Annotated in this window: 49 protein-coding genes; 19 read left to right on the plus strand and 30 right to left on the minus strand. The window is 64.1% G+C overall.

All coding sequences use genetic code 11. The features are described 5' to 3' along the window. Positions 1 to 113: 113 nt before the first annotated feature. From ABOA88_RS16505 to ABOA88_RS16525, 5 genes are read right to left on the minus strand one after another with little or no spacing between them, the layout of a single operon-like run. Positions 114 to 491, minus strand: a complete 378-nt coding sequence (locus ABOA88_RS16505; protein ID WP_367851866.1) for a response regulator — start codon at positions 489 to 491, stop codon at positions 114 to 116. 44 nt (positions 492 to 535) lie between these two features. Continuing rightward, positions 536 to 1762 carry a hybrid sensor histidine kinase/response regulator gene (locus tag ABOA88_RS16510; protein ID WP_367851865.1) on the minus strand — a complete coding sequence of 409 codons (1227 nt, stop codon included), beginning with the start codon at positions 1760 to 1762 and terminating at the stop codon, positions 536 to 538. Beyond that, positions 1756 to 2331, minus strand: coding sequence for a chemotaxis protein CheB (locus ABOA88_RS16515; RefSeq protein WP_196167731.1), 576 nt, complete (start codon positions 2329 to 2331; stop codon positions 1756 to 1758). Before ABOA88_RS16515 ends, ABOA88_RS16510 begins: the two co-directional genes overlap by 7 nt. Then, complete coding sequence (locus ABOA88_RS16520) at positions 2328 to 3149, minus strand: CheR family methyltransferase (RefSeq protein ID WP_196167732.1); 822 nt, start codon at positions 3147 to 3149, stop codon at positions 2328 to 2330. The genes ABOA88_RS16515 and ABOA88_RS16520 overlap by 4 nt, the downstream gene beginning before the upstream one ends. Further along, positions 3146 to 6595: a response regulator gene (locus tag ABOA88_RS16525; protein ID WP_367851864.1), complete on the minus strand. Its 3450-nt coding sequence runs from the start codon at positions 6593 to 6595 to the stop codon at positions 3146 to 3148. Before ABOA88_RS16525 ends, ABOA88_RS16520 begins: the two co-directional genes overlap by 4 nt. Before the next feature lie 230 nt (positions 6596 to 6825). Between ABOA88_RS16525 and ABOA88_RS16530 the strand changes: the two genes are divergently transcribed. Beyond that, positions 6826 to 7176, plus strand: a complete 351-nt coding sequence (locus ABOA88_RS16530; RefSeq protein WP_367851863.1) for a response regulator — start codon at positions 6826 to 6828, stop codon at positions 7174 to 7176. A gap of 14 nt (positions 7177 to 7190) precedes the next feature. On the opposite strand, the gene ABOA88_RS16535 is transcribed toward ABOA88_RS16530, so the two are convergent. Genes ABOA88_RS16535 through ABOA88_RS16545 form a run of 3 tightly spaced genes read right to left on the minus strand, consistent with a single transcriptional unit; the run spans position 7191 to position 9207 of the window. Then, the gene (locus tag ABOA88_RS16535; protein WP_196167735.1) at positions 7191 to 7610 is read right to left on the minus strand and encodes a hypothetical protein; all 420 of its coding nucleotides are present in this window, start codon (positions 7608 to 7610) and stop codon (positions 7191 to 7193) included. Between the two features lie 41 nt (positions 7611 to 7651). Further along, positions 7652 to 9022, minus strand: coding sequence for a B12-binding domain-containing radical SAM protein (locus ABOA88_RS16540; protein ID WP_367851862.1), 1371 nt, complete (start codon positions 9020 to 9022; stop codon positions 7652 to 7654). Continuing rightward, positions 9016 to 9207, minus strand: a complete 192-nt coding sequence (locus ABOA88_RS16545; RefSeq protein ID WP_196167736.1) for a hypothetical protein — start codon at positions 9205 to 9207, stop codon at positions 9016 to 9018. The genes ABOA88_RS16540 and ABOA88_RS16545 overlap by 7 nt, the downstream gene beginning before the upstream one ends. 242 nt (positions 9208 to 9449) lie before the next feature. Here ABOA88_RS16545 and ABOA88_RS16550 point away from each other — a divergent pair, with 242 nt between their 5' ends. From ABOA88_RS16550 to ABOA88_RS16585, 8 genes are all read left to right on the plus strand, one after another. Next, on the plus strand, positions 9450 to 9929 hold the full coding sequence (locus ABOA88_RS16550) for a hypothetical protein (RefSeq protein ID WP_196167737.1): 480 nt from the start codon (positions 9450 to 9452) through the stop codon (positions 9927 to 9929). A gap of 65 nt (positions 9930 to 9994) precedes the next feature. Continuing rightward, positions 9995 to 11569 carry a sensor domain-containing diguanylate cyclase gene (locus ABOA88_RS16555; RefSeq protein ID WP_196167738.1) on the plus strand — a complete coding sequence of 525 codons (1575 nt, stop codon included), beginning with the start codon at positions 9995 to 9997 and terminating at the stop codon, positions 11567 to 11569. A gap of 80 nt (positions 11570 to 11649) precedes the next feature. Further along, positions 11650 to 12000 carry a hypothetical protein gene (locus ABOA88_RS16560; protein ID WP_367851861.1) on the plus strand — a complete coding sequence of 117 codons (351 nt, stop codon included), beginning with the start codon at positions 11650 to 11652 and terminating at the stop codon, positions 11998 to 12000. Between the two features lie 119 nt (positions 12001 to 12119). Further along, the gene (locus tag ABOA88_RS16565) at positions 12120 to 12893 is read left to right on the plus strand and encodes a ParA family protein (protein ID WP_367851860.1); all 774 of its coding nucleotides are present in this window, start codon (positions 12120 to 12122) and stop codon (positions 12891 to 12893) included. 78 nt (positions 12894 to 12971) lie between these two features. Beyond that, positions 12972 to 13379: a DUF2946 domain-containing protein gene (locus ABOA88_RS16570; protein ID WP_367851859.1), complete on the plus strand. Its 408-nt coding sequence runs from the start codon at positions 12972 to 12974 to the stop codon at positions 13377 to 13379. 68 nt (positions 13380 to 13447) lie between these two features. After that, complete coding sequence (locus tag ABOA88_RS16575) at positions 13448 to 15598, plus strand: TonB-dependent receptor (protein ID WP_367851858.1); 2151 nt, start codon at positions 13448 to 13450, stop codon at positions 15596 to 15598. Positions 15599 to 15790: 192 nt separating this feature from the next. Continuing rightward, positions 15791 to 16498: a hypothetical protein gene (locus tag ABOA88_RS16580; RefSeq protein ID WP_367851857.1), complete on the plus strand. Its 708-nt coding sequence runs from the start codon at positions 15791 to 15793 to the stop codon at positions 16496 to 16498. Positions 16499 to 16677: 179 nt separating this feature from the next. Beyond that, positions 16678 to 18006, plus strand: a complete 1329-nt coding sequence (locus ABOA88_RS16585) for an MFS transporter (protein ID WP_196167743.1) — start codon at positions 16678 to 16680, stop codon at positions 18004 to 18006. A 48-nt stretch (positions 18007 to 18054) separates the two neighbouring features. Here the strand turns inward: ABOA88_RS16585 and ABOA88_RS16590 are convergent, their stop codons facing one another. From ABOA88_RS16590 to ABOA88_RS16600, 3 genes are read right to left on the minus strand one after another with little or no spacing between them, the layout of a single operon-like run. Continuing rightward, positions 18055 to 21195 carry an efflux RND transporter permease subunit gene (locus ABOA88_RS16590; RefSeq protein WP_367851856.1) on the minus strand — a complete coding sequence of 1047 codons (3141 nt, stop codon included), beginning with the start codon at positions 21193 to 21195 and terminating at the stop codon, positions 18055 to 18057. Between the two features lie 14 nt (positions 21196 to 21209). After that, on the minus strand, positions 21210 to 22424 hold the full coding sequence (locus tag ABOA88_RS16595) for an efflux RND transporter periplasmic adaptor subunit (RefSeq protein ID WP_367851855.1): 1215 nt from the start codon (positions 22422 to 22424) through the stop codon (positions 21210 to 21212). Positions 22425 to 22482: 58 nt separating this feature from the next. Beyond that, positions 22483 to 23745, minus strand: a complete 1263-nt coding sequence (locus ABOA88_RS16600; protein WP_437437101.1) for a TolC family protein — start codon at positions 23743 to 23745, stop codon at positions 22483 to 22485. A gap of 233 nt (positions 23746 to 23978) precedes the next feature. Here ABOA88_RS16600 and aroQ point away from each other — a divergent pair, with 233 nt between their 5' ends. Continuing rightward, a complete protein-coding gene (gene aroQ / locus ABOA88_RS16605) occupies positions 23979 to 24428 on the plus strand; it encodes a type II 3-dehydroquinate dehydratase (RefSeq protein ID WP_196167747.1) in 450 nt (149 codons plus the stop codon). Continuing rightward, positions 24425 to 25273: a shikimate dehydrogenase gene (locus ABOA88_RS16610; protein WP_367851853.1), complete on the plus strand. Its 849-nt coding sequence runs from the start codon at positions 24425 to 24427 to the stop codon at positions 25271 to 25273. Before aroQ ends, ABOA88_RS16610 begins: the two co-directional genes overlap by 4 nt. Positions 25274 to 25324: 51 nt before the next feature. Here the strand turns inward: ABOA88_RS16610 and ABOA88_RS16615 are convergent, their stop codons facing one another. Then, positions 25325 to 25948: a TetR/AcrR family transcriptional regulator gene (locus ABOA88_RS16615; RefSeq protein ID WP_196167749.1), complete on the minus strand. Its 624-nt coding sequence runs from the start codon at positions 25946 to 25948 to the stop codon at positions 25325 to 25327. A gap of 232 nt (positions 25949 to 26180) precedes the next feature. On the opposite strand from ABOA88_RS16615, the gene ABOA88_RS16620 reads away from it, so the two are divergent. Both ABOA88_RS16620 and ABOA88_RS16625 read left to right on the plus strand, forming a co-directional pair. Continuing rightward, complete coding sequence (locus ABOA88_RS16620; protein ID WP_367851852.1) at positions 26181 to 27863, plus strand: amidohydrolase; 1683 nt, start codon at positions 26181 to 26183, stop codon at positions 27861 to 27863. Positions 27864 to 27970: 107 nt separating this feature from the next. Further along, entirely contained in the window at positions 27971 to 29116 is a 1146-nt protein-coding gene (locus ABOA88_RS16625) for an MFS transporter (RefSeq protein WP_367851851.1), read from the plus strand. A 32-nt stretch (positions 29117 to 29148) separates the two neighbouring features. On the opposite strand, the gene ABOA88_RS16630 is transcribed toward ABOA88_RS16625, so the two are convergent. Together ABOA88_RS16630 and ABOA88_RS16635 are read right to left on the minus strand one after the other, a co-directional pair. Then, on the minus strand, positions 29149 to 29679 hold the full coding sequence (locus ABOA88_RS16630; RefSeq protein WP_196167751.1) for a thioredoxin family protein: 531 nt from the start codon (positions 29677 to 29679) through the stop codon (positions 29149 to 29151). Further along, a complete protein-coding gene (locus tag ABOA88_RS16635) occupies positions 29669 to 29941 on the minus strand; it encodes a DUF2790 domain-containing protein (RefSeq protein ID WP_196167752.1) in 273 nt (90 codons plus the stop codon). Before ABOA88_RS16635 ends, ABOA88_RS16630 begins: the two co-directional genes overlap by 11 nt. Before the next feature lie 216 nt (positions 29942 to 30157). Here ABOA88_RS16635 and ABOA88_RS16640 point away from each other — a divergent pair, with 216 nt between their 5' ends. The 3 genes from ABOA88_RS16640 (at position 30158) to ABOA88_RS16650 (ending at position 32846) form a co-directional block, all read left to right on the plus strand. Next, positions 30158 to 30898: a response regulator gene (locus ABOA88_RS16640; protein ID WP_102082333.1), complete on the plus strand. Its 741-nt coding sequence runs from the start codon at positions 30158 to 30160 to the stop codon at positions 30896 to 30898. Further along, positions 30895 to 32181 (plus strand): ATP-binding protein, encoded by a 1287-nt coding sequence (locus tag ABOA88_RS16645; RefSeq protein ID WP_367851850.1) that lies wholly within the window; start codon positions 30895 to 30897, stop codon positions 32179 to 32181. Before ABOA88_RS16640 ends, ABOA88_RS16645 begins: the two co-directional genes overlap by 4 nt. A 155-nt stretch (positions 32182 to 32336) precedes the next feature. Further along, the gene (locus ABOA88_RS16650; protein ID WP_367851849.1) at positions 32337 to 32846 is read left to right on the plus strand and encodes an HvfX family Cu-binding RiPP maturation protein; all 510 of its coding nucleotides are present in this window, start codon (positions 32337 to 32339) and stop codon (positions 32844 to 32846) included. Here the strand turns inward: ABOA88_RS16650 and pssA are convergent. Then, the gene (pssA, locus tag ABOA88_RS16655) at positions 32830 to 34158 is read right to left on the minus strand and encodes a CDP-diacylglycerol--serine O-phosphatidyltransferase (protein WP_367851848.1); all 1329 of its coding nucleotides are present in this window, start codon (positions 34156 to 34158) and stop codon (positions 32830 to 32832) included. The genes ABOA88_RS16650 and pssA overlap by 17 nt on opposite strands. 169 nt (positions 34159 to 34327) lie before the next feature. On the opposite strand from pssA, the gene ABOA88_RS16660 reads away from it, so the two are divergent. Continuing rightward, on the plus strand, positions 34328 to 35326 hold the full coding sequence (locus tag ABOA88_RS16660) for a GlxA family transcriptional regulator (RefSeq protein ID WP_367851847.1): 999 nt from the start codon (positions 34328 to 34330) through the stop codon (positions 35324 to 35326). Between the two features lie 159 nt (positions 35327 to 35485). Here ABOA88_RS16660 and ABOA88_RS16665 read toward each other — a convergent pair whose 3' ends face one another. From ABOA88_RS16665 to ABOA88_RS16700, 8 genes are all read right to left on the minus strand, one after another. After that, the gene (locus ABOA88_RS16665; protein WP_196167757.1) at positions 35486 to 36814 is read right to left on the minus strand and encodes an MFS transporter; all 1329 of its coding nucleotides are present in this window, start codon (positions 36812 to 36814) and stop codon (positions 35486 to 35488) included. 152 nt (positions 36815 to 36966) lie between these two features. Further along, complete coding sequence (locus ABOA88_RS16670) at positions 36967 to 38178, minus strand: M24 family metallopeptidase (protein WP_196167758.1); 1212 nt, start codon at positions 38176 to 38178, stop codon at positions 36967 to 36969. Between the two features lie 249 nt (positions 38179 to 38427). Beyond that, the gene (gene katG, locus ABOA88_RS16675) at positions 38428 to 40680 is read right to left on the minus strand and encodes a catalase/peroxidase HPI (protein WP_367851846.1); all 2253 of its coding nucleotides are present in this window, start codon (positions 40678 to 40680) and stop codon (positions 38428 to 38430) included. A 274-nt stretch (positions 40681 to 40954) separates the two neighbouring features. Next, positions 40955 to 41833 (minus strand): DMT family transporter, encoded by an 879-nt coding sequence (locus ABOA88_RS16680; RefSeq protein ID WP_196167760.1) that lies wholly within the window; start codon positions 41831 to 41833, stop codon positions 40955 to 40957. Positions 41834 to 42084: 251 nt separating this feature from the next. Beyond that, the gene (locus ABOA88_RS16685) at positions 42085 to 44181 is read right to left on the minus strand and encodes a sensor domain-containing protein (protein WP_367851845.1); all 2097 of its coding nucleotides are present in this window, start codon (positions 44179 to 44181) and stop codon (positions 42085 to 42087) included. A gap of 125 nt (positions 44182 to 44306) precedes the next feature. Further along, positions 44307 to 44804, minus strand: coding sequence for a GNAT family N-acetyltransferase (locus ABOA88_RS16690; protein ID WP_367851844.1), 498 nt, complete (start codon positions 44802 to 44804; stop codon positions 44307 to 44309). 80 nt (positions 44805 to 44884) lie between these two features. Continuing rightward, a complete protein-coding gene (locus ABOA88_RS16695) occupies positions 44885 to 45097 on the minus strand; it encodes a PLDc N-terminal domain-containing protein (RefSeq protein ID WP_196167762.1) in 213 nt (70 codons plus the stop codon). A 76-nt stretch (positions 45098 to 45173) separates the two neighbouring features. Beyond that, on the minus strand, positions 45174 to 45641 hold the full coding sequence (locus ABOA88_RS16700) for an FAD/FMN-containing dehydrogenase (protein ID WP_196167763.1): 468 nt from the start codon (positions 45639 to 45641) through the stop codon (positions 45174 to 45176). 127 nt (positions 45642 to 45768) lie between these two features. Between ABOA88_RS16700 and ABOA88_RS16705 the strand changes: the two genes are divergently transcribed. Further along, on the plus strand, positions 45769 to 46776 hold the full coding sequence (locus tag ABOA88_RS16705; protein ID WP_070091274.1) for a GlxA family transcriptional regulator: 1008 nt from the start codon (positions 45769 to 45771) through the stop codon (positions 46774 to 46776). A gap of 36 nt (positions 46777 to 46812) precedes the next feature. Here the strand turns inward: ABOA88_RS16705 and ABOA88_RS16710 are convergent, their stop codons facing one another. Next, complete coding sequence (locus ABOA88_RS16710; protein ID WP_043213716.1) at positions 46813 to 47484, minus strand: TetR/AcrR family transcriptional regulator; 672 nt, start codon at positions 47482 to 47484, stop codon at positions 46813 to 46815. Positions 47485 to 47631: 147 nt separating this feature from the next. Beyond that, positions 47632 to 49539, minus strand: a complete 1908-nt coding sequence (gene quiC, locus ABOA88_RS16715) for a 3-dehydroshikimate dehydratase QuiC (protein ID WP_367851843.1) — start codon at positions 49537 to 49539, stop codon at positions 47632 to 47634. A 415-nt stretch (positions 49540 to 49954) separates the two neighbouring features. On the opposite strand from quiC, the gene ABOA88_RS16720 reads away from it, so the two are divergent. Beyond that, complete coding sequence (locus ABOA88_RS16720; protein WP_367851842.1) at positions 49955 to 51328, plus strand: MFS transporter; 1374 nt, start codon at positions 49955 to 49957, stop codon at positions 51326 to 51328. A 182-nt stretch (positions 51329 to 51510) separates the two neighbouring features. Here the strand turns inward: ABOA88_RS16720 and ABOA88_RS16725 are convergent, their stop codons facing one another. The 5 genes from ABOA88_RS16725 to ABOA88_RS16745 all read right to left on the minus strand — a co-directional run bounded on the left by ABOA88_RS16725 (position 51511) and on the right by ABOA88_RS16745 (position 57599). Continuing rightward, positions 51511 to 52923, minus strand: a complete 1413-nt coding sequence (locus tag ABOA88_RS16725; protein ID WP_367851841.1) for a DOPA decarboxylase — start codon at positions 52921 to 52923, stop codon at positions 51511 to 51513. 87 nt (positions 52924 to 53010) lie between these two features. Further along, complete coding sequence (locus ABOA88_RS16730; protein ID WP_196167767.1) at positions 53011 to 53955, minus strand: LysR family transcriptional regulator; 945 nt, start codon at positions 53953 to 53955, stop codon at positions 53011 to 53013. Between the two features lie 85 nt (positions 53956 to 54040). After that, on the minus strand, positions 54041 to 54751 hold the full coding sequence (locus tag ABOA88_RS16735) for a YebC/PmpR family DNA-binding transcriptional regulator (RefSeq protein WP_043212740.1): 711 nt from the start codon (positions 54749 to 54751) through the stop codon (positions 54041 to 54043). 126 nt (positions 54752 to 54877) lie between these two features. Then, complete coding sequence (locus ABOA88_RS16740; RefSeq protein WP_367851840.1) at positions 54878 to 56269, minus strand: FAD-dependent oxidoreductase; 1392 nt, start codon at positions 56267 to 56269, stop codon at positions 54878 to 54880. A 13-nt stretch (positions 56270 to 56282) separates the two neighbouring features. Next, entirely contained in the window at positions 56283 to 57599 is a 1317-nt protein-coding gene (locus ABOA88_RS16745; RefSeq protein ID WP_196167769.1) for an MFS transporter, read from the minus strand. Between the last annotated feature and the right edge of the window lie 72 nt (positions 57600 to 57671).

Here is a 57671-nt window from a genome sequence, read left to right on the forward strand (position 1 = left end):
GGTTACTTTTGGCCAAGACCAAAAGTGACCCGCCGTAAAGGCGGAAAGGTGACTACCTGTCGATAAAACAATCGGATAAGCCCACCAACAAGAAACCAACAGAAACCAACGATTCACTGCAAAAGAATCTGAATCTGCTCCCGCAAACTATCCAGATCGAACGGCTTGGCCAGTATCGGCGACCGCCGCGCAATCGGGCTCCGGCACTCGAGAATCTCCGCCGGATACCCACTGATGAAAATCACCTTCAGGTCCGGCCGCAACTTGACCGCAGGCTCGGCGATCTCCACCCCCGAAATCCCACCCGGCAAGCGAAAATCCGTCACCATCAAATCCAGATGCGGCTTGCTCGCCAAGATGGCAAAAGCCTGTTCACCGTCTTCGGCCACCAGAACGTGATACCCCTCCCCAGCCAGATAATCACGCAGGATCATGCGAATCGCCGGTTCATCCTCGACGACCAATACGACATCTTGTGCATCTTCACTCATGACTTCGCCTTGGTATTCAATAACTTGGCCATCAGACCCCAACCTCAGGCAGAGGTTGCCTGCGTCTGGTCGCTTTGTCGACGTTGTGCCGCCAACGGCAGGTAGAGGCTGAACGTCGCGCCTTTGCCCTCCTCGCTGTCGACGTGGATGCGTCCGCCGTGGGCCTGGGCGATTTGCTCGGAGATATACAGCCCTAGCCCCAGGCCTGCGCTGGACTGCTGCGCCGCGACACGTTCGAACTGCTGGAAGATACGCTGCTGATTGGCCGCGCTGATGCCGATCCCTTGATCCTGCACCTGCACGCAGGCCATGGCGTCGTGCTCGAACACCCGCACCCGCACCGGGCGCCGTTCGCCGTAACGCAAGGCATTGGACAACAGATTGGCCACCACTTGCTCAATCCTGAACTCGTCCCACTCTCCCGGTACCGCCTCGCAACGATCCAATTCGATATGGGTCTCCAGGGCCGCGGCCTGTGCCGTGAAGTTCTCTACCAGCCCCTGCACCAGTTGCGCCAGATCGAACGCCTTGGGTCGGATCGACAGCTTGCCGGTACGGATGCGGGAAACATCGAGCATGTCTTCGATCAAGCGGATCAGGCTGTTGATCTGCCGTTCGTCACGCTCGACCATCGCCCGCAACCGTTCTTCACTGAACGCCGCAATATTGCCCTTGGCCAGATGCATCTTGCGCAGCTGGGTTTCCAGAATCAGGCCATTAAGCGGCGTACGTACCTCATGGGAGACGATCGACATGAAGTCGTCGCGCATGCGCACGGCACGCTCCAGCTCGCCACGTGCCACTTCGAGCTCGGCCAGCAGTTGCGCCTGCTCCTGGCGGCTGCGCTCCAGGGCCTCCAACTGACGCCCCAGCGCCTTGCGCTGGCGGAACAGGTCGACGAAGACCGAGACCTTGCTCTTGACCGCCAGGGTATCCAAGGGCTTATGCATGAAGTCCACCGCGCCGCTTTCATAGCCTTTGAAGGCGTAGTTCATCTCGCGACCGGCCGCACTGACGAAGACAATCGGGATGTTCTTGGTCTTTTCGGTGCCACGCATCAGTTCGGCCAGCTCGAACCCATTCATGCCAGGCATCTGCACATCGAGAATGGCCAGCGCGAATTCATGTTCGAGCAACAATGACAGCGCCTGCTCGGCGGACTGGGCCCGGTGTACTTCACGGTCCTCTCCCTGGATCAGGGCTTCGAGGGCCAACAGGTTTTCCGTCAGATCGTCAACGATCAACAGTTTGGCGGTGATATTGCTCAGCATGCGCGCGGTTCCAGGGTAGCGAGCAACTGCCCGATACCACTCAGGGAAAGAATATGGTCGGGCTGCTGCAAGGCCAGCGCGGCCTCCGGCATCAGCGCGACCTGTGCGTCGCGGGGGTCCTGGACCACAGTGCGGCCCCCGCTGTTCTTGATCTGAAGCAACCCCTCGGCACCGTCTTCGTTGGCACCGGTGAGCAGCACGCCCAGCAGGCCGGCACCATAGGCATCCGCCGCCGACTGAAAGAGAAAATCGATTGCCGGGCGGGAGAAATGCACCGGGTCTTCCTGGCTCAACGACAGGCTCAGGTCGCGTTCAATCGACAAATGGTAACCGGGGCCGGCCACGTAGATCAGCCCGTCGACGATACGCTCCTTGTCCTGGGCCTCGCGTACCGGTCGATGCAGACGACGCTGCAACACGTTGGCCAGCTGGCTGTGGCGATCTTCGGGCAGGTGCAATACACACAGCACCGGGATGGCAAAACCTTCAGGCAGCCCGCCCAGTATTTGGAGCAGCGCCGAGACGCCGCCCGCCGAGGCACCGATGACCACTGCCGCCACGCCACTCATGACTTGCGATAGATCCGTTCAGGCCGCACGAGCGCTTCGAACCGCTCGCTGTAGGCGGAAAAATCCAAGGATTCCTTGCTACCGAGCACCAGGAACCCACGATGGCACAAGGACTCATGGAACAGGCCCAGGGCACGGTCCTGCAGGGTCTTGTTGAAATAGATCAGGACATTGCGACACGACACCAATTGGGTTTCGGAAAACACGCTGTCGGTGGCCAGGCTATGGTCGGCGAAAGTCACGTTCTCGCGCAGGCTGCTGTCGATGATCGCGTTGCCGTAGGCGGCCGTGTAGTACTCGGACAAGTCCCGGCGTCCTCCGGCCTTGCGGTAGTTCTCGGCGTAGGTCTGCATGACCTTCAGGGGGTAGATGCCCTGCTTGGCTTTCTCCAGTGAGTGGGGGTTGATGTCGGTGGCATAGAGGATGGTGCGCTCCAGCAAACCCTCCTCGCGCAGCAGGATCGCCATCGAGTAGACCTCCTCACCCGTGCTGCAACCGGCGATCCAGACCTTGAGCGACGGCCAGGTGCGCAGCAGCGGTACCACCTCCCTGCGCACGGCCAGGAAGTGCTCAGGGTCGCGGAACATTTCACTGACCGGAATCGTCAGGAACTGCAGCAACTGCATGAATGCGGCAGGATCGTGCAGGACCCGCTCCTGCAAGGCCGATACCGTGCGGCAATCGAACTGGCGCACGGCGTGCAGGATCCGACGCTTGATCGAAGCGCCGGAATAATCGCGAAAATCGTAGCTGTACTTGAGGTAGAGCGCCTCGATCAACAGCCGGATCTCGATATCGGTGTTGCGTTCGTTACTCAAATTCGCTCCAGTTGCGGCAGCCATACACGGATCAGGGAGAACAAGCGGTCCAGCTCGATCGGCTTGGCCAGGTAGTCATTGGCGCCCGCCTGCAGGCAGCGTTGCTGGTCGTCCTTCATGGCCTTGGCCGTCACGGCGATGATCGGCAACTTGCGCCAGCGCGGTTGCTGGCGGATCAACCGGGTGGCCTCGTAGCCGTCCATCTCGGGCATCATCACGTCCATCAGCACCAGGTCGATGTCCGGATGCTGCTCCAGGCGCTCGATGGCCTCACGCCCATTGCGACCGATCTCGACGATGGCGCCCTTGTGCTCCAAGGCGCTGGTCAAGGCGAAGATATTGCGCACGTCATCGTCCACCAGCAGGATCTTGCGCCCTTCGAACACTTTGTCACGGCTGCGTGCGGTCTTGAGCATGCGCTGGCGCTCATGGGAGAGCTGCGATTCGACTTTGTGCAGGAACAGCGTGACCTCATCGAGCAGCCGTTCAGGCGAGCGCGCGCCCTTGATGATGATCGAGCGCGAGTACTTGAGCAGGTCCGCCTCCTCCTCGCGGGTCAGATTGCGCCCGGTATAGACGATCACCGGTGGGAACGACCGGATCGTCTCGGACGTCATGCGCTTGAGCAACTCGTTGCCAAGCATGTCCGGCAGCTTGAGGTCGATGATCATGCAGTCGTAGATATTCTCACGCAGCAGCGCCAGGGCATCCTGAGCCAGGGCCACTGCAGTGATCTCGACATCCTCATCGCCGATCAGGCGGGCGATGCTCTCGCGCTGCAGGTCATCGTCCTCCACCAGCAGGATGTGCTTGAGTTTCTGGGTGAGTTTGGCTTCCAGGCGACCGAACACCGCCTTGAGCTCCTCGCGGCTGGCCGGTTTGACTGCATAGCCCACCGCGCCCATGTGCATGGCCGCTTCGATGCGATCCTCCACCGAAATGACATGCACCGGGATGTGCCGGGTGCTGGCCTGTTCCTTGAGCCGTTGCAGCACCGTCAGCCCCGAATGGTCGGGCAGGCGCATGTCTAGCAGAATGGCATCCGGCGTGTACTGGGCAGCCAACGCGTAACCCTCGTCGGCCCCTTGGGCCACCAGACAGCTGTACCCCAGTTCATGGGCAAGGTCGTAGAGAATACGGGCGAAACTCGGCTCGTCCTCTACCACCAGGACGCAGCGATTGGCGAACGGGGCCTGCTCACGGTCATCGGCGAAAGCCGGTGCCTTGGCAGGTAGCGGCGCGGCAGGCACCGTTGCCGGTGGCGTCGGCGCGCTCACCCGCGGCGCAGGTGTCTCGACCTCGTCGGCCTCGAGCTGCTCAGGCAGGACAAGACTGAAGGCGCTGCCCTGCCCTGGCGTGCTCTCGACATTGATCTGCCCGCCCAGCAACTGCGCCAGGTCACGGGAGATCGACAGCCCCAGACCGGTGCCGCCGTAGCGACGGTTGCTGGTGCCATCGACCTGGTGGAAGGCATCGAAGATCGCCTGGTGCTGGTCGGTCGCGATGCCGATGCCCGTGTCACGTACCGTGAAGACGACACTACGGTCCTGCTGCTGGTCGATGGTCAGGCTGACCTTTCCGTGCTCGGTGAACTTGATGGCGTTGGACAGCAGGTTCTTCAGGATCTGCTCCAGGCGCTGGCGGTCGGTGAGCAGCGTTGCCGGTACCCGAGGTTCGAGTCGTACGTCGAACGCCAGGCCTTTGTCCTGGGCAAGCGGTTGGAACAGGCTGCGCAGGCCATCGGCCAGGCTGTCGATCTGGGTGACCTGTGGCCGCACTTCGAGCTTGCCGGCCTCGACCTTGGCAATGTCGAGAATATCGTTGATCAGATTGAGCAGGTCGTTGCCCGCCGAATAGATGGATTCGGCGAACTTGACCTGTTCGCTGCTCAAATTGCCCTGCGCGTTCTCGGCCAGCAATTTGGCCAGGATCAACGAGCTGTTGAGCGGCGTGCGCAGTTCATGGGACATGTTGGCGAGAAACTCGGATTTGTAGCGATTGGTGCGCTGCAAGTCCTCGGCTCGGGCCTGCAGCTCCAACTGCGCCTGGTTGAGCTCGCTATTCTTGCGGCCCAGGGCATCGGTGCGCTCGGCCAACTGCTCGTTGGTCTGCTCGAGCTCCGCCTGTTGAATCTCCAGGTGCGCCTGGGACTCCTTGAGCACCCTGGACTGCTCCTCGAGCTCCTCGTTGGCGGTCTTGAGCTCTTCCTGTTGTACTTGCAGCTCTTCGTTGAGCTGTTGGGTTTCGGCCAGCACCTGCTGCAGGCGATGGCGGTAACGTGCGCTTTCGATGCTGATGCCCAGGCTGCCCGCCACTTGCTGCAGTAGCTCCACATCGCGCTCCTGCAAAGGCCGCAGGAACCCGAGCTCCAGCACGCCATTGACCTGGCCATCGTCGTGGGTCGGCATGAGCAAGGCACTGCGTGGCAGGCCACTGCCCAGGCTCGAGCTCAGCCGTAGGTAATCCTCGGGCAGGTTGTCCAGGCGCAACGGCGCCAGTTGACGGACCGCCTCGTCCAGCAGGCCTCCCTGGCCAGCGGACAATGGCCCTTGGGCCTGTTCGGTATCCAGGCCGTAACTGGACACACGCACCAGTTGCCCATGTTCGTCCCGCACATGGAAAGCCCCCACCACACTGCCCAGGTAACGGGCGAAAAAGCGCAGGATGTTGTCGCCGAGCATCGCCAGGGTCAGTTGGCCCAGCACCTGTTCGGCCAGCTGGGTCTGGCCGCTGCGCAGCCATGCCTGGTGCTCGAGGCGCTCGGTGGCGCGGCGCTGGGCCTGCAGGTTGTCCACGTAGCTGTTCGACAAAAGCAGCAGGTCACGACGGCCAAGATACGCCAGCAAGGCACTGAGCGTTACGATGAACAATACAAAGGCCGTGATCGCCCAGACCGTGACGCTGTTGACCTTCTCGTTGCGCGCCATGCGCAGTTGCTGCTCGCTGACAACGAAATCGTCGAACTCCTTGCGGATCTCATCGGTCAAGCGCTTTCCGCGGCCATTGCCGATGGACGTCTGGTAATCGCCCTGGTTGCGCCGCGAGGAAATCATTTGGCTGCTGAAGTCGTTCCAGGCGTGTTGCAGGGCCACCAGGCGGTCAATGCGCTCGGTCTGCTGCGGGTTGTCCTGCACCATCGCCCGCAGGGCCTGGAGGCTCGTGAAAATGCGCGGCTTGGCCACTTCGTAGGGGTCGAGGAAGCGCTCGTCCCCGGTGATCAGGAACCCGCGCATACCCGTTTCCATATCGATCGACAGTTTGACGGTCTCGTTGGCATTGCCGATCACCCGATCGGTGTGCTCGACCCATTGCATGGCCGAGAGCAGGTAGTTGATCACCGCAACGAAGGCCACGGCGCCGAGCAGGCCTACCCCCAGGGGAAGTCCTACGTTGCGGCTCAACAGTTTGCGAAAGCTCTGTTGATCCATCGAGGCTGCTTGAATCATCTGAAAACGCCCGAGCAAAAAAAGTCCATTGAAAGGATCGCGGCCACTACGCAAGGAGGACGCTATAGCGAGTCTAACCAGCTTTGCCCGCTCTGACAGGGCAGTTAGCCAGTATTTGAAGGCCGCTGACGCCAATCGTTCCATCGATCGACAGGGGCCGTTATGCTGGGGAACTTCTGCCCCGCGCGCACCCACCCAATAAGGACAACCCTTCTGAACAGGACGCCCCCATGCAACTTCTGGTAGTCGAAGACGACGACATCGTTCGGATGCTGATGGTCGAAGTGCTCGACGAACTGGGCTACACCGCCATCGAAGCCGAGAACGCCACCGCGGCCTTGAAAATCCTTGAGGACGCCGAACAGCCATTGGCATTGCTGATGACCGATGTAGGCCTGCCGGACATGCGCGGCGAGGAACTGGCAGCTAAAGCCCGAGAACTGCGACCGACGCTGCCTGTGCTGTTTGCCAGTGGTTTTGCCGAAAGCTTCGACGTACCGCAGGGCATGCACCTGATTGGCAAGCCCTTTGGTATCGATCAGTTGCGGGACAAGGTGATGGGGATACTGGGAACGCCTTGAGCGCAGGCGCCGCCCTAGGGCCGGCGCTCGCCAAAGTAGTAGCGATCCAGGCTGCCCTTGCCAAAATAGCGCTCGTACTCCTGGATGGCGTACAGGTCCATCATGCCTGCGATGTAGTCGGTGATCAGTCTGCGCCTGTCTGCCTTGAGTGAGCGCAGCTCCGGCGGCAGCAACCTGTTCTTCTCGTTGTAGCGCTCATCGCTGTACACCTCGAACAGCCCCTTGATCACCTGCTCGCCTCGCTTTTCATAGAGCTGCACGTCTTTCTTGCGCAGCCGCCGGAAGGAAGAGGAGTACAGGACCCGGGCATAGTCGCGCATGAGTTCCTGACGCCCATTGGATCGTCCATCGTCATGGACGAAGACGCGATACTCCAACTTCGCGGCTTGGATTTCTTGTTCCTTGGCGTAGGCCTTTACATCGCTGTCGTACATGTCATCCCTTCCTCGGTTGTACGTGAGACTCACCGTGGCCGCTATGGCCGAAACGGCAAGCAGGCCACATCCGATGCCGCGACATCCGCCTCGAACGCCTGCTCGCTGTAATCGCGTGGGTAATAGGAAAAGCGCTTCAGATCAAAGTAGTCCTGCTTGCCCATGTAGCGCCTGGACAGCGCCAGGCTCTCGCATTCCACCTGCTCAGCATCCAGCTCAGGGCTCAAGTTCAGCCGGGTAACGCCGCAACGCTCGGCACTTGCGGGGTCAACAGGTGTCGCGCCCCGTGCCCGTAGCCCCGTCAGAAACTCAGAACAATGGCTGGGCGGGCCATAGACCACCACTGGTCCGACCGATACGCCCTTGATGCAATTAGCATGGGCATCGAGCCACTGGCGGGTCTGCTCGAGGGTGTGCGCCGTTTCACCGGCGTAAAGCATCACGTTGACCTTGACCCAAATGCCGTGGCTGGCACAGGCCTGCAGCAATTTCGACGCCGCCTTCAGGTAGCGCGTCGGGTCCCGGGCCTTGTTCATCGCCAGGATCTGCTCGGGCGCCGCCGACTCAAGGCCCAGGTCGATGACTTTCATACCTGCCGCGGCGAGGCTTGCGACCGTCTCGGGCTTGATGCCATCGACCCGGCTCTCACAGCGCCAGAGAATCCTGGCATCGCAGCGCTGGACCTGCTCGGCCAGCGCGTGGGCCCATCGCGGGTTGGGCAGGAAGAAGGAGGACTGGAAGTACGGATGGATGCCGTGGTCGTCGTAGTCGCCTGCAAGCTGGCGCAGCTCGTCGGCGATCCGTTCGGGGGCTTTGAGCTTTTGCAGCGGGACGTCTCGCTCTTCGCAAAAAGTGCAACCCTTGCCGCATCCGCGCGAGGTCTCGATGCTGGGCTGATAGCGCCGATGCCCCTCGACCAACCGATGGTTCAGCCCAGCCGCCCGCCCGTCCCATGCACCCTCGAACGCCAGCAACGAAGGCAACAGGTCTTCACCCAAACCTTGAACGATCCGATCGACCTGCGGCAGCTTGCCGTGCAGCCATTGCCGGTCAGGCCCGGTCACCCATCGCCCACCGAGTACGATATGCACCCGTGGCTCAATGCCTTTGACCGTCGAACAGAACACACGCGCCCACTCCAGGGCATGGAAGCTGGTCATCGACAGCATCAGCGGCGCATCGACCCGGAGCAACCCCTGCCGGTGAAGACGTTCGGCGAGCGCATCGGGGGCCTCGTGCTCGCCATGCACCAACAGGGTCTTGAGGCCGTTTCGCTGACACAAGGTCGCCAGACCTAACGCGCCGTAGTTCAGGTATAACTGCCGACGGGCCAGGGCATGATCCCGCTTCTTGGGATGCAGCAGACCGGCGGAGACGAACAGCACCGGCGCACGTCCCATGCCAATCAACATTCGCCCAGTTCCCGGGCACACCAGTCACACTCGCATTCCTCGGACTCGCCCTGCACGAAGAGAATCTGGCCGGTTTCACCGGTTTTCCGGTCGTCCTCGATGCAGTCGTCACAGAGGGTGATCGTGGGGTACTGCTCCGCGGCGCGATCCGACATCAGATCGCCATACACTACGCATTTCTTCATGGTCGCATCCTAGGTGATGAGGGCAATTCGTTCGCTGTTGGCATCCTGTGCCCCGGCCTGGACACATTCAGCCAGCCCCCACCGACCTGTCAAAAACGCGGTGTTTAGGCACCGCCTGGCAAGGCAAGCGCCTTCTTACAACGCACGACTGAACGACCGACACAGACCTTTCTGTCGATGGATCGAAAGCCCGTCAGTGTTCTGCAGTACACTTGCCGTCCAACCTGACCAAGGCTCACCTCATGCCTCGCTTCCCTCGCCTGCTGCTGCCCTTGCTGCTGCTCGCCACCCTCGCCGCCTGCGACCAGAAACCCACCCGAGAAGAAAAGATCCTGGCCAACCTGCCGCTGCAGGAAGCCTACGAACACAACATCGGGAAGATCGCCACGCTGCTCGCGCCCAAGCATCCGCAGTTGTCCGAGCAACAGATCCAGGCCGTGCTGCGCAAGCACCTTACCGCCGAGGACCAGCGCCAGGACCTGTTCAAGCTCTACAGTGAACAGCACTTCAGCGATGCCGAATTCGACCTCATCGTCGCCGCTACGCACGATCCGGAGAAAGCCAAGGCGCTGGAGAACAGCGACGAAGGCAAGCGCCTGAGCGAGAAGCTGACCGCCTTGATGCGCGAAAGCGCCAGCGACGAGAAGGTGCAGGCCTTGGCCGAGCAACGCATGCAGCAGGTCGAGGACGAACTGAGCGAGCTGGAAACGTCCAAAGACTGAAAACGGCTGCGACTGAGCCCTGTAACAGGTAAGGTTGCTTCTCTTCCCCGCCCAAGAGGTCAGGATTGCCACACACCAAGAAAGGCCTGCGCCTGGATCTGCGCACGCTGATTCTCGTACTCGCGGCATTCACCGCCACCGTGATGCTGCTGACCAGCTACTTCGCCAGCTACCGCGTGCAGCGCCAGCTGCTGATTGACCATGCGCTGGAAGCCAATCGGGTGTACGCCGCGAAACTGGCCTCGATCACCGAAATGTTCCTGGGCAACGCCCTGCAACAGCTGGCCTTCAGTGCTTCGGTCCAAGGCCGCCAGCTCGGCAATGCCTTGGCGATGCAAAACGAAACCCAACGGCTGCTGCGCCAGAGCAACGCCTTCAACTCGACATTCGTGGTCGATGCCCAAGGCGTCCTGCAGGCCATCTCACCGGCGCCGCTGCGCAAGATGATCGGTGCACGCCTGCAGACACCTGGCGCCACCCAGGCATTGCGCGAACGGCATGCGTTGGTGTCGACGCCGTTTCTTTCGACCGCCAACAACCTGGTGGTGGTGCTTTCGCAACCCATCTTCGACGCCAAGGGTGGCTACCTGGGCTATGTGGGCGGCACGCTGTACCTGCGCGAGCACAACATCCTCAAAAGCCTGCTGGGCGAGCATTTCTACAAGGATGGCTCCTACCTCTACGTGGTCGATCGAAACCGACGCCTGCTCTACCACCCGGATGCCGAGCGCGTGGGCACGGTGGTCCAAGGCAATGCGTTGATCGATCAACTGGCGACCCTGGGCAACGGCACGCAGCAGGTGCGCAACAGCACTGGCGTGGACATGCTGGCGGGCTTCGCCACCGTGCCCAGCACGGGCTGGGGCATCGTTGCCCAGCAGCCGCTGGCGCAAACCGTCGCCCCGCTCAAGCGCCTGATACTCGATGTGGTCGGCATTTCCGCGCCGCTGGCCCTGCTGGGCTGCCTGGTGCTCTGGTGGCTGACCGTGGCCATCACCCGCCCTTTGCGGCAACTGGCCGCCAGTGCGCGCACCCTGGACCGTCCCGGAACGGCCGAGGGCTTGCAACAGGTCAAGGCCTGGTACTTCGAAGCCGCCGAGCTCAAGCGGGCGCTGCTGTTTGGCTTGAACCTGCTGCAAGAGCGTATCGGCCGGCTCAACCGAGCTGCCCAGACCGATCCACTCACCGGCCTGGGCAACCGTCGCCACCTGGACTTCAGTCTGTCGCTGCTGGAGGCGGAAGCCTGTGACTTTTGCGTCGTGGCTCTGGACATCGACCACTTCAAGCGGGTCAACGATGGCCATGGGCATGAGGTGGGCGACCAGGTGCTGCGTCGACTGACCGAACTGATGCGCCGCTGTTGCCGGGAAGGCGATGTGCTGTGCCGCACCGGCGGCGAAGAGTTCTTGATGCTGCTGCCCGACGCCAGCCTGCAAGCCGCCCTCGCCGTGGCCGAGCGCCTGCGCAAGGGCGTGCAGGACACCCCCATCGAGCCGGTGGGTGCGGTGACCCTCTCGCTGGGTGTGGCGCGTTGGGAAGCGGACAGCAACGAAGCGCCCAGCGAAGCCCTCAACCGGGCCGACCAGGCGCTCTACGCGGCCAAGCAGGCCGGGCGCAACCGCGTGATGACAAGTGATTGAGGACGCCGTCCGTCGAGGTGTCGGCACCCCACTGGCAGCAAGGGTTCCAATGCACGCAGACCTGATCCAGGAGACGTGCCATGAGACACCCACACCTGCTTTCATTGAGCCTTGCCCTGTGCCTGGGCGCCAGCGCGCCTTTGGCGTTGGCGGCCAGCGGCGCCAATACCGTGCGTACCCCCAGCGAGCAGATACCCGGCACCGGCACCATCGATCGCGACGGCGGTGCCATGGGCTCCGGCACTCCGGGTGACGCCACCGGCAGTGGCAACGGCGGCACCGATGCCAACGACACCGACAACACCGGCGGCGATGGCACCTCCCAAGGCAGCAAGGGCGACCAAGGCCCGGGCACCGGCAACAGCGGCGATGTCGATGACGCCGGAACCTCTGGTGGTTCGGACATCCACGATGATCGCGAAGCACCCTGAACCCTGCACCCGCTCTAGCACAAGGGCTCCGCTCGACATGTAACAAGCCTTGTCTTAATACTGTCATCTTTCGGTCATAGGATTGACCTCGATCTGCAACCTATCAGGGATGAAGTACCATGCGTCGTGTCGTGTTCAACCACAAAGGCGGTGTCGGCAAGTCCAGCATCGCCTGTAACCTCGCTGCCGCCAGCGCCGCCGAAGGTTATCGAACCTTGCTAGTCGATCTGGACCCGCAGGCCAACGCCACCTATTACCTCACCGGCCTTGCCCACGATGCGATCCCTGCCGGCATCACCGATTTCTTCCGCCAGACCTTGTCCGCCACCGCGGCCGGCCAGAAGCACCGCGTGACGATCACCGAAACACGCTATGACAACCTGCATCTGGTGACCGCCAGCCCGGACCTCACCGACCTGCAGCACAAGCTCGAAAGCAAGTTCAAGATCAACAAGCTGCGCAAATTGCTGGTGGAGCTGTCGGAAGATTACGAGCGCATCTACATCGATACGCCCCCAGCCCTGAACTTCTATACCTTCAGTGCCCTGGTGGCGGCCCAGCGGCTACTCATCCCGTTCGATTGCGACAGCTTCTCGCGCCAGGCGCTGCGCAGTGTTCTGATGGAGGTGGAGGAACTGCGCCAGGACCACAATGCCAACTTGGTGGTCGAAGGGGTGGTGGTCAACCAGTTCGCCGGGCGTACGGCCCTGCACCAGACCCTGGTCGATCAACTGCGTGCCGAGGGGTTGCCGGTGCTGCCGGTGTACTTGAGCAGTTCGATCAAAATGCGCGAATCCCATGAAGCGGCGATGCCGCTGGTGCACCTGGCGCCCCGGCACCGATTGTCCCAGGAGTTCGTCGATCTGCTGGATGTGCTGGAGCGGGCAGCCTGAGATCGGCGAGGTTCCGGGGGCGCTGCTGCGACAATCCACCACATCACGACCGTTCATCCGAATGGTAGATTCGCCGCCATGAAAACCTTGCGCCGGACACGTTCGCTGACTGCCTGGACGCTCTATGCCAGCGTCCTGTTCAGCCTATTGCTGTGCGGCCTGCACCATGGCCAGATGAGCGGCCTTCGCCTGTCCGGGCTGGAAGGCGGATTCTGCTCGCTGTCGAGTGACCACGGCCCGGCCGTCGACCTGGGCGACAGCGGCAGCGACTCGCACATGGCGCAGCTCGATTGCCCGGTGTGCTCTTCCTTTGCCCTGGCAGTACCACTGACCAGCAGCGCTTGGACCTTCACCCAGGCCCATGGCAACCCGCCCTCGCCGATCGTGGTGCGCAGCTGGGCGCAACCGCCACCGCGCTACCTGCGCCCTGCCCTCAACCCTCGCGCCTCCCCCTCCGACTTCCTCGCAGCAGCAACTTCAGCCTGACCTCGACCGGGTGCTTTCGCGCGCACGGTCGTGGCCAGCCATGACCTTTGCGTGGAATCCCTGACAACATGATCCGCAATACTTCCCTGGTGCTCCTGATGGGCACCTGCAGCTACGCCTGGGCGGGTGCCAACCCCGTCGAACTGACCGCCACCACCATCGATGGCGAACGCGAGGCGCCCAGTGGCGTGCAACTGGACGAGCCGATCCAGACCGGCTCCCGATTGGGCCTGACTGCGCGGCAGACGCCAGCCTCGGTGAGCGTTTCGGACCGCCGCTTGATCGAGGAACGTGATGCCAAGGACACCCAGGACGTACTCAACACCATGACCGGCGTGAACGCGTCGGCCAATCCGGGCTACGGTGGGTTCGTGTCCTACCGGGGCTTTACCCAGAACCAGGTCACCCAGCTCTACAACGGCATCAACCTGGGCTACAGCAGCGCCACCCGCCCGACGGACGCCTGGGTCGTCGACCGGGTCGAGCTGATCGGCGGGCCGTCGTCGTTTCTGCATGGCACAGGCGCCGTGGGGGGCTCGATCAACACCATCACCAAGCTGGCCAGCCGTGATGAACAGACCTTCGATGGCCGGGTGCGCTATGGCAGCTACGACGATTCGGAAGTCGCCTTCGGTATCAACCAGGCCTTGGCCAGCAACCCGGTCGACGCCCGGCATTTCGCCCGACTGGACTTCAGCCGTGGCCACGGTAATGGGTACGTGGACCGCAACGAGCGCTGGACCGACAGCCTGGCCTTCTCCTTGCTCAGCGACCTTACCCCCGACCTCACCCACACCCTGGCCGTGGAATACCAGCAGGACAAGGAAGACAGCCCCTACTGGGGCTCCCCCATCCTCCCCGGGCGCAACACGATGAAGATCGACCGTAGCCGGCGCTTCGAGAACTACAACGTCGCCGATGGCCGTTATGAGCAGCGGGTTCGTTGGCTGCGCTCGATCCTCGATTACCAGCTCAGCGACACGACGAGCGTGCAGAACACCCTGTACCACTACAACGCCCAGCGCGACTACCGCAACCTCGAAAGCTACGCCTACAACGACGCAGGCAACGTGGTGCGTTCGAGCCCCTACCTGCAACGCCACGAACAGCGCCTGCTGGGCGACCGCCTCGAACTGCGCCACGACAACCAGGTGCTGGGCCTCGCCAATCAGTGGTCTTTGGGCCTGGACTATTCGCGTATGCGCCAGACCCTCTACCCCACCTCGGGTAGTTGGCGTGATGTCGTCGATCCAGCGCATTTCGACCCGGGCAGCTTCGATGACATCCCCGGCGTGAACGCAGGCCTGACCAAGCAACGTCACAACGAGGTGACCAACCGCGCCCTGTTCGCCGAGAACCGCCTGCAACTGACCGACCGCCTGGCCCTGCTCACCGGCCTGCGCTACGACTACCTGGACATGCAGGTGACCCACTATGGCCCTGTCTCGCCGACCAGCCCGGCCTTCTTCGAGCGCCGCTGGGAGCCGTTGAGCGGGCGCATCGGCCTGACCTACGAGCTGACGCCTGCTGCGAGCGTTTACATGCAGTACAGCACCGCCGCCGACCTGCCTGCCGGCTCGCTGGCCGCAGCGACGTACTCCAACGTTGGCCTGTTCGACCTCTCCAAGGGCGAGCAGTGGGAGGCTGGCAGCAAGTTCGACTTCCTCGACGGGCGGGGTGCGGCGACGGTGGCGGTGTACCAGATCGTGCGCAAGGACTTTGCCGTGCGCGATTCCAACGACCCCAACGTGATGGTCCAGGCCGGCCAACAGACCTCCCGCGGCATCGAGCTGTCGGGTCGGCTGCAGGTCACGCCCAAGCTGCTGGCCGAGGGCAACTACGCTTATGTCGACGCCCGATACGACGCCTTCAACGAAGCGGCCGGCGGCCGGTCGGTCTCACGCAAAGGCAACACCCCAGCCAACGTGCCAGCCAACGTCGCCAACCTGTGGCTGACCTACCGCTTCACCCCGGCTTGGTCGGCGGGGGTGGACGTGCGCTACGTCGACTCGGTGTACGCCAACAACGCCAACACCCTGCAAGCCCCGGCCTACACGCTGCTGGGCAGCTTTGTCCGCTACCGGCTGGACGCGCACACCGCCATCACCGCACGGGTGCGCAACCTCACCGATGAGCTGTATGCCAAACAGGCATACGGCGGGCAGTACTACATGGGCGCACCGCGTACCGTCGAGCTGGCGGTGGACTTGCGCTTCTGAGTGGCGGACCAAAATCTGGCGGAAAAATCTCAATACACATTGTATTTTTCCGCCATTGCTCAACCCCTTTAAGATCCCGCACGCCTCTCTCACTACGCCGGAGCATGAACGCTCCGGCTATCGACCAAGGATGTTCCCGTGCGACCCGCTTTCTTACACGCCTACCCGCTCCACTTGTCTTTATGGGCAAGCATGCTCTCGCTCGCAGCCTGCCAGGCATCGACCGTCACCCCAGCCGAGAAGCCCTTTATCGAGGCCATGCAGTCTGTCCTTGCCAACGACGTGACGACCGCAACACAGGGCAAGCTTAGCGGGGCAGTCGATCTCAAGGTCACCCTCGATCGCCAGTCCCGCCCCGTCGCCTGTTCAACCCAGCCCGGCAAACCGGAGTACGCCGCCAAGCTGCCTGCTGAAGTGGTCCGTTCCGCCTATCCGGTTCTGGCCCGCGCAGTCGAACGGCAATGCTGGAAGACCATTTATCCCTTGGTGCCGAGCGAGCTGTATGGAGGCGAAGAGACCGTCCAGATCACTGCCCCCATCGTGATAGTCGCGCCCTGGCCGACATTGGCCAGCAATCACCCCTGGCGGATCCATGAAGCGCGCAAGGCATTTTTCTGGCAGCAACTGATGCGTGAGCAACCCGTCGACAGCGTTGGCCAGGCGGTCATCCGCTACCAGGCCGACGCCCAGGGCAAAGTCACCGGTTGCCTGGTTGATCTGGCCCCTGTACCGCAGCGAACCGATGCCTTTCGCCTGGATGGGCAATTGCAAGCCGACCTGAGCCGTCGCTGCATGCAACTCGACCTGCGTGAAATGCCCAGTTTCATGCTGGAGGCGCAGGCGCCTGCAGAAAACCATGCGGTCGTTGAATACGCTCCCTGGAAAGTCGGCCGCCAATAACCGTCTCGATTGCACAGGACGCTCTCCAGTGTCCTGCAGGCCAAAACAGGTATCCCGATGTCGCCTAGGAAAAAGCGCGCCCTACCGCCTGCCGTTCTACTGGTCTTCACAACAACGATGCCGTGGCCTGACCACGGCACTTGCGCCCAGGCTGCCTTTGAAGACCGGAGAACATCCCTATGTCCGTACCCCATGAGGTATCCCCCGCCACGTTGCGTCGGGTGATCGCCGCCTCGGCCATCGGCAATTTCGTCGAATGGTTCGATTTTGCCGTCTATGGCTTTCTCGCCACGCTGATCGCCAGCCTGTTCTTCACAGGCGAAGATGCCAGCGTCGCCTTGCTCAAGACCTTTGCCGTGTTTGCCGTCGCGTTCGCCCTGCGCCCGCTGGGCGGTATCGTGTTCGGCGCGCTGGGCGATCGGCTGGGCCGCAAGCGCATCCTGTCGCTGACCATCTTGCTGATGGCCGGCTCCACCACCCTGATCGGCCTGCTGCCGACCTACGCCAGCATTGGCCTGGCGGCGCCGCTGTTGCTGACCGTGGCGCGCTGCCTGCAAGGCTTTTCCGCAGGCGGCGAGTACGCTGGCGCCTGTGCCTACCTGATGGAACATGCGCCACAGGACAAACGGGCCTTCTACGGCAGCTTCGTGCCGGTCTCGACCTTCTCCGCCTTCGCCTGCGCGGCGGTGATTGCCTACACCCTGGAGGCGAGCCTGACCCCCGAGGCCATGAGCAGTTGGGGCTGGCGTGTGCCGTTCCTGATTGCCGCGCCTTTGGGCCTGGTCGGCCTCTACCTGCGCTGGCGGATGGAGGAAACCCCGGCCTTTCGCGAGGCCATGGCCGAGGGCAAGGAACACAGCCACTCGCCGCTCAAACAAACCCTGCGCCACCACGGCAGGGCAATCCGCAACCTGGGCGCGTTCATTTCGCTGACCGCGCTGTCGTTCTACATGTTCACCACCTACTTCTCCACCTACCTGCAAATGGTCGGCAATCTGACCCGCGCCCAGTCGCTGCTGGTGACCACCGTGGCGCTGCTGTTCGCCGCGGTCGGCTGCCCGCTGGCCGGCGCCTTCTCCGACCGGGTCGGGCGGCGCAAGACCATCGGCTTTACCTGCCTATGGGTGATGGTGGCGGTGTTCCCGGCGTACTGGCTGGCCAGCTCCGGCTCGATGTCCGGAGCGTTGCTGGGGGTGATCCTGCTGGCCGTCGGTGCCTTGCTCAGTGGCGTGGTCACCGCGGCGTTGCTGTCGGAGACCTTCCCCACCCGCACCCGCTACACCGCCTCGGCGATCACCTACAACGTGGCCTATACCCTGTTTGGCGGCACCGCGCCGCTGGTGGCCACCTGGCTGATCAGCCAGACCGGCAGCAGCCTGGCGCCGGCTTTCTACCTGGTGGTGATCGCATTGGTGGCGCTGGTGGGTGGCTTGGCACTACCGGAGACCTCGCGGATCTCACTGCACGAGGACGCCGGTGAGCGCCAGCCTGCCCGCGCGCTGTCCTAGTGAGTGGGGCTGCCATGCAGCCCAAAGGGCGTCGTGTGGGGCGGGGGCTCAGGCCGCCTCCTCACGCCGGTGCGCCCACTGGTACAACGCCGGCAGCACCAGCAAGGTCAAGGCGGTGGACGACAGGATGCCGCCAATCACCACGGTCGCCAGCGGTCGCTGCACCTCGGCGCCGGTCCCGGTGGCCAGGGCCATGGGGATGAACCCCAGCGAGGCCACCAGGGCGGTCATCAGTACCGGTCGCAGGCGAGTCAGTGCCCCTTCCTCGATCGCCGCCTGCAACGTCCGCCCTTCCTCACGCAGGTTGCGGATGAAGGCGATCATCACCAGCCCGTTGAGTACCGCGACGCCGGACAACGCGATGAACCCGACCCCTGCGGAAATCGACAGCGGGATATCCCGTAGCCACAGCGCCAACACACCACCGGTCAAGGCGAACGGGATGCCGGTGAACACCAGCAAGCCGTCCTTGAGGTTGTTGAACATCATCAGCAGCAACGCCATCACCAGCAGCAACGCCACCGGCACCACCACCTGCAGGCGTTCGGCCGCCGACTGCAACTGCTCGAACTGGCCACCCCAGCGGGTCCAGTAGCCCGCCGGAACCTGCACCTCGTCGGTCAGCCGCTGCTCGGCCTGCTCGACGAACGAGCCCAGGTCACGTCCACGCACGTTCGCGCTGACCACCACCACCCGCTTGCCATCCTCACGGCTGACCTGGTTCGGCCCCAGTTGCAGGTTCAGCGTGGCCACCTGCGACAGCGGGATGAAGCCGATCTGCGCGGCCCCCGCGGCGCTGTTGGCTGGCACCGGGATCAGCAGGCTCGACAGCCCGTCGACATCGGTGCGCAGTGTTTCGGACAGGCGCACCAGCATGTCGAAGCGCCGATCGCCTTCGTACAGGGTACCGGCGGTGCGGCCACCGACGGCGATGGCGATGGCGTCCTGCACATCCCCGACGTTCAGGCCATAACGGGCGGCCTTGTCGCGGTCGATGTCGATGGTCAGCACCGGCAGGCCGGTGGTCTGCTCCACCTTCACCTCGGAGGCGCCCGGCACTTGCTGCAAGGTGCTGGCGATCTGCGCGGCGGTGCGGTTGAGCACGTCCATGTCGTCGCCGAACACTTTCACCGCCACGTCGCTGCGCACGCCGGAAATCAGCTCGTTGAATCGCAACTGGATCGGCTGGGACAACTCGTAGTTGCTGCCCGGCACACTGGCCGCAGCACGCTGTACCTCGGCGATCAGCACTTCGCGTGGTTTGCCGGGATTGGCCCACTGCTCGCGCGGCTTGAGCATCACATAGGCATCGGAGATGTTCGGCGGCATCGGGTCAGAGGCGATCTCGGCGGTACCGGTGCGGGCGAACACCCGCTCCACCTCCGGCACCTGGGCGATGATGGTCTGCTCCAGGCGCTGCTGCATCTGCACCGACTGGCTAAGGCTCGTGCCCGGTACCCGCAAGGCCTGGAGGGCAAAGTCGCCCTCGCTGAGGCTGGGGATGAACTCGCTGCCCATGCGGCTGGCCAATGCACCGGACAACGCCACCAGCAAGGCGGCGCCAGCGAAGGCCAGCGTGCGCTGGCGCAGTACCCAGGCCAGGACAGGTGCATAGCGCTGGCGGGCGGTGCGCATCACCACGCCCTCTTCTTCCTTGACCTTGCCGGTGACGAACAGGGCAATGGCCGCAGGCACGAAAGTCACCGAGAGGATCATCGCCCCCAGCAAAGCCATCACCACGGTGAAGGCCATGGGGTGGAACATCTTGCCCTCGACACCGGTCAGGGCAAAGATCGGCAGGTACACCACCATGATGATCAGCTGGCCATAGATCAGCGGCCGGCGCGCCTCGCGGGCGGCAGCGAACACCTCATGGAAGCGCTCGGCGCGGGTCAGCATGCGGCCATGGCGCTGCTGGGCGTGGGCCAGGCGGCGGATGGCGTTCTCGACGATCACCACCGCGCCGTCGACGATGATGCCGAAGTCCAACGCGCCGAGGCTCATGAGGTTGGCGCTGACCTTGTTGCTGAGCATGCCGGTGAAGGTGAACAGCATCGACAGCGGGATGACCATCGCGGTGATCAGCGCCGCGCGGAAATTGCCCAGGAACAGGAACAAGACCGCGATCACCAGGATCGCGCCCTCCACCAGGTTCTTCTTGACCGTGGCGATGGCCTTTTCCACGAGGTTGGTGCGGTCGTAGACCGTCACGGCCATCACCCCCTTGGGTAGCGTGCGGTTGACGTCCGCCAGCTTGCGCGCCACCGCCTGGGACACCGTGCGGCTGTTCTCGCCGATCAACATGAACACCGTGCCCAGCACCACTTCGCGGCCGTTCTCGCTGGCCGCACCGGAGCGCAGCTCCTGGCCCAGGCCCACTTGGGCGACATGGCTGACGCGGATCGGCGCGCTGTCGACACTGGAAATGACGATGTTCGCAATGTCCTCAGCCGAAGCCACCTGGCCTGGGGCGCGGATTAGCAACTGCTCGCCGTTGCGTTCGATGTAGCCTGCGCCGACGTTGGCGTTGTTGCGTTCCAGGGCGCCGATCAGGTCGTTGAGGGTGAGTTTGTAGGCCGCCAAACGTTTTGGGTCCGGAGCGACCAGGTATTGCTTGGCATGGCCGCCGATGGTGTTGACCTCGGCCACGCCCGGCACGTTGCGCAGTTGCGGCTTGATGATCCAGTCCTGGATCACCCGCAGGTCAGTCGCCGTATAGGGCGTGCCGTCGTCTTTGAGCGCCCCTGGTTCGGCCTCGACGGTCCACAGGAAGATCTCGCCCAGCCCGGTGGAGATCGGCCCCATGGCCGCTTCGATGCCGTCGGGCAGTTGCGCGCGGGCCACTTGCAGGCGCTCGTTGACCAACTGGCGGGCGAAGAAGATGTCGGTGCTGTCTTCGAAGATCACCGTCACCTGGGACAGCCCCGAGCGCGACAGCGAGCGGGTCTGCTTGAGCCCTGGCAGACCGGCCATGGCGGTCTCGATGGCAAAGGTGATGCGCTGCTCGGTCTCCAGCGGTGAGTAGCCGGGGGCGGCCGTGTTGATCTGCACCTGGACATTGGTGATATCCGGCACCGCATCGATCGGCAGCTTCTGGTAGCTGTTGATGCCGACGGCAGCCATCAGCACCACCGCGAGCATCACCACCAGGCGCTGCTCGATGGCAAATTGGATCAGGCGTTCGAACATGAAGAGATCCCCGGTCAGTGGCTGTGCTCGACCGAGCCCTTGCCGAGCTCAGACTTGAGAACGAAGCTGCCAGCGGCAGCCACCTGGGTGCCGGCCGCCAGGCCGTCGGTGATTTCCACCTGGCCTGCGTCGCGTCGGCCGGTCTTCACCGGGCGGGCGTGGAAGCCCTCCTCGGTGCGGGTGAACACGACGGTCTGTTCCTCCCACGTTTGCAACGCTGCCTCTGGCACCACCACGGCGGCATCGAAGCGCTCGACGTTCACCGCGATGTTGACGAACAGCCCCGGACGCCAGGCGCCGTTGGGATTGGCCAAGGTGGCACGGGCAGTGGCTGCGCGGCTTTGCTCGCCCAGCAGACTGCCCACGTAGTTGACCTGGCCCTGGACCTGAGCCCCCAGATCCGGCGCGCTCACAGTGACCGTACGCCCGGTCGTGACCCGGCCCAGGTCACGTGGGGTGACGGAAAAGGTGGCCCAGACCCGGCTCAGGTCCGAGAGGGTGAAGGCGTTGCTGGTCTCATCGACCACTTCGCCGACGGTCAGGTGCTTCTCCACCACTACGGCGTCGAAGGGGGCGCGCAGCTCGTAGCGATTGCCTGCACCGGCCGGAGCAACGGCGGCGACTTTCTGCCGGGCGTTGGTCAGCGCGATTTCGGCCTCCTGCAAGGCCTGGCGGGCCTGCAGGTAGTCCTGTTCGGCGCTGATGCGTTCCTGCCACAACTGCTGTTCGCGCTTGAAGGTCAACCGCGCCAGTTCCACGCGGCGCTGGGCGGCCTGCTGCTCGCTGCGCAGGTCGGAGATTTGCTGGCTGGCGATCACCGCCAGGACTTGTCCACGCTTGACCGACTGGCCCAGGTCGGCGTGCACCGATTCCACCACCCCGGGCACACGGGGCACTACATGGGCGGTATGGTCCTCGTCGAAGCGGATCTCGCCAGGGAAGCTGATAGCGGTGCCCAAGGTCATCGGCGCGGCAACGACCAACTGCACACCAGCGGCTTCGATCTGGGTGGCGGACAGGTGCAGGCTGCCCTCCTGTTCCTCATGTCCCTCATCGCCAGCCTCGGCATGCGCGTGACCATCGTCTTGCTGCGGGCTGTCATGGGTATGGTTTTTTTCGCCCTGGGAGTCCTGGGGAGCCTGGCCGATGGTCTGGGTCCAGGCCAGGCCGCCCAGGCCGAACACGGCGATGGCAGCGGCCAGGATGGCGAGCTTGCGGGTGTTGTGCATGGTTGCTCCTAAAGGTATTGCCGATGGCATCGGTGCAGACGGGCGAGGCAGGCCTCGGTCAACGGTCTGCGCCAAGGTCGCCGTAGATGCGCTCGACCTGAGCACGGGCATCGGTTGCCGAGGCCAGGGCGTCCAGGTACAGCCCACGGGCCTCGATCAGCGTGCGCTGGGCATCGAGCACATCGAGGAAGGCGAACTTGCCCATTTCGAAACCACGGGTGGCGGTGTCCACAGCCAGCTGCGCCGAAGGCAGGATGGTGCGCTCATAGGCCTGCACCTCCTGCATTGCCGACGCCCACTGGCTGACGGCGCTGCGGGTGTCGCTGTGCAGGCGCAACTGCACGGCGTTGCGCAGGTCACGGGCCTGGTCGGCGCGGCGCGCGGCAGCCAGCACATTGCCCTGGTTGCGGTCGAACAACGGCAGCGGCATGGACAGACCGACCACATTGACCCGTTCACGGTCCTCACGGCTGTACTGGCTGCCCAGGCTCACGGTCAGATCGGGGATGCGCTTGGCTTTTTCCGAGCCCAGGGACGCCTCCCCTCTCTTGATCTGCGCTTCTGCCAGGCGCCACTCGGCGGTTTGCGACACCTTGTCGAGCAAGGTCTCGGCGCGAGGTGCCGGGCCCGGTGACAGCTGGCTCGTATCCAGGCGAGCGATGGCCGCCTGCGGGCTGCCGGTCAGCCGCGCCAAGGACTGATTGGCGACGATGCGCTGCGACTCGGCACGGCGCACCTGCGCCTGCGCCTGGGCCAGCTGAACCTGGGCGCGGGTGGCCTCGACCGGCGAGGACTGTCCCGCCTTCACCCGCCCTTGCACGACCCGCAGGCCGCGTTCGGTCAGGGCCTGTGACTGCTGCGCCAGCTCAAGGGCGGTCTGGGCGCGCAAGGCAGCATGGAAGGCCTGCACCACATCGGCACGCAGGCCATTGCGCTGGCGCTCCAGTTCCAGCTGGGCGACGCTCTGGCCGGCGCGGGCCACATCGATGCGTGCGCCGCGCTTGCCGCCCAGTTCCAGGGCCTGGCTGAGGGTCACGGTGGTCGTTCGAGTATCGCGACGGGTGTCCTCGGCTTCCCAGGATACCTCCGGATTGGGCAGCAGCCCCGCCTGGCGCCGCTCACCTTCGGCGATGCCGATTTCGCGGTCGGCGGCGGCAAGGTCGGGGTTCTGGGCAAAGGCGGCCTCGATCGCCTGGGGCAGGCTCAGGCGCTGCTCGGCGCGCAGACTGGGCGCAGCGAGGCCAACCAGCAATAGACAGAGCAAGGCAGTATTGCGGGGGGTGAACCGGTTGCGCGGCACGTTTGAAGTCCTCGTCGGCAAGCGTCGGAAAGCATGGCGAGGGACTGTAAAGAGCGACGCCTATCGGCTCGGTGGCGCCAAAATTACAATTCTGAAAGGTGGCCCAAGGGCCTATGGGAGTGGGTTTGCCCGCGAAGAGCGCCAACGTCCGATAACCGAACACATTCGCCGCCTGGAAAACAAAGGAAATTGACGAAACTAACCAGGTGGTACATATATCGAGACATCCAAAAACAACAAAGCGATGCCCCGCCATGACGCCCCGAATCCTCGTGCTCAACGGCCCCAACCTGAACCTGCTCGGCACCCGCGAGCCCGACCAGTATGGCCAGGAAACCCTCGCCGACCTGGCCCAAGGCTGTGCCGACTGCGCACACGCGCTCGGCCTGGAAATCGAATTCCGCCAGACCAACCATGAAGGCGAGCTGATCGACTGGATACACGCCGCACGCGGACGCTGTGCCGGCATTCTGATCAACCCCGGTGCCTGGACCCACACCTCGGTCGCCATTCGCGATGCCTTGGCAGCGAGCGAATTGCCAGTCATCGAGGTGCACCTCTCCAACGTGCATAAGCGCGAGCCGTTCCGTCACATCTCCTTCGTGTCATCGATCGCCGTGGGCGTGATCTGCGGCCTTGGTAGCCACGGCTACCGTCTGGCCCTGACGCATTTCGCCCAACTGCTCAAGGAGCCACGCGCATGACCCCGAACACTGTCCTGGCCGGGCTGATCGGTCGTGGTATCCAGGCCTCGCGTACCCCGGCGCTGCACGAGCACGAGGGCGATGCCCAAGCGTTGCGCTACCTGTACCGGCTGATCGACGCCGACCAGTTGGGCCTGGATGACAGCGCCCTGCCCAGCCTGCTGGATGCGGCCCAGCGCACCGGATTTACCGGCCTCAACATCACCTACCCGTTCAAGCAGGCGATCCTGCCGCTGCTTGATGAGCTGTCGCAAGAGGCTGAAGGCATCGGCGCGGTGAACACTGTCGTGCTCAAAGATGGCAAGCGGGTCGGCCACAACACCGACTGCCTGGGCTTTGCCGAAGGCCTGCGCCGGGGCTTGCCGGATGTCGCGCGTGACCAGGTGGTACAGATGGGGGCCGGTGGCGCGGGCTCGGCGGTGGCCCATGCGCTGCTCGGTGAAGGCGTACGCCATTTGGTGCTATTCGATGTGGACAGCGCGCGCGCCCAGGCGCTGGTGGACAACCTCAGCGCCCGCTTCGGCGAAGGCCGGGCGTCGCTCGGCACGGACCTGCCCGCCGCCATGGCCATGGCGGACGGGCTGGTCAACACCACCCCGGTGGGCATGGCCAAGCTGCCCGGCACCCCGCTACCCTTGGCGCTGCTGCATGCCCGGCTGTGGGTGGCCGAGATCATTTACTTCCCGTTGGAAACCGAACTGCTGCGCCATGCCCGGGCGCTGGGTTGTCGCACGCTCCATGGCGGCAGCATGGCGGTGTTCCAGGCGGTCAAGGCATTCGAGCTGTTCACCGGCAGAACCGCCGATGCCGGGCGCATGCAGGCGCATTTCGCACGCCTGGGGTGAGGTGCCTGCTCGCGGGTACATCGCCGTACCCGCGAAGCAGATTGCATGCCGTCAGGCCGGCAACATCCCCCGCACCATGAACGCAGTCGATTCACGCACCTCGCGCCAGTACCGCTCCAGGTCCATCGGCTCGCTGCGGCACAGGCGCAGCAGTTGCAGGTGCCCATAGTCATTGAGCATGAACGCCGCATAGTCGACATCCAGATCGGCACGCAGCTTGCCCAGCCCGCGCAGCTCATCCAAGAGCGCAGCGATCTCGCTCACCAACGCATCGTTGACCCGCTTGTAGGGCGCAGGCAACGCCGACTGGTCAGGCCCAAGCAGCGCAATCACCTGGGGCAGGATCTCGCGCCACAACGCTGGCGACAGTACCTCGAAGGCGAACTCGGTCAGGCAACGCTCGAAATAGCAAATGGTATCGATCGGGTCGTCGAGCTCCGGAATACGACGGCGCGCAGCACTGATGGCGCGGTGATCCGCCTCGCGCAGTTTCTCCAGAAGGATCTCCTGCTTGCTGCCGAAATAGGCGAAGACCGTGGGCACAGAGACCGCCGCCGAACGGGCGATCTGCTCGATGGTAGTGGTCTGGAACCCTTGGCTCTCGAAAAGGCTCAGGGCCGACTGGCTAATGGCCTGGCGGCGCAGGGCCTTTTGTTGTTCGCGCAATCCGCTCATGGCTCTCCTGGCTAGCGTTGGCGGGTAGGCGCCCAGCATAACGGCAAACTCATTCGATTAAAAATTTTATTGACTAAAACTTTTTATGGATTAAAAAATATTTCCACGTGATCGACTGATCACACCGTACCGGCCGCACCCTGCCCGACAACAACAAACAGCGGGAGCCTTGCAATGCCTACCCTCGCCTGTCGTCCGCGGCCCTCCCTCGCCCAGCCCCACGAGTACCGCCATGACTGAACATGCCGACCTGATCATCCATCATGCCCGTATCTACACCGTCGATTCGCACCGCCCCTGGGCCAGCGCCGTGGCGGTACGTGGCGAGCGTATCGTGCATGTCGGCGACGACCGCAGCGTGCTGGCTTTCAAGGGCCCTGCCACGCGCATGATCGACGCCCAGGGCAAGTTGGTGCTGCCAGGTTTCGTCGAATCCCACTGGCACTTCTCCACCACCGCCTTCGCCCATCAGGCCTTCGTCAACCATGAAGACCCCCATCAGGTGCTGGCTGCGCTCAAGCGCTACGTGGACGAGAACCCCAACGAGAAAGCCATCACCGGCATGGGCTGGGTCCAGGCCTTGGTGCCTGCGGACATGCTGCGCCGCGAAACCCTGGACGCAATCTGTGCCGACAAGCCGGTGTGCCTGCTGTCCACCGACTACCATTCCATGTGGGTCAACTCCAAGGCCCTGGAGCTGGCAGGCATCGACCGTGACACACCACCGGTGGAAGAAGGCGCCAGCTGGTTCGAGAAGGACCCGCACACCGGCGAACCCACGGGTCTGATCGTCGATGGCGCGGCCTATTCGCTCCTGATGCAGCGCCTGAGCGACCTGGGTTATCTGCCCGTCGGCATCGACCTTTACCTGCGCTCGATCGCCCTGTGGCAAGAGAAACTGGTCGCCGCCGGCATCACCACCGTGTTCGACGCAGGCTTCCTCGACCCGAGCGGCGATCAGTCGCTGCTGTACCAGACCCTGATGCGTCTGGAAGACGAGCAACGCCTCAAACTCCGGGTAGTTGGCAGCTACATCGACATGGGCACCGACCCGGACCCGGTGGCCAGCCTCAAGGCCCTGCGCGCTGAGTATGCAAGCCCTCTGGTCAAGGCCCAGGCGCTGAAACTGATGCTCGACGGCACCGAGATGAACCACACCGCCTACCTGCTCGAACCCTACTGTGACAAGCCGCACAGCTGCGGCAGCACCACCATGCCGGAGGAAACCTTCGAGCGGCACGTGCGTGAGGCCGACCTCAACGGCATCGACGTGATGGTCCACGCCGTGGGCGATGGCGCCGTGCGCATGGCCTTGGATGTGTTCGAGCGAGTCGGTGCGAGCAACCCGCCGCGCGACCGTCGCCATGTGATCACCCACGCGTTCCTCACCCACCCGGACGACATCCCGCGTTTTCGCCGCATCGGCGTGATGGCCAACACCCAACTGCAATGGGGCGTGGTCGACGCCTATACCCAGGCGATCCAGAAGTCCTACGGCCCGCAGCGCTGGGCCTCGATGTACAAGTTCCGCAGCTTCATCGAGCAGGGCGTGACCGTGTCCATCGGCATGGACGGCCTGGCCTGTCAGTGCCGCTGCCAGCATCGACCGGTGGAGCACATCGAGTCCGGACATACCCGGCAGTTGGCGGGCGAGCCCGATGCCCCGGTGATGCCGGACATCCACGAGAAGCTGAGCATCCCCCAGCTGATCGCCGCCTACACCATCAATGGCGCCTACCAGTTGGGCCTGGAGAAAGAGATCGGCTCGATCAGCGAAGGCAAGCGCGCGGACATCATCATCATGGAGCAGGACTTGTTCGAGCTGGATCGCTACCAGATCGGCAAGACCGAGGTCCTGCTGACCCTGATGAACGGCGAAGTCACCCATGACCAACTGAGCCGCGCCCTGACCTGAGCGCAGGCCCTTCGCCCCACGCCGCTTCGCAGTGTCGCGCCAATGCGCGGGCTGCGAGGCCCTCTGCTGCGACACGCATCAGCCATTTCATTCATCGGGACCCCACAATGCACAACAACAATTCCCGGCTCCAGCGTGCTTCTCTGATCTTCATCGCCAGCACGGCAATCATCGTCATCGGCGTTCAACCCATGTTCATCGGCCTGCTGGCCGAACGCCTGGTCCTTTCCCTCAGCCAGCAAGGCCTGGTGATCGCCATGGAAATGGGTGGCCTGGTCCTGGGTACCCTGCTTAGCCCCTTGTTGGCCCGGCAAGGCAGCCAGCGCCGCGTCTATCTCCTGGCTGCGCTGCTGGCGCTGGCCTGTAACCTGTTCACGGCGCAAAGCGCCAGCTTCACCCTGGTGCTTGCCTGGCGCCTGCTCGCAGGGATTGGCGGGGGCCTGCTGTACGCCAATGCCCTCAACGATCTCGGCCGCCTGCCGGGACAGGACCGCTCCTTTGGCCTGGTGCTGTTCCTGCAGACAGGCATCTTCGCGTTCTCGGCCGCGACCCTGCCGCTGGTGGCCGAAGCGTTCGGCAGTTCGCTGGCGATCGCCTCGATGGCGGGCTGGTTCGGCCTGATCAGCGTCAGTTGCATCGCCTTGCCGGTCTGCCAGGCCGTCACCCGCGGCACCGTGCTGGCCGCCAGCGGTCAGGGCTCGGCACGCATCGGCCGCTACTCACTGCTGGGTATGTTGTTCCTGCAACTGGCGATCTACAGCGTCTGGGGCTTCCTCGATCAGCTGGGGCATGACCAAGGCCTTAGCGCCGTGGAAGTGGGCTGGGCATTCGGCATGGGCGTACTGGGCGGCCTGCCTGGCTCGGGTCTGCCGAGCCTGTTGGGGGCACGGGTCAGCCGCGGGCCGATGATCGGCTTTGGCTCGTTGCTGGTGCTGTTGGCCATCGTCCTGCTCGCCGGGGGTACACCGAGCGCGATGAGCCTGTTCGTGGCGCTGTTCATCCTTAACTTCGGCTGGGCCCTGGCGTTGAGCTACTACATGGGCGCCATCGCCACCAACGACCCTCAAGGCCAGTTCACCCCACTGGTGCCGATCACGCTGGCCAGTGCGGCTGCGGTTGCGCCAGCGTTCATCTCGATGCTGTTGCAGGTGACCGGAAAGCCTTCGATCTTCATCACCGCAGCCAGTGCGGTGACCATCGGTTTTCTGCTCAAGTGCATGGCGGGCATGCGCGAACGACAGAAGGCCTTGTAAAAAAGGGGCGCCAAGCGCCCCAGGATGCACGGTCATTCAGCCAACAACGCCTGGATCACCTTCTCCTGCCCGTCATAGCCGCCTTCGCCGTAATGTACATGGCGCACCTGCCCCTGGCGGTCGATGAAGTAATGGGCCGGCCAGAACTGGTTGCCCCAGGCGTTCCAGATCCGGTAGTCGTTGTCCACCGCTACCGGATAGCCGATGCCTAGACTGGCGACCTTCTGGCGCAGGGTGCCTAGGTCATGCTCGTAGTCGTATTCCGGCGTATGCACGCCGATCACCACCAGCCCCTGGTCGGCATAGCGCCGGGACCAGTCGTTGACATGGGGCAGGCTGCGCTGGCAGTTGACGCAATCCCAGGTCCAGAAATCCACCAGCACCACCTTGCCCTTGAGCGCCGGGGCATCCAGCGGCGCCGTGTTCAGCCACTGGCTGGCGCCGGCCAGCGAAGGCATGGCGCCCTGCCCGTCCCGCGCCGCCAGGTAGCCGGCCAGGCCAAGCCCCACCAGTCCCATGCCCGCCCCGCCGACCTTGATCAGCATGCGCCGGTCAATTTTCATGGCAACCGCCGGTGGCGTAGCTACGGTACTCGACGCTCTGACGCTGGCCGTGGGAGTCCAGGTAATCCATGCGGGTGGTGACCACGCCACAGGCGTTGGCCTGGTCGTCCTGGGTAGAGAGTACTTTCTGGATATCCAGATGGTCGCCATAGCGGTATTGCATCACGTTGTCCTGCATCGGTTGCGGGCTTGCCTGGGCACCGATGGCGCCCAAACTGGACAAAGCAAACAAGGCGGCGATGGCAAAAGTCTTGGTGGTCATGGCATCTCTCCTGCGAGTGTTCATGCGATGGGGAGTGTTCCCCGGTCGAGAGCCATTTCACCGCTGGCGGGTATCCGGGCTGTGTCCGCAAAGGGCCCCTATTGCCTTGTGCTGTATCTGCAACGCAGGCAGATACACTGCAATACAAAGCCCGGTCCGCAAGGGCCACGACGCTCGGTACACTGCGCCTATCCAACTCTGTACAGGAACCCTCCGATGGAACATGTCGATCACATCCTGATCGTCGACGACGATCGCGAAATCCGCGAGCTGGTCGGCAACTACTTGAAGAAGAACGGCCTGCGTACCAGCATCGTCGCCGATGGCCGGCAAATGCGCGCCTTCCTGGAGAACAACGCGGTCGACCTGATCGTGCTCGACATCATGATGCCCGGCGACGACGGCCTGCTGCTGTGCCGCGAACTGCGCGCCGGCAAGCACCGCAACACGCCGGTGCTGATGCTCACCGCACGCAACGATGAGACCGACCGCATCATCGGCCTGGAGATGGGTGCCGACGACTACCTCACCAAACCCTTCTCGGCGCGCGAACTGCTGGCGCGCATCAACGCCGTGCTGCGTCGCACGCGGATGCTGCCGCCGAACCTGACCATCAGCGAAAGCAGCCGGCTGATCGGCTTCGGCCAATGGCGGCTGGACACCACCGCCCGCCACCTGCTCGACACCGACGGCACCCTGGTGGCCCTGAGCGGCGCGGAGTATCGCCTGCTGCGGGTGTTTCTCGACCACCCACAACGGGTGCTCAGCCGCGAACAACTGCTCAACCTCACCCAAGGCCGCGAAGCGGATATCTTCGACCGCTCCATCGACCTGCTGGTCAGCCGCCTGCGCCAGCGTCTGGGCGACGATGCCCGCGAACCCACCTGCATCAAGACCGTGCGCAGCGAGGGCTACGTGTTCTCCTTGCCGGTGCAGTTGCTCGAGTCGCCGTCATGAGATGGCCCCGTACCCTTGCCTCGCGCCTGGCGCTGATCTTCCTCACCGGGCTGGTGCTGGCCTACGGGCTGTCGTTCGGCCTGCAGTTCTACGAGCGCTATGTCAGCAGCCGCTCGATGATGCTGAACAACCTGGAGCAAGACGTGGCAACCTCGGTGGCGATCCTCGAGCGCCTGCCGGCCGACGAGCGCGCCGCCTGGCTGCCACGCCTGCAGCGGCACAACTATCGCTACCAACTGGGCGAAGGCCTCAGTGGTCAGGCCATGCCCAGCGAGGACCCGCCCATGGCCGCCGAGTCGATCGTCAAGGCGATCGGCCAGGACTACCGCCTGACCTTCCAGGAGATCCCCGGCCCCAACCCGCATTTTCAGGCCCACTTGCGCCTGACGGACGGCGCGCCGTTGACCATCGACGTCACCCCGGCCGGTGTGCCCTTGGCCAAATGGCTGCCGGTGGTGCTGGTGATCCAGCTGGCGGTGCTGCTGGGCTGCACCTGGCTGGCCGTGCGCCTGGCGATACGCCCACTGACCCGGCTGGCCCGCGCGGTGGACGACCTGGACCCGGACAAACCCGGCCCCCAACTGGACGAAAGCGGCCCCAGGGAGGTGCGCTACGCAGCGGTCGCCTTCAACGCCCTGCAGGCGCGCATCGCGGCCTACCTCAAGGAGCGCATGCAGCTGCTGGCGGCCATTTCCCATGACCTGCAAACCCCCATCACGCGCATGAAATTGCGGGTGGAGGTGATGGACGACGGCCTGGAGAAGGACAAACTCTGGAGCGACCTGAGCGCCATGGAGCACCTGGTGCGCGAAGGGGTGGCGTACGCGCGCAGCATGGACAGCAGCACCGAGGCGCCCTGCCGCATCAAGCTCGATGCCTTCCTCGACAGCCTGGTCTTCGATTACCAGGACAGCGGCGCCAAGGTCGAGCGCCTGGGCGCCACCGATGTCACCCTGCACACCCGCCCCCACGCCCTGCGCCGGGTGCTGGTGAACCTGGTGGACAACGCGCTGAAGTTCGCAGGCGCCGCGCAGCTTGAGGTCGAGCACGCCGGTAGCAGCACCTTGATCCGTGTGCTCGACGAAGGGCCTGGCATTCCTGGTGATGAACTGGCCGAAGTGCTCAAACCGTTCTACCGGGTGGAAGGCTCACGCAACCGCAGCACCGGAGGTACCGGCCTGGGGCTGGCGATTGCCCAGCAACTGACCCAGGCCATGGGGGGGCAACTGACCTTGAGCAACCGCGCCGGCGGCGGGCTGTGCGCGCAGATCGAGCTCAAATGACGTGGGGCCGCTTCCCGGCCCCGACGTCGACTACACGCCGATACATAACGCCACTGTCCTGGACACACTGCAGACACCCTGGCCGCACACACTCCTTGTCGCTCCTCGAGCCCCCGGGCTCGAGTTCTCCAACCTGCTGACAAGAGAGCCTGACCATGAACGCATTGCCCCGCGCCTTTAACGCCCTGGATCGCCTCGGTACCTGGAGCGCCGACCTGCCCCTGCGCCTGTTCCTGGCCTGGGAGTTCTTCGAATCGGGTATCGAGAAATTCAACGGCGCCAACTGGTTCACTGATCTGCAATCGAGTTTTCCCTTCCCGTTCAACCTATTGCCGGCCAATTTGAACTGGCAACTCTCGCTGTGGGCGGAGTTGATCTGCCCGCTGTTGCTGCTGCTCGGCCTGGGCACGCGCCTGGCCTCGGCCGTGCTGATGGTGGTGACGGTGGTAGCCATTGCCGCGGTGCACTGGCCGGCACAGTGGTCGAGCCTGGCCGAGCTTGCCCAGGGCTATGCGATCACCAACCAGGGCTACGGCAACTTCAAGCTGCCGGTCATCTACTTGGTGGCCCTGCTACCCCTGTTGCTCAAAGGGGCCGGCCGCCTGAGCCTGGACCACTGGCTGCGCGGCCGGTTCCAGCCATTGAGCGTCAGAGCACCCGCCTGATCAGCGGCTCGAGGCGGCTGTAACGCAGCCGCCGCAGCAGCTTGAGCACTTCGCGCGGGTGTTCGCCGGCCTCGCCCAGTTCCTCGGCCGAGGACAGCCGGGGGGCGTGCCGACGGATCCTTTCGAGCTCGGCCTCACGGGGGGCGAGCCACTGCCCCTGGGGGTCATCGATCAACAGACCGTTTTCAAGGTCCAGATTGAAACCACGGGGATTGAGGTTGTTGCCGGTGAGCAAGCTGTAGTGTTCGTCAATCCACACCCCTTTGGCATGGAAGGTGTGCCCCGGATCGTTCCAGATCCGCACCTGCAGCCGGCCGCCGGCAATGGCGGCCTGGCGTCGACGGGCGAAGGCACGCAGGTTGTCCTCGTACAGATAGGGCAAGGCGGCGCTGGCAGTAAAGGGTTGTCCGGGGGCAACGTAGAAATCGTTGGCGGTTCGGTGACCGATGATCAGCTCCACCGTCACCCCACGTGCGAGCGCCCGGTCGATCTCGGCGATCAGTACCCGGGGTGGGTTGAAGTACGGTGTGCTGAGCACGATCTGCGAACGCGCAGCCGCAAGCAGCGCGCATACGCTGCGGTTGAGCGGATTGCCCCGGCCGACGCCCAGCAGGGGGATCACCCGCAGCCCTTCGCGTGCCGGAGCCACGGGCAGTTCGTAGGCCATGTGCCTCAATCGCGCACGCAACCGGCGAATCGCACCACGCAGGCGTTTGGTCGTGGGCGGTGCGGGCAGGTCCAGGCGGGGTGTCGCGCTAGTCGCCAGTATCTGCCGCACCAGACCGGCCATGGTGTCAGCCAACCCAGGATTGTGGAACAGGTGGTAGCGGTCCAGTCGGTAGCGGTCGAAGCGGTGCAGGTAGACGTTGTTCAGGCTCGCTCCGGTGTACAGCACCTGGTCATCGATGATGCTGCCTTTGAGGTGCAGCACGCCGAACAGCTCGCGGGTCTGCACCGGCACGCCATGGATCACCACATCCAGGCCATGGCGTTGACGCTGGGCCTGGTACCAGGCCGCATTGCCCGGTTGCCGGCCCGCCCCCAGCAAGCCGCGCCGGGCCCGGAACCAGTCGACAACGATGAGAATCTCCAGCCCCGGTCGCGCCGCCTTGGCCCGGTACAGGGCATCGAGCACCTCCTGGCCGGCCTCGTCCTCCTGCAGGTACAGGGCGACGAGGACAATGCGTTGGGTGGCGCTGGCAATCAGCTCGAGCAAGCGAGTGCGGTAGCTCGCCGCATCGGGCAACACCTCGATGGCACCGGGAGCCAGGGCGAAACCTTCCTGGGGTACCGGCACGGATTTACGGTTCAAGCGGTCGTCTCCTGTGCAAAAGGGGTTCCGGGTCGTGGGCATTCCGGCCCCTGTCATCCGGGTGTACTATCGGGCCGGCCACGGCATAGAACAACAAGAATTCTCACGGCTCGGTTTTTTCTTATAGCCCGGAAACAACGACGCCTCAGCTTGCACAGGTAAATCGCCCATGGTCCAGCCCTGCTCCGCGCAGCCTTCCTCCCCGCTCCCCCCGCCCAGGACGTTCGGCTTTCTGGTACAGCCCAACTTCACCACTATCGGCCTGGCCTCGGCGGTCGAGGCCCTGCGCATGGCCAACCTGGCCGCCTGCCGCCCGTTGTTTCGCACCGTAGTCGTCGCCGCCACGCCGGAGCCTGTGTCCGCCAGCAATGGCATGCGCGTGCTGCCCGACCATGGAATCGCTGACGCACCAGCACTGGATGCCCTGTTCGTGGTCGGTGCCAACCCCATTGCCAACGACCGTGACAGTCGCCCGCTGATCGACTGGCTGCGACAACTTGCCCGCCAGCGGGTGCCCCTGGGTGGCATATGCACGGGCAGCTACCTGCTGGCGCGGGCGCAGTTGCTCAAAGGCTATCGCTGCACCATCCACTGGGAAGACATCGAAGCGCTCAAGGAGCGTTTCCCCGGCATCGTCATCTCCAATCAACTGTACGAGCTGGACCGCGACCGCTACACCTGCTCCGGCGGCGTGGCCGCCATGGACATGATGTTGCAATTGGTCGCCCGCCTACCCGACGGCCAGGCCATCGCCGCCAAGGCTGCCGAGCTGTTGCTGTGCGACCGGGTGCGTGGCGAGCGTGACCGCCAGCGGGTGCCACTGCGCACCCGGCTCGGCAATGCCCAACCCAAGCTGAGCCAGGTGGTGGCGATCATGGAAGCCAACCTGGAAGAACCCCTAGGGCTGGAAGAGCTGGCAACCCTCAACGAGGTGACGGTGCGCCAACTGGAGCGGCTGTTTCACAAGTACCTGCAGCGCACGCCCAGCCAGTATTACCTGGAGCTGCGTCTGTCACGGGCGCGGGAGATGCTGCTGCGCAGCGATGCCCAGGTGCGGGAAATCGCCCTGGCCTGTGGCTTTACCTCGCCTGCGCATTTTTCCAAGAGCTACAGCCGGTTCTTTGGCCTGTCGCCGCTCGGGGAGCGGCGACAGGCGTCGTTGCACTGATGGGTTCCTAGCGAACGCCAGGTTCACCTCGAACAAGGGTTCTCGGCGGCGCCTGGCACCGGCTATGCCGGTGTTCGCGGGTGAAGCCGCTCCCACAGGTTATGGGTTGCTCTCGAACACACCGTCCTACCGCTTGGGAGCGGCGAGCGCTCTGTGCGGTCAATCCTGCAACGCCCGATGCGCCGTTTCTCGGCAGGCCAGCATGGCCACCAGCGCCACCACCGCAGCGGCCAGCAGGTATCCCGCCGGGGCCAGCTTGTTGCCAGTGACCTGGATCAGCCAGGTGGCAATGAACGGCGCGGTGCCACCGAACAACGCGTTGGCGATGTTGAAGCTCAAGGCAAACCCGCTGAAGCGCACGCGCGTGGGGAAAATCTCTGCCAGCAGGCATGGCAAGGTGCCGTCGTTCATCGCCAGCATCGCACCGAACAAAATCTGGATCGCCAGGATCACCAGCAACGGCTGATGGTCGAGCAGGCTGAACAGGGGCACCGTCAGCCCCAGAAACAGCAGCGAGGCGACCACCAGCATGGGCTTGCGGCCAAAGCGGTCCGACAAGCGCCCCATCAGGAAGATCAACCCGATGTAGGTTGCCAGCGACACCGTCGAGGCAATGAACGAGTCACCCTCGCTCATGCCCATTTCGTTGGACAGGTAAGTCGGCATGTAGCTGAGCAGCAGGTAGAAGGCGACCGCATTCAGGCAGGTCACGCCAATGCCGATCAGCACGCTGCGCCGGTGCAGGGTCAGCAGTTCGCGGATCGGTGTGGCGCCCGCGCAGCCCTTGCTTTCCAGGCGCTGCTCCATCTCCAGGAACTTGGGCGTGTCCTGCAGGCTCATGCGGATATAGCGCCCCACCAGGCCGAACGGTGCAGCCAGCAAAAACGGCAGGCGCCACCCCCAGCTGTGCAAGGCCTCGGTGCTGAGCAGCGCATGCAGGCTGGCAACGAACGCGGCGCCGAACAGCAACCCAGCGGCGGTACTGGCCGGCACGATGCTGGTGTACAGCCCGCGACGGCCTGCTGGCGCGTATTCGGCCAGAAACGCCGAGGCCCCGGCATACTCGCCCGACGCGGAAAAACCCTGTACGAGGCGAATCAGAAGCAAGAGGCACGGCGCCCACAGGCCGATCTGCGCATGGCTGGGCAGTATGCCGATGCAAAACGTCGACACCGACATGATCAGGATCGACCACGACAGCGCGTTGCGTCGCCCGTAGCGGTCGCCGAAATGCCCCCAGACCACCCCACCCAGCGGTCGGACGATGAAGGACAAGGCAAACACCGCAAAGGTGGCCAGCAAGCCGGTGGTCTTGTCGGCATCGGGGAAGAACGTGGCAGCGATGATGGTGGCCAGGTAGCCATAGGCGGCATAGTCGAACCATTCGACGAAGTTGCCCATGAAACTGGCTCGCGCAGCCTTGCGCAGCGCCTGGCGTTCGGCGTCCTGTGCCGGAAGCTCCAGATGACGGGCACTCAAGGTGATCATCGTGCACCTCCCTGGACGGGCAGCAAACGAGATTTCGGCACAACGGAATGACGCTGGGACATGACGGATACCCTCTGTTCTTGTAATTGGCGGCAGGGTCGAGCGGTCACTGGCGGGAAGGTCGCGGGCTGGCCCGCGACCGTGCCCGAGGGTCACTTGCGGATGATGTTGTGCTCCGGCCCGTAGGGGAAATGGGTGATGTTCTCGGCACCGTGCTCGTTGACGATCAGGATGTCGTGCTCACGGTAGCCACCCGCGCCGGGATGCCCTTCGGGCAGCATGATCATCGGCTCGATCGACACCACCATGCCTGGCTCGAGCACGGTGTCGATGTCCTCGCGCAGCTCCAGCCCCGCTTCGCGGCCGTAGTAATGGCTCAGGGTGCCGAAGGAGTGGCCGTAACCGAAGGTGCGGTACTGCAGCAGGTCATGGCGAAGGAAGATCTCGTTCAGCTCGCGGGCGATGTCGCAGCAGCGGATGCCGGGACGTACCAGCTTCAAGCCCGCTTCGTGCACCTCGACGTTGGCTTGCCACAGGCGCAGGTACTCGTCCGGGCAGTGGTCGAGGAACAAGGTGCGCTCCAGCGCGGTGTAGTAACCGGCGATCATCGGGAAGCAGTTGAGGCTGAGGATCTCGCCCTTGCTCACCTTGCGGCTGGTGACCGGGTTATGTGCGCCATCGGTATTGAGCCCCGACTGGAACCAGGTCCAGGTATCCATCAGCTCGGCGTCAGGGAAGCTGCGGGCGATCTCACGCACCATTGCCTGGGTGGCATGCAATGCCACCTCGTACTCAGGCACCTGATCGCGCAGGGCCTCGACCACTGCCGCGCCACCGATGTCGGCGACACGCGCACCCTGACGGATCAATGCCTGCTCTTCGGCGGACTTGATCATGCGCATGCGCATGCAAGGCGCGCCGATGTCGACCAACTCGGCCTTGGGATAACAGGCAGCGAGCTTGCCGTGATTCTGCAGGTTGAGATGGTCATGCTCCACACCGATGCGCGAGGCCAGCGGCAGGGCCTGCTGGATGGCGACGAAGAAGTTGTCGCGCTGCCAGTCGGTGTAGACGATGTTGTCGGTGCCGACCGTACGCCGCCAGGGTTGGCCGCCATCGATGTTGGCGCTGATCGAGACCACCTTGTCCTGGGTGACCACCAGCGCGTAGGGACGCCCGAACGAGCAATAGAGGAAGTCGCTGTAGTAGTTGACGTTGTGGTAGGAGGTGAAGATCGCCGCCTCGATGTCATGCTCGGCCATGTAGGCGCGCAGGCGGGCCTGGCGGGCAGCGTACTCCTGGGCGGAGAACGTGGGTTTGGCTTTCTCGCCGTTGCGGATTTTCAGGGTCTTGGGCATTTGCATGGTGGGTTTCCTTGTCGTTATGGGCATGCTGTTCAGGCCGGTTGCCTGGGATGCATTGCAGCAGAACGACCAAGGGCGCTTTTGTATCTATCCGACCTGAAATTGGCGAAACGGCCACCGCCCCTTGGCGGCCTTTTTTGCGGATCACCTGACACAAAACCGCCCCACAGGCACAGCGCAATGGCGTGCGCAGTACCTGTGGGGCGGCCTGGTATCGCGAAAGGGGCGTACAGGCCCCTCAAGCCACGGTTACTTCAAGTCGAACCTGTCGAGCTCCATCACTTTGACCCAGGCAGCGACGAAGTCCTTGACGAACTTGTCCTGGCCGTCACTGCTGCCATAGACCTCCGACAAGGCCCGTAACTGGGCGTGGGAGCCAAACACCAGGTCAACGCGGGTGCCAGTCCACTTCACCTGGCCGGTCTTGCGATCACGGCCTTCGAAGGTTTCGTTGTCCGCCGAGGTCGGTTTCCACTCCACGCCCATGTCCAGCAGGTTGCGGAAGAAATCATTGGACAGCACACCGGGCTTGTCGGTGAAGACCCCTAGTCGGCTGCCACCGACATTGGCGCCGAGTACCCTCAGGCCGCCGATCAGCACAGTCATCTGCGGTGCGGTCAGGGTGAGCAACTGGGCTTTGTCCAGCAACAGTTTCTCGGCCTTGACGCTGTAGCGGGCCTTGGTGAAGTTGCGGAAACCGTCGGCCAAGGGCTCAAGCACACCGAACGACTCGACATCGGTCTGCTCCTGGGAGGCGTCCATGCGTCCGGGCCTGAACGGCACATTGACTGTGTGCCCGCCGTCCTTGGCGGCTTTTTCCACCGCGGCGCAGCCGGCCAGCACGATCAGATCGGCCAGGGAAACCTTCTTGCCCGAGGCGTTGAACTCGCTCTGGATCTTCTCCAGCGCCTTGAGCACCTTGTCCAATTGTTCAGGCTGGTTGGCTGCCCAGAACTTCTGCGGCGCGAGACGCAGGCGGCCGCCGTTGGCACCACCGCGCTTGTCCGAACCCCGGAAGGTGGAGGCCGAGGCCCAGGCGGTGGAGACCAGTTCGGACACACTCAGGCCCGAGGCCAGTACCTTGGCCTTGAGGGCGGCGATGTCCTGATCGTTGATCAGCGGGTGGTCCACAGGCGGGATCGGGTCCTGCCAGAGCAGCACCTCCTGGGGCATTTCCGGGCCCAGATAGCGTGACAGCGGGCCCATGTCCCGGTGGATCAGCTTGTACCAGGCACGGGCGAAGGCGTCAGCCAACTGCTCTGGGTTGTCCTTGAAGCGCCGGGCGATCGGCTCATAGATCGGGTCGAAACGCAGGGCCAGGTCGGAGGTGAGCATGGCCGGCGCGTGACGCTTGGAAGGATCATGGGCATCAGGGATCTGCCCTGCCCCGGCGCCGTTCTTCGGCCGCCACTGGTGGGCACCGGCCGGGCTCTTGGTCAGTTCCCAATCGAAGTTGAACAGGTTCTCCAGGTACTCGTTGCTCCACTTGGTCGGGGTAGACGTCCAGGTCACTTCAAGGCCACTGGTGATGGTGTCGCCGCCCTTGCCGGTGCCGAACTTGTTCTGCCAGCCCAGGCCTTGCAGTTCGAGGCCTGCGGCTTCTGGCTCTGGGCCTACGTTGTCGGCGGGGCCGGCGCCGTGGGTCTTGCCGAAGGCATGCCCACCGGCGATCAGGGCCACGGTTTCCTCATCGTTCATGGCCATGCGCCCGAAGGTCTCGCGGATGTCCTTGCCCGAGGCCACAGGGTCGGGGTTGGCGTCCGGGCCTTCCGGGTTCACATAGATCAGCCCCATCTGCACGGCGGCCAGCGGGTTCTCCAGGTTACGTTCTCCCCCCAGGGCGCGGCTTTCTTCTTCACCATGTTTCTGCGGCTCTGCCACCAAGTCGCCCTGGCCTGGGGCCTGGGCCTTGCCATAGCGGGTGTCGCCACCCAGCCAGACCTTCTCGGAGCCCCAGTACACGTCTTCATCCGGCTCCCATACATCGGCACGCCCGCCGGAGAAACCGAAGGTCTTGAAGCCCATGGACTCGAGGGCAACGTTGCCGGTGAGCACGATCAGGTCGGCCCAGGAGATCTTGTTGCCGTATTTTTGCTTGATCGGCCAGAGCAGGCGCCGGGCCTTGTCCAGGCTGACGTTGTCCGGCCAGCTGTTGAGCGGCGCGAAACGTTGCTGGCCAGAGCCTGCGCCACCGCGACCATCGCCGATGCGGTAGGTACCGGCACTGTGCCAGGCCATGCGGATGAACAGCGGGCCGTAGTGGCCGAAGTCGGCGGGCCACCAGTCCTGGGAGTCCGTCATCAAGGCGTGCAGGTCCTGCTTGAGGGCCTGGAAGTCGAGGCTCTTGAACGCTTTGGCGTAGTCGAAACCGGGGTCCATCGGGTCGGACTTGGCGGAGTGCTGGTGGAGGATCTTCAGGTTCAGCTGGTCCGGCCACCAGTCACGGTTGCTGGTGCCACCACCCGCGGTTTGATGAAACGGGCATTTCGATTCGTTCGACATCTGCGTGTACCTTTGGGTCGGTTGTCCAGGTTCCTGGTCCAGGCCAGGTGTTCGATCGGCTGAGCACGCAGGCTCATGCGTCCCCTCATCAGGTCGTGTCGGCAGTGCCGACACTGGCTTGTCAACGGTGAAAAAGCAGGCGCCCCGGGGGTTTCCCTGCCCACACCCACGCGCCGTTTTCACGGGGCTGAATGAAGACTAGTCGAGCGGTGGCAGGTTTCTAATAGAGTGGCTATGTGGGGGTAATAGGCTGGGACTTTCGGGGGGCAGTGGCTCACTTGCCGCGCTGCATCCAGGCTGCGCCCAACCCACTCAGGCAGATGATGGCGATGCCCACCAGGCTGCTGGTTTCGGGCACCTGGCTGAAAATCACCAGTCCCAACAGCCCTGCGAAGACGATCTGGCAGTAGCTGAACGGCGCCAGCAAGGCTGGGGCGGCGAAGCGGAAGGCCTGGGTCAGCAACAGATGGGCGGTCATGCCGCAGCCGCCCAGGGCTAGCATCAGCAAGGCGTGATTCCAGTGCGGCAGTTGCCAGAAGAACGGCACCAGGGCGCTCAGCACCAAGGTGTTGCACAGCCCGGCGTAGAAGTTGCTGGTGGTCGGGGTGTCGTAGGCGGACAGCTTGCGGGTCAGCAATTGATAGAAGCAAAAACCCAGTGCCGAGCCCAGGGGGAAGAGGATCGCCGGCGTGAACATCGCCCCACCCGGATGCACAACCACCAGCACACCGACAAAGCCCATCACCACCGCCCCCCATTGGCCGAGGGTGACCCGCTCCTTGAGCAGCGGTGCCGAGAGCGCGGTGACCAACACCGGAGCCAGGAAGTTGACCGACGTCGCCTCGGCCAGCGGCAGGTATTGCAGGCCGGCGGTGAACAGCAGGCTGGTGCTCAGCAGACTCAGGGCACGCAGGGTCTGCAACAGCGGCCGGCGGGTACGCAGCACGGCCATGCCGGCCTTGGGCAGGAAGATCCCCGCCATCAGCAGGGTGTGTACCAAGTAGCGCGCCCACACCACCATGACGATCGGGTACAAGCCACCGAGGAACTTCGACAGCGCGTCGTGACTGGCGAACAGGAACGTTGCCACGACCACCAGGGCGATGCCGCGCAGCGGTTGGTTGACTCCGGATAGCGGGGTTCTGGAACTCATGGCGCTCTCGACGGCGCGCGTGGCGGGGGCCGGCGCAGGTATGGGGCGGATTCTAGAAGAGATGCACCGGGATGAGAAATCGGCGTGCAGAGTTGTGTTCGCTGATCGACCGGATTTGCCAGTGTGGGTAGCGCCTCCACCTGCTCCGGCCTGTTCGCGGCTAAACCCGCTCCGATAGGTATGCGGTGCAATTGCGAGCAACACCGAACCTGTGGGAGCGGGTGTACCCGCGAAGCAAGCACCGTCGAGCTTCAGCCTGACACGGGCATGACACTCCTGAGCCGCTGGCTCGCTGGCGCCGGCTTGCCATACAGGTATCCCTGAAAATGCGAGCACCCTTCCGCCGCCAGGCGGCGCATCTGTTCGGGCGACTCCACCCCTTCGGCCGTGGTCTTGATCATCAGGCTGTTGGATAGTTCGGTGATGGCACGAATGATCGACATCGCTTCGCGGCTGTCGCACATGTCATGGACGAACGACTTGTCGATCTTGATCCGGTCGAACGGAAACGAGCGCAAGTATCCGAGCGACGAATATCCCGTGCCGAAATCATCCAGGGAAATCGACACCCCCAGCTCCTTCAGCGCCCGCAAGGTGCGCACGTTCTCCTCGCTGTTGCCCAGCAACACCGACTCGGTGATCTCAAGCTCCAGCCGCTGCGCCGCCAGCCCCGAGTCGGCCAGGGCCAGGGCCACGATCTGTACCAGGTTGGCGTTCTTGAACTGCACGGCGGACAGGTTCACCGACACCGTCTGGGTGCCTTCCCACGTGGCGGCTTCCTGGCAGGCCAGATTCAGGGCGCGGGTGCCGATCTCGTGGATCAGCCCGGTTTCCTCGGCGATGGGGATGAAGTCCATGGGCATGACCATGCCGCGGCTGGGGTGCTCCCAGCGCAGCAGTGCTTCATAGCCGGTGACGCTGTTGGTTTGCTGGTCCACCACCGGCTGGTAGTGCAACTGCAACTGGCCCAGGTGCAAGGCGGTGCGCAGGTCGGTCTCCACCAGGCGGCGCTGGCGGGCAGCGACATCCATCTCGACGCTGAAGCATTCGTAGCGGTTACGGCCGTTGCGCTTGGCCTCGTACAAGGCCATGTCGGCATACCCGAGCAGTTGCTCGGCCTGGCCATGATCATCCGGCGCAAGGGCGATGCCGATGCTCACGCCCACCGAAAACTGATGCCCTTCGATGCGAAACGGCGGGCTGATCGCCTCGATCAGGCGTTGGGCGGTATGGCAGGCGGCCTCGCGCGTATCCAGCCCGGCCAGGACCACGGCGAACTCATCGCCGCCCAGTCGGGCCAGGGTGTCGTGCTCGCGCAACTCACGGCGCAGGCGCTTGCCCAGGGCGCGCAGCAGCTTGTCGCCGAAGGCATGACCGAGGGAGTCGTTGATGTTCTTGAAGTTGTCCAGGTCAAGGCACAGGGTCGCGGTCAACTTGCCGCTGTCCTGGCCGCGGCCCAGCGCGTGCTTGAGCCGCTCGCTGAACAGGGTGCGATTGGGCAAGCCGGTCAGCGCGTCATGGTGCGCCATGTAGTGGATCTGGGCGTGGGCCGCCAGCTCCTCGGTGGCATCCTCGGCCACGAACAGCACGTAGTCAGCCTGCCCTTCTCGGTTCTGGCTGAGCAGCGTCCGACTGCGCAAGGTGCGCGGGCCGAGCGCTGTGACCACGCGACTCTCGTCGGCATAGCCCTTGACGCTGCGTGCGCCTCGGGCCAGTTGTTGGGTCAGGTACTGGGCAGCTTCAGGTGCCAGGCACTGCTCAGGCAACTGGCCGACCATGCGCGTACCCTGAGCGCCAAACAACTGCTCGGCCTGCTGGTTGGCCAGCAGGATGCGCTGGCTGTCGAGGTCTTGGACGATGACACTGGCTGGGATGTTGGCGATCACCGAGTCGAGAAAGCGCGACAGGTCGGCCATTTCCTGGCTGTACTGCTCGGCCAACTGCTTGGCCTGGCGCAGCTCGGCCTCCTGGCGCCGGTGCTCGGAGATGTCGCGGGTGGTCTTGGCGAACCCCACCAGTTGCCCTTGGTCGTCGCGCACCGCGTCGATCACCACATGGGCATGGAAGGCCGATCCGTCCTTGCGCAGGCGCAGGCCGCTGGCCTCGAAGCGACCGGTGCGCCGGGCCTGCTCGAGGTTCTGCTGCGGCAGCCCCGCAGCGCGTTCATCCTCGTGGTAGAACAGCGAATAATGCTTGCCGACAATCTCCTCGCTCGAATACCCCTTGGCCCGCTGCGCTCCGGGATTCCAATTGGCCACCCTGCCATCGGGGGTCAATAAGTAGATGGCGTAATCCGCCACACTCTGGATTAACAGCCGGTACATGAGGTCGGGGCTGACTGGCGTCATGATTTACCCTATGGCAGCACGGAACACGCCGGCCTGTCAGGGCCGGATCGAAGTCATCAAGTGCTGGCATTATGCCGTTAGCCGAAAGCATTTTGTGAAGTGCATCACAAAATTTTGTGGGTAGCTCAGTGGACGGGCGAGACCAGAAAGTTGAGCAGCGTCGGCTCATCGTCCAGCGCAATTGCCCGCCAGGCACGGGGCAAGTCCGCCAGCACAGCGCGACAGAACGCCACCGCAGGCGGGTCTTGGGCGTAGCAGCGCAGCAGCCAGTCTCCTGTACCGCTGCATAGCAGTTGCTGGGCAATGGCCTTTCCGATGCCCTGGCGGCGATAGCGCTTGAGAATGAACAGGTCGGCGAGTTCGGTGGCCGCAAGCCCCGGCAGCTCACTGCACTCGATCAGCACAAAGCCTGCGATGAAGCCATCGACCAGGATCACGCTGGCACTCCAGCCGGGTGATTGCCAATAACGGACCAGGTGTTCTTCATGAATATAGAAGCGCCCGTCCACCTCGACGTCTTCAGCTTCCCAGTCGGAGGACTCGTAGGCGTAGAACTGGTAGAGATTGCGGATCAGCTCGGCCTGGTCGGCGGTGGTCTGGAGCAGTTCGAGGGGGGCGTGCATGGTGTGGCTCGGCGAAAAAGAGGTGGGATTCTAGCGAAGTTCGCGGGGCGCGTTGCGATGAGGCGAAGCGGTCCTGGGCATCATCGTTCCTCCAGCACCGCCCTGCCCTTGACCGCTCGCGGCCCTTTCCAGGCCCAGAAGATCAGCCCTGGCAGGGGCACATACACCACGAAGACGATCCATAGCATCTTGCGTTCGGCACGCCGGTCGCTGCCGATGATGTGCCAGATGGCGACGATCTCCAGCAGGATGAGAATGGCCGCGACAATGATCCAGATCGTTCCGATTTCCATGAGCGTTCTCCCGTAAGCATGTACTGCGTTGGGCGACGCTCAGGCGCAAGGGTTCAGTCGGATCCGTCAGGCTGGCTCAGGGCGTGGCGCGCTCCAGGGCCGCCTTGAGCGCCGCGGCATCGGTGTACACCTGCTGCCCGGCGAGCACCCGGTGATCCAGTTGCAGCCAGAGCACCTGGCCATCCCCGGCACCATAGCGGCTGGCCACCCGCCCCTCGCGGTCGAGCACCACGCGGTAGTTGTAATCCCGCATGGCCGGAATGGCGAACAGCTTGCCGATGATCGCTGGCATGCGCTGGATGTCGGCGAGGAACACCGCATGACGCGCTTGCAGATACCCCTTGGGCTGATCGGCCAAGGCGGCCTTGAGCAGCTTCGCGCCGTCCATGTCGCGCGCCACCAGCAGGATGCGGGTGTCGGTATCGAGGCTGTAGGGCTGGTCGTATTGATCGAGCAGCGTCCAGGGCGCGAGCGTGTCGCCCGGTTCCAGCGCCTGGGCCAGCAGCGGGAGCAGGGTCAGCAGCAATGCGGCGGCGAATTTCATCGGGGGTGTTCCTAAAGGCGGTGGCTCAGCATAGCCCAGTGGCCCTGCGCTCGCCATGCGTGCTCTGGTTGTCTTTCCCGCAGACTCCCAGCACACTCACCCGGCCAGCCAGGAAGCGGAGTCAGCAGTGTCCACGCCACGCCAGTTCAGCCAGAAAACCAGCACCAGCAACATGCTGAGGCTCAAGTCCGCTGCCGGTAACGGGCAGATGCCCTATCGGGTCGACTTCGTCCTGCTCGAACACTTCTCCATGGCCAGCTTCACCGTGGCGATGGACGTGCTGGTGACGGCCAACCTGCTGCGCGCCGACAGCTTCCGTTTCACGCCGCTCTCGCCCAAGGGTGACCGGGTGCTGAGCGACCTGGGCCTGGAGCTGGTGGCCAGCGAGCTGAACGCCGCCAGCCTCAAGGAGCTGGACCTGCTGGTGATCTGCGGTGGCCTGCGCACGCCGCTCAAGTACCCCGAACTCGACCGCATGCTCAGTGACTGCGCGGCGCACGGCATGGCGCTGGGGGGGCTGTGGAACGGCGCGTGGTTCCTCGGTCGCGCTGGCGTACTCGACGACTACGGCTGCAGCATCCATCCAGAGCAGCGCGCCAGCCTTGCCGAGCGCAGCCCGCAGACCCGCCTGACACCGGCCAGCTTCACCCTCGACCGCGACCGCCTGACCGCCGCCAGCCCCAACGGCGCGATGGAGTTGATGCTCGGCCTGGTCCGACGCCTGTATGGCGATGCGCTGGCCGAAGGGGTCGAGGAGATTCTCTCGTTCTCCGGTGCCCGCTATCGCCAGGTCGGGCCGGGGGCGAAGAAGTCCATGAGCCTGCATCTGCGCACCATCGTCGAACTGATGGAGAACAACCTCGAGGAAACCCTGAGCCTCGACCAGTTGGCCGCCTACAGCGGACGCTCGCGGCGCCAGATCGACCGCCTGTTCCAGGCGCAGCTCGGCACCTCGCCACGGCGCTACTACATGGAACTGCGCATCACCAAGAGCCGCCGCCTGCTGCAGTATTCCGACCTGTCAGTGATGGAAGTGGCGGTGGCCTGCGGCTTTGTCTCGGTGTCGCACTTCAGCAAGTGCTATGCGGCGTACTTCGGGTACCCACCCTCGCGCGAGCAACGGCTGGGCGAATGAGTTTCTGGGGCTGCTTTGCAGCCCCGAACGCGTGAATCAAGCGCGGATGTAACGCAGCACCGCGTCACAGATCATCTGCTTGTGGCGCTGCTTGATCTGCTCGTCGGAGAGATCGATCTGGAAGATCTCGCTGAAGGTGTGGCGGTTGGATACCCGGTAGAAACAGAACGAGCTCATCAGCATGTGCAGGTCGATCACCTCGATACCGGCGCGGAACACGCCCTCCTCCACGCCCCGGCGCAAGGTGCGGCCCAACGCCTCAAGCACCAGGCTGCTCATCTCGCGGATCACCGGCGATTGCTTGACGTACTCGCCGTAGTGGATGTTCTCGGTGCAGACGATGCGCACGAAATCCACGTTATGGTCGTGGTGGTCGAAGGTGAACTCCACCAGCCGCTCGATGGCTTGCACGGCCGGCAGCGACTCCAGGTCCAGGCTGTGCTCGGTCTTGCGGATGTCGCCGTAGAGTTTGACCAGGCACTCGACGTACAGCTGCTCCTTGCTGCCGAAGTAGTAGTAGATCATGCGCTTGGAGGTGGCGGTGCGCTCGGCGATGGCATCGACCCGCGCCCCGGCCAGCCCCTGCTGGACGAACTCGTGAATGGCGGCCTGGAGGATGTCCTCGCGGGTTTTTTCGGGGTTGTTCTTGCGCGACTTGCGCGGCCCTTCGATCTCAGGCTGGCCGAGATTGACTACCGAATCACTCATACCCACTCGCAGGCTGTTGTTTTCAATGGGGTGGGATTATCCGCGAGCGGGACGATGCAGGGAAGCGCGGTGTTGGTCGGGTAGTCAGGTTTGGTGGGCCCTACCTGGTTTGGTGGGCCCTGGTCGAAACACCGCAAACCCGAGTCGTCACAGGACCGGCTTGCGCCCTGCCCCGCTGCGCGCCTTGGCCAGCGCCGCCAGGCGCACCGCCACGTTGGCCGCGCCGTACCCTGCGTAATCTCCCTTGCGCTGCAGGATCTCGAAGAAGAACCGCCCCTCGAACGGCTCGGTGTATACGTGGAACAGCTCCCCGCCCTGGGTATCGCGATCATAGAGCACGTTGTAGTACGCCAGTTCGCTCAAGAACTCGTCGTCGAAGTCGAAGCGCGCCGCCAGGTCGTCATAGTAGTTCAGCGGGATTTCCAGCAGCGGCACGCCGGCTTCCTTGGCCCGGGCCACTTCGGCAAAGATGTCCTCGCAGGCGAAGGCGATGTGGTGCACGCCCGAGCCACGGTAGCTGGAAAGCGCGTGGGCGATGGCAGTGTTACGGTTCTCCGAGATGTTCAGCGGCAGCCGAAGCGTCGCGCAGGCGCTACGCAAGGCGCGGCTCTTGACCAGGCCATAGGGGTCGGGCAACACCACTTCGTCGTCGGCGGCAAAATCGAACAAGCTCTTGTAGAACAGCACCCAGCTGTCCAGCGACTCGGCCGGCAGCGCCAGGGCCATGTGGTCGATGCGCTGCAGACCGCCACTGGGGATGGCCTGCGGGTCGAGGCGAAAATCGCTGTCATAGATCGTCTGGCCCTTGCCCGCCTGCTCCACCAGATAGATCAGGCTGCCGTCGGGGGCGCGCACAGCGGGGATCTCCCGCTCGTTGGGACCGACCAATCCACGGAACGGTTGCCCTCGATAAGCAGTCGCCCGCCCCAGGGCAGCCTGGCCGTCGGTGACGCGCAGCGCCGTAGCACACAGCGATGGGCCATGGGCCTCGAAGAAGTTGTGGCCGAAGGAATAGGGTTCGGCATTGAGCACGATATTGATATCGCCCTGGCGCAGCAGGCGCACGTCCTTGCTGCGGTGCTGTCCGCTTTCGGCAAAGCCCAGGCGCTTGAGCCACGCGCCCAACTGCGCCCCGATGGCCTCGTCCACCGCGAACTCGAGAAACTCAACGCCCTCGTAGCCGCTGGCCGCCGGCGGGTCGAACAACACACCCGGCTCCACGGCGCGGGCTTGCTGGGCGAGCCGCACGCGGGTCTGCTCCTCCAGGTAGAGCAGCGAGCGCAGGCCATCGGCGGCGTTCTGCCGGGGCGGGGCTGCGCGGAAACCGTCGTTGAAAATTTCCAGCGACAGTGGGCCGCGGTACCCCGTGGCCAGAATCGGTGCGAGAAAACCCGCCAGGTCCATCTCACCCTGGCCAGGGAAGCAGCGAAAATGCCGGCTCCACTCCAGCACATCCATGGCCAGGATCGGGGCATCGGCCATCTGCACGAAGAAGATCTTCTCGCCAGGGATTTCGTGGATGCCACTCGGATCGCCCTTGAGCGACAGGGTGTGGAAGCTGTCGAGTATCACCCCCAGGGCCGGATGATCGGCCTGGCGCACCAGGTTCCATACCTGCTGGTAGGTGTTGACGTGACGCCCCCACGCCAACGCTTCGTAGCCAATGCGCAGGCCGCGCTGGCCGGCGCGCTCGGCGAGCAGACGCAGATCGTCCACCAGCAGTTGTTCATCGCCCAGGGCATCGGCCTGGACGTTGCTGCACACCAGCACCAGGTCGGTGCCCAGTTCCTGCATCAGGTCGAACTTGCGCTCGGCGCGGTCGAGGTTTTTCTGCAGACGCTCGCGTCGGCAGCCCTCGAAGTCGCGAAACGGCTGGAACAGCGTGATCGCCAGACCCAGATCGCGGCACAGCTGACGGACTTCACGGGGGCTGCCGGCGTAATACAGAAGATCGTTCTCGAAGATCTCGACGCCGTCGAAGCCGGCAGCGGCAATGGCTTCGAGCTTTTCCGGCAATGTACCGCTCAAGGACACGGTGGCAATCGAACGCTGCATGGGGGAGTTCCTTGTTATTGGCGCGCACCCGAAGGTTGCGCGGGCTGACGGTCACAGGCCCCTGGGAGCCTGGCACGATCGATTATTCGCAGGTAAAGTCAGCCTCGCAATGCGTTTTGTACGAAACAGTTAGTTTTGGTTCGATTACCGAACAAAAGCGGTTTTGGCGAATTGATTCAGGTCTGCCCCTGGACAACCATGAATCCCCAGCAACGGCCCCTGCCCCCACGTTCAGCGGGTGTCGTGCTGACAGGCCCAGCGTCACGGCATAATAAATTCAATAACCGGGTACCGACCTATGCACACTTCCCTCGCCCTGCGACCCGCACCTGCTTGTTCGTCCCATCGGCATCAGTCATCGACTGATCACTCCTGAACAGCCTCCCGCTGACCTACAAGAACACCGGAGAAAACGATGGCCCACTCCAACTCCCAAGCCAAGAAAGCGACCGCCAGCGGGTGGATCGGCTCGGCACTCGAGTACTACGACTTCTTCATCTATGCCCAGGCTGCGGCGCTGATCTTCCCGCAGATCTTCTTCCCCTCCACCGACCCGAAAATGGCCATCATCGCCTCGCTGGCGACCTACGGGGTCGGCTACCTGGCCCGCCCGCTGGGCGCCTTCGTACTCGGCCACTGGGGCGATACCCGCGGTCGCAAGAACGTCCTGTTGCTGTGCATGTTCCTGATGGGGCTGTCGACCATGGCCGTCGGCCTGCTGCCGACCTATCACGACATCGGCCTGCTGGCCCCGGCACTTTTGGTGGTGCTACGCCTGGTCCAAGGCTTCGCGGTGGCCGGGGAGATCTCCGGCGCCAGTTCGATGATCATGGAACACGCCCCGTTCGGGCGGCGTGGCTACTACGCCAGCTACACCCTGCAAGGCGTGCAGGCCGGCCAGGTGATGGCGGCAGCGGTGTTCCTGCCGCTGGCTTATTTCATGCCCAGCGAGGCCTTCAATGAATGGGGCTGGCGTATTCCATTCCTGATGAGCGCGCTGGTGCTGGTGGCCGGCTATGTCATCCGCAAGGAAGTCCACGAGACCCCGGCCTTCGTGCAGGAAGAAAAGCAGGACAAAGTCGCCAAGTCGCCGATCAGCGAAGCCTTCCGACACAGCTGGAAGTGCATGGTGCTGGTGGCCTTCATGGCGCTGATGAATGTGATTCCGGTGGTGGCAACCATCTTCGGTGCGGCCTACGCGGTGCAACCGGCCTATGGCATCGGCTTCGACAAGAGCGTGTACCTGTGGATCCCGGTGGTGGGCAATATCGTCGCGGTGCTGGTGATCCCGTTCGTCGGCAACCTTTCGGACAAGATCGGCCGCCGCCCGACCATGATCGCCGGCTGCCTGGGCTCGGGCCTGCTGGCCTTCGTCTATCTCTATGCGATCAGCATCCAGAACGTGCCGCTGGCCTTTGGCGTGTCGATCCTGATGTGGGGCATGGTCTACCAGGGGTACAACGCGGTATTCCCAAGCTTCTACCCGGAGCTGTTCCAGACCCGCTATCGCGTCTCGGCCATGGCCATTGCGCAAAACATCGGCACCATGCTCACCGCCATGTTGCCCGCGCTGTTCGCCACCGTCGCCCCGCCCGGCTCGGACAACATTCCGCTGGTGGTCGGTAGCCTGGCGTTCTTCATCACCTGCCTGTGCGCCCTCGCCGCCTACATCGCGCCGGAAACCCACCGTCTGGCCATGGAAGACCTGGGCAACCCCCAGGCCAGGCCCATGGGGAAAGACGCCTATGAAGCCACCCGCAAAAGCAGCTTTCAGGCGGTGAGCCGCTGAAACACACACGTCCTGTGGAAGCGGCTTGAGCCGCGCAACAGACGACGCGCTGGCTGTTCACGGCGGTTCGACGCCTCGATAAACCCGCTCCCACAAGGGTCACCGCCAACCCTGTGGGAGCGGGTTTACCTGAAAAAGGGGCGACGAGAACCGTGCCCCACAGCGCCCAATGCTAACCACCGTCAGCCGTTGACGACGGCTTGAAGCCTCGCCCACAACTGCTCCACATGCGCCCGCTCGGTCGGCAGCGCCCCCACCGACACCCGCACCATCCAGCGCCCCTCCAGGGTTGCCGGGGTCACATAGGCATCGCCGGAGCCATTGAGCCGATCCGCCCATGCCCGGGTATGGGCATCCAACGCCTCCCCCTCCAGCCCCGCCGGACAGTGACGAATGCACAACGTCTGCAACTGCACCGGCGCCAACAACTGCCACTGCGGCGCGGCCTCAATCTGCTCGGCCAGCCAGCGGGCGTTGTCCAGGTCACGGCGCAGGCGCTGCTGCAGGGCCTCGACGCCTTCGCTGCGCAGCATGAACCACAGTTTCAGTGCGCGGAAACGCCGGCCCAGGGGGATACCCCAGTCGCGCAGGTTCTTGACCTCGCCATCGACCGCCGATTGCAGGTAGCTGGGGTTGGTGCTCATCACCCGGATCAGGTGTTGCGGATCACGCACGTAGTAGATCGAACAGTCGAACGCCACACCCAACCACTTGTGGGCATTGACCACCACCGAGTCGGCCAGCTCGATGCCGTCCCACATCCAGCGGCACTCGGGCAGGATCATCGCCGAACCAGCCATGGCCGAGTCGACGTGCAGCCACAGTTTGTGCGTCTGGGTGATGGCGCCGATCGCCGCCAGCGGGTCGAGGGCCGTGGTGGCCGTGGTGCCAGTGGTGGCGACCACCGCGCATGGCTGGTTGCCGGCCGCCAGGTCTTGCTCGATGGCGGCCTGCAGCGCCTCGGGACGCATGGCAAAGCGTTCGTCGGTGGGGATCAGTCGGATGTTCTCGCGGCCAAAGCCAGCCAGCAGCGCGGCCTTGTCCACCGAGCTGTGGGCGTGGGCGCTGACATACACCACCAACGGTTTGGCCTGGGCCTGCAAGCCGCCGCGCACCAGGGCGTAGTCGGTGGCACGCTCGCGGGCGCAAATCAATGCCACCAGAGTGCTGGTCGAGGCGGTGTCTTGGATTACCCCGCTCCACTGCGCTGACAGCCCGAGCAGCTGGCGCAGCCAGTCCAGGGTGGTTTCCTCCAGTTCGCTCAGGGCCGGGCTCGATTGCCAGGACAGCCCCAGCACGCCCAGCCCGGTGCTGAGAAAATCGCCCAGCACCGACGACAAGGTGCCGTTGGAGGGGAAGTAGCCGTAGAAATTGGGGTGTTGCCAGTGGGACAGGCCCGGCATCAGCAGCTTGTCGACATCGGCGAGGATCGCTTCGAACGGTTCACCTTGTTGTGGCGCCACGGTGGGCAAGGCGGCCTTGAGGTAGCCAGGCTCGACCTGGGCCATGACGGGTCGCTCGGCGACGCTTTGGCGGTAGTCGGCGATCAGGTCGATCAATTGGTGGCCGTACTGGCGAAAGTCTTCCGGGTTCACGCGCAATCTCCTTGGGCTGCTGACGCTATGAACGACAGAGTCTAGGTGCACGAAGCGCTGCGAAGAACCCCGTTTCGCGCATAGTTGCTATGGCGAAGACGCATGCCCGCCCTGCACGCCGAACTGCGACTGCCGCCACAGCTCGAAGACCCGGTTGCGCAACCAGCGGTGCTCAGCCGAGGCCTGCAGACGCTGGTGCCAGACCACCCAATAGCGCTGGGTATGCTCAATGAATCCCAGGGGACGCCAGGCCAGACGATGCAGACGACACAGCTGGCGGGCGATGTGCTCGGGCACGGTCGCCAGCGCCTGGCCATTACCGATCACCTGCACCGTGGCAGAGAAAAACGGCACCTCCAGGCTGATCCGTCGTTGCAACCCTTGGGCACGCAAATGACGGTCGATGAAGCTGTCCTTGTCGCCACCGCCGGAAATGCGCACATGCTTGAAGGCCAGGTAATCCTCCTGGCTCAAGCTCTGCTGAGCAGTCAGTGGGTGATCGTCGCGCATCAGGCACACCGCGCGGTCTTCACCCAGCAGCCGGCCGTGCAGGTTGGGCGGGGACTCATCGAACAAGGTGGTGGCCAGGTCGATCTCGCCGCTGGCCAGCAAGGCGTACTGGCCGGCCTGCCAGGTGCGGTACTCCAAGGATACGCCCGGCGCCTCACGCTCCAAGGCGCTGACCAGCAGCGGCAACATGTGTTCGGCCACGTAGTCCGAGGCGGCAAGGCAGAAGCGCCGCTCACAGCGCGCCGGGTCGAAGGCGGCGGGTTGGCGCAGGGCGGCCAGCTCCTCCAACACCTGGCGCAGCGGCTCGACCAGCGACTCGGCGTGCTCGCTGAGCACATAGCCGCGTCCTTGGCGGACCAGCAACGGGTCATCGAAGGCGTCACGCAGATGCGCCAGTTGGCGGCTCAAGGCCGACTGGCTGGTGCCGAGGCGTTCGGCGGCGTGGCTGAGGTTCTTCAACTGCAGGAGGCAGTCGAGGGTACGCAGGTGAGCAAGGCTCAGGGAAGCGAAGGTGGGGTGCATCGATGGGTGACTCCGGCGAGGGCCGTGCCCTCGGTCGCCGGACACGTCGGGAGGCCGATGTGTCAGGCGATGGGGGCCCCGCTGATCAGTCGGTCAGGCCGACGTAGACGTTCTGCACGTCATCGTGGTTGTCGATCGCTTCCAGGAACGCCTCGACTTCGGCCAGGGCTTCTGCGCTCAGGCTGGCTGCGCTGACAGGGTTCTTCGGGGTGTAGCCGATCTTGGCCGAGGTCACGGTGAAGCCGTGCTCTGGCAGGGCCTTCTGGACCGCATCCAGGTCGGTGGTGTCGGTGATGAACAGGGTCGAGCCCTCTTCCTCGCCTTCCTCGAAGTCCTGGGCGCCGGACTCGATGGCGGCCAGCTCAGGGTCGGCATCGCCGTTGGGGGTGGCTTCGATCAGGCCGACGTGGTTGAAGTCCCAGGCGACCGAACCGCTGGAGCCAAGCTGGCCCTTGCGGAAGGCGACGCGGATTTCAGCGACGGTACGGTTGATGTTGTCGGTCAGGCACTCGACGATCAGCGGCACCTGGTGCGGGGCGAACCCTTCGTAGGTCACCGCGTGGTACTGCACGGCATCGCCGTCCAGGCCTGCGCCCTTGCGGATCGCGCGCTCCAGGGTCTCACGGGTCATCGAAGCCTTCTTGGCCTGTTCCACCGCCAGGCGCAGGCGCGGGTTCATGTCCGGATCGGCGCCGGATTTGGCGGCGATCTGAATTTCCTTGGCCAGCTTGCCCATGATCTTGCCTTTGGCGTTGGCTGCGGCTTCTTTATGCTTGGCTTTCCACTGTGCGCCCATGTCGACTCTCTTTGTTTCAGCGGCCGGTTCAGGAAGCGACCGGCCAAAAGTGGGAGCAGTTTATACGCCCTCGCCTGCTTGATCGACAAGAAATCGCACAGCAACCGCAGAGCGGCTCCCCTGGCATCAAGCCTTGTCGGCCTTGCCCGCCGCCGCCGCGAACTTGGCCAGACGCACATCGAAGCGCCGTGGCCGCACGCCGCGATCCTCGGCGCGTTCCTTGCGGCGAATGGCATTGCGCACCATCAGCGAGCCCAGGTAACGGATCGGCTCCGGCGGGAAGTAACCGAGCGGCCCCTTGACCAACGGCGAGCGTGTCCACGGGTTGTCCAGGCCCAAGGCCAGCGAGGACAGAATCTGCCCACCCATGTGGCACGGCCCGACACCACTGCCCGAGTAGCCAAAGCCGTAGAACACGTTGCCCTGCCCGTCCAGCCGGCCAAAGAACGGCAAGCCGGTCACCGAGCGATCCGACGGCCCGTTCCAGCTGGCCGCCAAAGGCACGTCGGCCAACGCGGGGAAGAAATCGCCCAGGCTTTCACGCAGCAGGGGCTGGTAAGGCGAAGGCTGGTCGAACACCGGCAGCATGCGTCCGCCATAGGCGAATGTGTTGCCGCCCTTGCCCAGCATCAGTCGGCCATCGCTGGTGTTGTGGTAGTAGTGGACGAAAATCCGCGAGTCCAGGACGCTGACGCCACTGACCAGGCCGATTTCGCGCAGCAGCTCTGGACAGGGCTCGGTGATGATCATGTCGCTGGAGACGATTGCCACGCTGCGCTCGAACTGCGGGAAGGCCCGCGCCATCCAGGCATTGAGGCCCAGCACCACGCGATCCGCACGAATGGTCCCGCGCGCCGTGCGCACCAGGGCCGGCGTGCCATGCTCCAGCCCCGTCATGGCGGTGCCTTCGTGGATCCGCACGCCCCGTTGTAGCGCGACCCGGCGCAGGCCACGCACCAGGCGGCCGGGCTGCACCGTGGCGGCAGCCGGTGAGTACCAGCCCTCCAGATGACGCTGCGAGCCCGCCAGGCGTTGTACCTGTTCCAACGGCAGGCGCTGGAACGAATTGATCCCTTTTTGCTCCAAGGCCGCGATCACCGCGTCGGTGCCACCGACCTGGGCCTGGTTGGTCGCGGTGTACAAGGTGCCGTCCAGGCGGTAGTCGCACTGGATGCCGTTGGCCGCGCAGAACTCGCCGATGGCGCTGATACTGTGCTCCGACTCGCGCACCAGGCGCACCGCCTCCTGCACCCCGAACAGGCGTTCGAGGGTGAAGTACTTGGCCGACCACGACAACGCACATCCCCCGTTCCGGCCGCTGGCCCCGGCACCGCAGATGTCCGCCTCGATCAGCATCACATCCAGTTCGGGCGCCTGCTCCTTGAGCATCAGCGCGGTCCACAATCCGGTGTAGCCACCGCCGACGATGCACACGTCGCAACGTGCATCGCCGGTCAGCGTCGGGCACACCGCCTCGTCTTCCGTGTCCAGGGCCTGTTGCAGCCAGAAGGGTCTCATGGGTCGCTTTCCTTTAGGTGCGCGCCGGCTTGATTGCCATTGCAGTATTGGGTGCCACGTCATTGGCCGCGGCAACGCTGGCCGGGCGGCTGTTCCAGTGCGGCAGCAGGACCAGGGCCGAGAACAGCGCGGTGCCGGCAAAGATGATGAACACCGTGACGCTGTCGAAGTAGCCTGGCAGCAGACCACCGAGCACTGCGCCCACCGAGCCGCAGCCGTTGACGAAACCGGCAGCGGTTGCGCCGGATTTGGCGGTACCGAAGTCGATGGCGGCTGCGCCGCTGATCATCGAGTCCGGCCCGTACAGGGTCAGGCCCATCACGAACAGCAAGGCGACCACCAACACCACGCTGCCGGTGTGCATGGCGCCCATGAACGCCGCCAGGGCGACCGTCAGCAGCACCAAGCTGATCACACAGGCCGGCATGCGGCGTGCCCCGAACAGCTTGTCCGAGGCCAGGCCGATGAGGATCGGCCCCAACAGGCCGGCCAGCTCGAAGGCCGTCGGGATGATGGCCGCGCCGACCTTGCCCACCGAGGGCATCTGTTCGAAGACGATCACCGGCCCCCAAAGCAAGATGGCGTAGCGCGCAGGCTTGAGCATGAAGTAAGCCAGGCCCAGGGTCAGCACGGTACGGTTGCGCAGGATTTCCTTCAGAGGTTCCCACACGCTGCCCAGGCTCGAGCCTGGGGCCATGCTCTGCGGCTCGGGTTCCACCGCTGGCAGCCCCACATCCTCAGGCTTGTTGCGCTGGAAGATGAAGAACAGCACGGCCACGCCCGCCACCACCGCGGCGCTGGAGAAGAACGCCGCGTGCCAGCTGCCGATCAGGGTGTAGGCCCACCAACCGGCGAACGGCGAGGCTACCAGGCCGCCAAAGGCATAGCAGGAACTCCACAGGCCCAGGACGCGCCCACGCTGCACAGCCGGGAAGAAACTACCGATGTTCTTGCACAACCCCGCCCAGCCGGTGGACTGCGCCAGGCCTTGGATCAGCATGCAGGTGGCAAAGATCGGGAAGGTGGCATAGCTGCCCATCACCACGGCAGCAGCCGCGGAAATCAGCAAGCCGCCAAGCACCACCACGCGCGGCCCGAAGCGGTCGGCGAGCATGCCCCAAGTGAACTGGCCCACGGCATAGGCGGCCAGGTAGATACCGTCGAGGTTGGCCATGGCGGCCTTGTCGAGCATGAACGTCGGGTCCTCGCCGATGCCAAGCTTGGCGACCGAGAAGGCTTTGCGAGTGAAGTAGAAGGCGGCGTATGCCAGCCAGGTGATTGCGAAGATCTGGACGCGCCAGCGCTTCATGGCCGCTAGGGATTGATTCATTTGACTCTGACCTCTTGCTCAAGTGTGCCGGCAGAATGTGAAAAAACGCCTGTTTTGTTGTTGTGTTGCGCA

Origin of the sequence: Pseudomonas sp. PKS (assembly GCF_051913525.1) — a bacterium.
GTDB lineage: Bacteria > Pseudomonadota > Gammaproteobacteria > Pseudomonadales > Pseudomonadaceae > Aquipseudomonas > Aquipseudomonas guariconensis_D.

Coding starts and splice junctions, on each gene's coding strand:
- ABOA88_RS16505 (WP_367851866.1), bottom strand. CDS start 491: ATGAGTGAAGATGCACAAGATGTCGTATTGGTCGTCGAGGATGAACCG.
- ABOA88_RS16510 (WP_367851865.1), bottom strand. CDS start 1,762: ATGCTGAGCAATATCACCGCCAAACTGTTGATCGTTGACGATCTGACG.
- ABOA88_RS16515 (WP_196167731.1), bottom strand. CDS start 2,331: ATGAGTGGCGTGGCGGCAGTGGTCATCGGTGCCTCGGCGGGCGGCGTC.
- ABOA88_RS16525 (WP_367851864.1), bottom strand. CDS start 6,595: ATGATTCAAGCAGCCTCGATGGATCAACAGAGCTTTCGCAAACTGTTG.
- ABOA88_RS16530 (WP_367851863.1), top strand. CDS start 6,826: ATGCAACTTCTGGTAGTCGAAGACGACGACATCGTTCGGATGCTGATG.
- ABOA88_RS16535 (WP_196167735.1), bottom strand. CDS start 7,610: ATGTACGACAGCGATGTAAAGGCCTACGCCAAGGAACAAGAAATCCAA.
- ABOA88_RS16540 (WP_367851862.1), bottom strand. CDS start 9,022: ATGTTGATTGGCATGGGACGTGCGCCGGTGCTGTTCGTCTCCGCCGGT.
- ABOA88_RS16545 (WP_196167736.1), bottom strand. CDS start 9,207: ATGAAGAAATGCGTAGTGTATGGCGATCTGATGTCGGATCGCGCCGCG.
- ABOA88_RS16550 (WP_196167737.1), top strand. CDS start 9,450: ATGCCTCGCTTCCCTCGCCTGCTGCTGCCCTTGCTGCTGCTCGCCACC.
- ABOA88_RS16560 (WP_367851861.1), top strand. CDS start 11,650: ATGAGACACCCACACCTGCTTTCATTGAGCCTTGCCCTGTGCCTGGGC.
- ABOA88_RS16565 (WP_367851860.1), top strand. CDS start 12,120: ATGCGTCGTGTCGTGTTCAACCACAAAGGCGGTGTCGGCAAGTCCAGC.
- ABOA88_RS16570 (WP_367851859.1), top strand. CDS start 12,972: ATGAAAACCTTGCGCCGGACACGTTCGCTGACTGCCTGGACGCTCTAT.
- ABOA88_RS16575 (WP_367851858.1), top strand. CDS start 13,448: ATGATCCGCAATACTTCCCTGGTGCTCCTGATGGGCACCTGCAGCTAC.
- ABOA88_RS16580 (WP_367851857.1), top strand. CDS start 15,791: ATGCTCTCGCTCGCAGCCTGCCAGGCATCGACCGTCACCCCAGCCGAG.
- ABOA88_RS16585 (WP_196167743.1), top strand. CDS start 16,678: ATGTCCGTACCCCATGAGGTATCCCCCGCCACGTTGCGTCGGGTGATC.
- ABOA88_RS16590 (WP_367851856.1), bottom strand. CDS start 21,195: ATGTTCGAACGCCTGATCCAATTTGCCATCGAGCAGCGCCTGGTGGTG.
- ABOA88_RS16595 (WP_367851855.1), bottom strand. CDS start 22,424: ATGCACAACACCCGCAAGCTCGCCATCCTGGCCGCTGCCATCGCCGTG.
- aroQ (WP_196167747.1), top strand. CDS start 23,979: ATGACGCCCCGAATCCTCGTGCTCAACGGCCCCAACCTGAACCTGCTC.
- ABOA88_RS16610 (WP_367851853.1), top strand. CDS start 24,425: ATGACCCCGAACACTGTCCTGGCCGGGCTGATCGGTCGTGGTATCCAG.
- ABOA88_RS16615 (WP_196167749.1), bottom strand. CDS start 25,948: ATGAGCGGATTGCGCGAACAACAAAAGGCCCTGCGCCGCCAGGCCATT.
- ABOA88_RS16620 (WP_367851852.1), top strand. CDS start 26,181: ATGACTGAACATGCCGACCTGATCATCCATCATGCCCGTATCTACACC.
- ABOA88_RS16625 (WP_367851851.1), top strand. CDS start 27,971: ATGCACAACAACAATTCCCGGCTCCAGCGTGCTTCTCTGATCTTCATC.
- ABOA88_RS16630 (WP_196167751.1), bottom strand. CDS start 29,679: ATGAAAATTGACCGGCGCATGCTGATCAAGGTCGGCGGGGCGGGCATG.
- ABOA88_RS16635 (WP_196167752.1), bottom strand. CDS start 29,941: ATGACCACCAAGACTTTTGCCATCGCCGCCTTGTTTGCTTTGTCCAGT.
- ABOA88_RS16640 (WP_102082333.1), top strand. CDS start 30,158: ATGGAACATGTCGATCACATCCTGATCGTCGACGACGATCGCGAAATC.
- ABOA88_RS16645 (WP_367851850.1), top strand. CDS start 30,895: ATGAGATGGCCCCGTACCCTTGCCTCGCGCCTGGCGCTGATCTTCCTC.
- ABOA88_RS16650 (WP_367851849.1), top strand. CDS start 32,337: ATGAACGCATTGCCCCGCGCCTTTAACGCCCTGGATCGCCTCGGTACC.
- ABOA88_RS16660 (WP_367851847.1), top strand. CDS start 34,328: ATGGTCCAGCCCTGCTCCGCGCAGCCTTCCTCCCCGCTCCCCCCGCCC.
- ABOA88_RS16665 (WP_196167757.1), bottom strand. CDS start 36,814: ATGATCACCTTGAGTGCCCGTCATCTGGAGCTTCCGGCACAGGACGCC.
- ABOA88_RS16670 (WP_196167758.1), bottom strand. CDS start 38,178: ATGCAAATGCCCAAGACCCTGAAAATCCGCAACGGCGAGAAAGCCAAA.
- katG (WP_367851846.1), bottom strand. CDS start 40,680: ATGTCGAACGAATCGAAATGCCCGTTTCATCAAACCGCGGGTGGTGGC.
- ABOA88_RS16680 (WP_196167760.1), bottom strand. CDS start 41,833: ATGAGTTCCAGAACCCCGCTATCCGGAGTCAACCAACCGCTGCGCGGC.
- ABOA88_RS16685 (WP_367851845.1), bottom strand. CDS start 44,181: ATGACGCCAGTCAGCCCCGACCTCATGTACCGGCTGTTAATCCAGAGT.
- ABOA88_RS16690 (WP_367851844.1), bottom strand. CDS start 44,804: ATGCACGCCCCCCTCGAACTGCTCCAGACCACCGCCGACCAGGCCGAG.
- ABOA88_RS16695 (WP_196167762.1), bottom strand. CDS start 45,097: ATGGAAATCGGAACGATCTGGATCATTGTCGCGGCCATTCTCATCCTG.
- ABOA88_RS16700 (WP_196167763.1), bottom strand. CDS start 45,641: ATGAAATTCGCCGCCGCATTGCTGCTGACCCTGCTCCCGCTGCTGGCC.
- ABOA88_RS16710 (WP_043213716.1), bottom strand. CDS start 47,484: ATGAGTGATTCGGTAGTCAATCTCGGCCAGCCTGAGATCGAAGGGCCG.
- quiC (WP_367851843.1), bottom strand. CDS start 49,539: ATGCAGCGTTCGATTGCCACCGTGTCCTTGAGCGGTACATTGCCGGAA.
- ABOA88_RS16720 (WP_367851842.1), top strand. CDS start 49,955: ATGGCCCACTCCAACTCCCAAGCCAAGAAAGCGACCGCCAGCGGGTGG.
- ABOA88_RS16730 (WP_196167767.1), bottom strand. CDS start 53,955: ATGCACCCCACCTTCGCTTCCCTGAGCCTTGCTCACCTGCGTACCCTC.
- ABOA88_RS16735 (WP_043212740.1), bottom strand. CDS start 54,751: ATGGGCGCACAGTGGAAAGCCAAGCATAAAGAAGCCGCAGCCAACGCC.
- ABOA88_RS16740 (WP_367851840.1), bottom strand. CDS start 56,269: ATGAGACCCTTCTGGCTGCAACAGGCCCTGGACACGGAAGACGAGGCG.
- ABOA88_RS16745 (WP_196167769.1), bottom strand. CDS start 57,599: ATGAATCAATCCCTAGCGGCCATGAAGCGCTGGCGCGTCCAGATCTTC.